58 protein-coding genes and 2 pseudogenes (1 of these 60 running past the window's edge) are annotated in these 57,671 nt (G+C 39.3%); 10 read left to right on the top strand and 50 right to left on the bottom strand.

The features are described 5' to 3' along the window. The 8 genes from EFD62_RS00295 to EFD62_RS00260 form a co-directional block, all read right to left on the bottom strand. A protein-coding gene (locus tag EFD62_RS00295; protein WP_128705525.1) for a terminase large subunit crosses the window boundary here: on the bottom strand, positions 1-464 show its 5' portion. 1,141 nt of this gene lie to the left of the window's left edge; only the first 464 of its 1,605 coding nucleotides appear in the window; the start codon lies at positions 462-464; its stop codon lies off the left edge, out of view. Positions 465-542: 78 nt separating this feature from the next. After that, complete coding sequence (locus EFD62_RS00290; protein WP_128705524.1) at positions 543-731, bottom strand: DUF5049 domain-containing protein; 189 nt, start codon at positions 729-731, stop codon at positions 543-545. Further along, entirely contained in the window at positions 724-1,182 is a 459-nt protein-coding gene (locus tag EFD62_RS00285; protein ID WP_128705674.1) for a gamma-glutamylcyclotransferase family protein, read from the bottom strand. Before EFD62_RS00285 ends, EFD62_RS00290 begins: the two co-directional genes overlap by 8 nt. A gap of 44 nt (positions 1,183-1,226) precedes the next feature. Continuing rightward, a complete protein-coding gene (locus EFD62_RS00280; RefSeq protein ID WP_128705673.1) occupies positions 1,227-2,126 on the bottom strand; it encodes an amidoligase family protein in 900 nt (299 codons plus the stop codon). Positions 2,127-2,267: 141 nt separating this feature from the next. Then, positions 2,268-2,492, bottom strand: a complete 225-nt coding sequence (locus EFD62_RS00275; RefSeq protein WP_058258341.1) for a DUF4314 domain-containing protein — start codon at positions 2,490-2,492, stop codon at positions 2,268-2,270. Then, positions 2,485-3,174 (bottom strand): virulence protein, encoded by a 690-nt coding sequence (locus EFD62_RS00270; RefSeq protein ID WP_128705523.1) that lies wholly within the window; start codon positions 3,172-3,174, stop codon positions 2,485-2,487. The genes EFD62_RS00275 and EFD62_RS00270 overlap by 8 nt, the downstream gene beginning before the upstream one ends. 90 nt (positions 3,175-3,264) lie before the next feature. After that, a complete protein-coding gene (locus tag EFD62_RS00265) occupies positions 3,265-4,497 on the bottom strand; it encodes a site-specific DNA-methyltransferase (protein WP_128705522.1) in 1,233 nt (410 codons plus the stop codon). A gap of 6 nt (positions 4,498-4,503) precedes the next feature. Beyond that, on the bottom strand, positions 4,504-5,082 hold the full coding sequence (locus EFD62_RS00260; protein WP_128705521.1) for a P27 family phage terminase small subunit: 579 nt from the start codon (positions 5,080-5,082) through the stop codon (positions 4,504-4,506). 145 nt (positions 5,083-5,227) lie between these two features. On the opposite strand from EFD62_RS00260, the gene EFD62_RS00255 reads away from it, so the two are divergent. The 3 genes and pseudogenes from EFD62_RS00255 (at position 5,228) to EFD62_RS17925 (ending at position 7,135) form a co-directional block, all read left to right on the top strand. After that, entirely contained in the window at positions 5,228-5,389 is a 162-nt protein-coding gene (locus EFD62_RS00255; protein ID WP_128705520.1) for a transposon-encoded TnpW family protein, read from the top strand. Positions 5,390-5,464: 75 nt separating this feature from the next. Further along, positions 5,465-5,902, top strand: a pseudogene (locus EFD62_RS17930) (recombinase family protein); the annotation flags it as partial. Positions 5,903-6,073: 171 nt separating this feature from the next. Next, the gene (locus EFD62_RS17925; protein ID WP_235832531.1) at positions 6,074-7,135 is read left to right on the top strand and encodes a DUF4368 domain-containing protein; all 1,062 of its coding nucleotides are present in this window, start codon (positions 6,074-6,076) and stop codon (positions 7,133-7,135) included. 110 nt (positions 7,136-7,245) lie between these two features. Here the strand turns inward: EFD62_RS17925 and EFD62_RS00245 are convergent, their stop codons facing one another. The 8 genes from EFD62_RS00245 to EFD62_RS00210 all read right to left on the bottom strand — a co-directional run bounded on the left by EFD62_RS00245 (position 7,246) and on the right by EFD62_RS00210 (position 13,701). Continuing rightward, positions 7,246-7,602, bottom strand: coding sequence for a branched-chain amino acid transport system II carrier protein (locus EFD62_RS00245; protein WP_128705518.1), 357 nt, complete (start codon positions 7,600-7,602; stop codon positions 7,246-7,248). A 146-nt stretch (positions 7,603-7,748) separates the two neighbouring features. Continuing rightward, positions 7,749-8,522 carry an energy-coupling factor ABC transporter ATP-binding protein gene (locus tag EFD62_RS00240; protein ID WP_128705517.1) on the bottom strand — a complete coding sequence of 258 codons (774 nt, stop codon included), beginning with the start codon at positions 8,520-8,522 and terminating at the stop codon, positions 7,749-7,751. Then, entirely contained in the window at positions 8,519-9,298 is a 780-nt protein-coding gene (gene cbiQ / locus EFD62_RS00235) for a cobalt ECF transporter T component CbiQ (RefSeq protein WP_128705516.1), read from the bottom strand. The genes EFD62_RS00240 and cbiQ overlap by 4 nt, the downstream gene beginning before the upstream one ends. A gap of 11 nt (positions 9,299-9,309) precedes the next feature. Then, positions 9,310-10,317 carry an energy-coupling factor ABC transporter permease gene (locus EFD62_RS00230; protein ID WP_128705515.1) on the bottom strand — a complete coding sequence of 336 codons (1,008 nt, stop codon included), beginning with the start codon at positions 10,315-10,317 and terminating at the stop codon, positions 9,310-9,312. A gap of 210 nt (positions 10,318-10,527) precedes the next feature. Continuing rightward, positions 10,528-10,878: a metal-sensing transcriptional repressor gene (locus tag EFD62_RS00225; protein ID WP_128705514.1), complete on the bottom strand. Its 351-nt coding sequence runs from the start codon at positions 10,876-10,878 to the stop codon at positions 10,528-10,530. 156 nt (positions 10,879-11,034) lie between these two features. Next, a complete protein-coding gene (locus EFD62_RS00220; RefSeq protein WP_128705513.1) occupies positions 11,035-11,757 on the bottom strand; it encodes a tRNA 2-thiocytidine biosynthesis TtcA family protein in 723 nt (240 codons plus the stop codon). Between the two features lie 70 nt (positions 11,758-11,827). Further along, the gene (locus tag EFD62_RS00215) at positions 11,828-12,877 is read right to left on the bottom strand and encodes an SGNH/GDSL hydrolase family protein (RefSeq protein WP_128705512.1); all 1,050 of its coding nucleotides are present in this window, start codon (positions 12,875-12,877) and stop codon (positions 11,828-11,830) included. Between the two features lie 113 nt (positions 12,878-12,990). After that, positions 12,991-13,701 (bottom strand): phosphotransferase, encoded by a 711-nt coding sequence (locus EFD62_RS00210; protein ID WP_128705511.1) that lies wholly within the window; start codon positions 13,699-13,701, stop codon positions 12,991-12,993. Positions 13,702-13,877: 176 nt separating this feature from the next. Here EFD62_RS00210 and EFD62_RS00205 point away from each other — a divergent pair, with 176 nt between their 5' ends. Both EFD62_RS00205 and EFD62_RS00200 read left to right on the top strand, forming a co-directional pair. Beyond that, positions 13,878-14,249 (top strand): DUF4183 domain-containing protein, encoded by a 372-nt coding sequence (locus tag EFD62_RS00205; RefSeq protein ID WP_128705510.1) that lies wholly within the window; start codon positions 13,878-13,880, stop codon positions 14,247-14,249. A gap of 74 nt (positions 14,250-14,323) precedes the next feature. After that, positions 14,324-15,649: a DUF4183 domain-containing protein gene (locus EFD62_RS00200; RefSeq protein WP_128705509.1), complete on the top strand. Its 1,326-nt coding sequence runs from the start codon at positions 14,324-14,326 to the stop codon at positions 15,647-15,649. Between the two features lie 62 nt (positions 15,650-15,711). Here EFD62_RS00200 and EFD62_RS00195 read toward each other — a convergent pair whose 3' ends face one another. The 31 genes from EFD62_RS00195 to EFD62_RS00050 all read right to left on the bottom strand — a co-directional run bounded on the left by EFD62_RS00195 (position 15,712) and on the right by EFD62_RS00050 (position 47,085). Next, positions 15,712-16,359 carry a CatA-like O-acetyltransferase gene (locus tag EFD62_RS00195; RefSeq protein ID WP_128705508.1) on the bottom strand — a complete coding sequence of 216 codons (648 nt, stop codon included), beginning with the start codon at positions 16,357-16,359 and terminating at the stop codon, positions 15,712-15,714. 453 nt (positions 16,360-16,812) lie between these two features. Beyond that, positions 16,813-17,556: an HAD family hydrolase gene (locus tag EFD62_RS00190; protein WP_128705507.1), complete on the bottom strand. Its 744-nt coding sequence runs from the start codon at positions 17,554-17,556 to the stop codon at positions 16,813-16,815. Positions 17,557-17,618: 62 nt separating this feature from the next. Continuing rightward, positions 17,619-18,374, bottom strand: a complete 756-nt coding sequence (locus EFD62_RS00185; protein ID WP_128705506.1) for an alpha/beta hydrolase — start codon at positions 18,372-18,374, stop codon at positions 17,619-17,621. Between the two features lie 355 nt (positions 18,375-18,729). Further along, entirely contained in the window at positions 18,730-19,089 is a 360-nt protein-coding gene (locus tag EFD62_RS17830; protein WP_194087080.1) for a GNAT family N-acetyltransferase, read from the bottom strand. 29 nt (positions 19,090-19,118) lie between these two features. After that, on the bottom strand, positions 19,119-19,835 hold the full coding sequence (locus tag EFD62_RS00175; RefSeq protein WP_128705505.1) for a CTP synthase C-terminal region-related (seleno)protein: 717 nt from the start codon (positions 19,833-19,835) through the stop codon (positions 19,119-19,121). A 246-nt stretch (positions 19,836-20,081) separates the two neighbouring features. Beyond that, a complete protein-coding gene (locus EFD62_RS00170) occupies positions 20,082-20,978 on the bottom strand; it encodes a hypothetical protein (RefSeq protein ID WP_128705504.1) in 897 nt (298 codons plus the stop codon). Between the two features lie 84 nt (positions 20,979-21,062). Further along, positions 21,063-22,460 carry a sensor histidine kinase gene (locus EFD62_RS00165; RefSeq protein ID WP_128705503.1) on the bottom strand — a complete coding sequence of 466 codons (1,398 nt, stop codon included), beginning with the start codon at positions 22,458-22,460 and terminating at the stop codon, positions 21,063-21,065. Continuing rightward, the gene (locus tag EFD62_RS00160) at positions 22,457-23,110 is read right to left on the bottom strand and encodes a response regulator transcription factor (RefSeq protein ID WP_128705502.1); all 654 of its coding nucleotides are present in this window, start codon (positions 23,108-23,110) and stop codon (positions 22,457-22,459) included. Before EFD62_RS00160 ends, EFD62_RS00165 begins: the two co-directional genes overlap by 4 nt. Positions 23,111-23,333: 223 nt before the next feature. Next, positions 23,334-26,198 carry an excinuclease ABC subunit UvrA gene (gene uvrA, locus EFD62_RS00155; RefSeq protein WP_128705501.1) on the bottom strand — a complete coding sequence of 955 codons (2,865 nt, stop codon included), beginning with the start codon at positions 26,196-26,198 and terminating at the stop codon, positions 23,334-23,336. A 191-nt stretch (positions 26,199-26,389) separates the two neighbouring features. Continuing rightward, on the bottom strand, positions 26,390-27,145 hold the full coding sequence (locus tag EFD62_RS00150; protein ID WP_128705500.1) for a hypothetical protein: 756 nt from the start codon (positions 27,143-27,145) through the stop codon (positions 26,390-26,392). A 72-nt stretch (positions 27,146-27,217) separates the two neighbouring features. Beyond that, a complete protein-coding gene (locus tag EFD62_RS00145) occupies positions 27,218-28,195 on the bottom strand; it encodes a MerR family transcriptional regulator (protein ID WP_128705672.1) in 978 nt (325 codons plus the stop codon). 381 nt (positions 28,196-28,576) lie between these two features. Continuing rightward, positions 28,577-29,875 carry a group II intron reverse transcriptase/maturase gene (gene ltrA, locus EFD62_RS00140; protein WP_128705499.1) on the bottom strand — a complete coding sequence of 433 codons (1,299 nt, stop codon included), beginning with the start codon at positions 29,873-29,875 and terminating at the stop codon, positions 28,577-28,579. An 82-nt stretch (positions 29,876-29,957) separates the two neighbouring features. Continuing rightward, positions 29,958-30,119, bottom strand: a complete 162-nt coding sequence (locus tag EFD62_RS17410; protein WP_155522873.1) for a hypothetical protein — start codon at positions 30,117-30,119, stop codon at positions 29,958-29,960. A gap of 463 nt (positions 30,120-30,582) precedes the next feature. Next, positions 30,583-31,014, bottom strand: coding sequence for a RidA family protein (locus tag EFD62_RS00135; RefSeq protein WP_038291434.1), 432 nt, complete (start codon positions 31,012-31,014; stop codon positions 30,583-30,585). A gap of 30 nt (positions 31,015-31,044) precedes the next feature. Continuing rightward, entirely contained in the window at positions 31,045-31,257 is a 213-nt protein-coding gene (locus EFD62_RS00130) for a hypothetical protein (protein ID WP_144445263.1), read from the bottom strand. A gap of 195 nt (positions 31,258-31,452) precedes the next feature. Then, entirely contained in the window at positions 31,453-32,034 is a 582-nt protein-coding gene (locus EFD62_RS00125) for a flavin reductase family protein (RefSeq protein WP_038291431.1), read from the bottom strand. A 5-nt stretch (positions 32,035-32,039) separates the two neighbouring features. Next, a complete protein-coding gene (locus tag EFD62_RS00120) occupies positions 32,040-32,450 on the bottom strand; it encodes a MarR family transcriptional regulator (RefSeq protein ID WP_054847167.1) in 411 nt (136 codons plus the stop codon). Positions 32,451-32,559: 109 nt separating this feature from the next. After that, positions 32,560-32,757: a hypothetical protein gene (locus EFD62_RS00115; RefSeq protein WP_054847166.1), complete on the bottom strand. Its 198-nt coding sequence runs from the start codon at positions 32,755-32,757 to the stop codon at positions 32,560-32,562. 555 nt (positions 32,758-33,312) lie between these two features. Continuing rightward, positions 33,313-33,555: a transposase family protein gene (locus EFD62_RS18280; RefSeq protein WP_083225171.1), complete on the bottom strand. Its 243-nt coding sequence runs from the start codon at positions 33,553-33,555 to the stop codon at positions 33,313-33,315. Positions 33,556-33,727: 172 nt separating this feature from the next. After that, on the bottom strand, positions 33,728-33,952 hold the full coding sequence (locus EFD62_RS00100; protein ID WP_043581905.1) for a hypothetical protein: 225 nt from the start codon (positions 33,950-33,952) through the stop codon (positions 33,728-33,730). Positions 33,953-33,954: 2 nt separating this feature from the next. After that, a complete protein-coding gene (locus tag EFD62_RS00095; protein ID WP_157834834.1) occupies positions 33,955-35,184 on the bottom strand; it encodes a DegT/DnrJ/EryC1/StrS family aminotransferase in 1,230 nt (409 codons plus the stop codon). 71 nt (positions 35,185-35,255) lie between these two features. Beyond that, the gene (locus EFD62_RS00090; RefSeq protein ID WP_128705498.1) at positions 35,256-36,248 is read right to left on the bottom strand and encodes an electron transfer flavoprotein subunit alpha/FixB family protein; all 993 of its coding nucleotides are present in this window, start codon (positions 36,246-36,248) and stop codon (positions 35,256-35,258) included. A 42-nt stretch (positions 36,249-36,290) separates the two neighbouring features. Beyond that, the gene (locus EFD62_RS00085) at positions 36,291-37,079 is read right to left on the bottom strand and encodes an electron transfer flavoprotein subunit beta/FixA family protein (protein WP_027621457.1); all 789 of its coding nucleotides are present in this window, start codon (positions 37,077-37,079) and stop codon (positions 36,291-36,293) included. A 12-nt stretch (positions 37,080-37,091) separates the two neighbouring features. Then, positions 37,092-38,363, bottom strand: coding sequence for an MFS transporter (locus EFD62_RS00080; RefSeq protein WP_027621456.1), 1,272 nt, complete (start codon positions 38,361-38,363; stop codon positions 37,092-37,094). 15 nt (positions 38,364-38,378) lie between these two features. Then, positions 38,379-39,455: a hypothetical protein gene (locus tag EFD62_RS00075; protein ID WP_027621455.1), complete on the bottom strand. Its 1,077-nt coding sequence runs from the start codon at positions 39,453-39,455 to the stop codon at positions 38,379-38,381. Positions 39,456-39,462: 7 nt separating this feature from the next. Continuing rightward, positions 39,463-41,829: a glycosyltransferase gene (locus EFD62_RS00070; RefSeq protein ID WP_128705497.1), complete on the bottom strand. Its 2,367-nt coding sequence runs from the start codon at positions 41,827-41,829 to the stop codon at positions 39,463-39,465. A 46-nt stretch (positions 41,830-41,875) separates the two neighbouring features. Then, positions 41,876-44,017, bottom strand: a complete 2,142-nt coding sequence (locus EFD62_RS00065) for a glycoside hydrolase family 3 protein (protein WP_027621452.1) — start codon at positions 44,015-44,017, stop codon at positions 41,876-41,878. A gap of 18 nt (positions 44,018-44,035) precedes the next feature. After that, positions 44,036-44,770 carry a radical SAM/SPASM domain-containing protein gene (locus EFD62_RS00060; RefSeq protein ID WP_162149306.1) on the bottom strand — a complete coding sequence of 245 codons (735 nt, stop codon included), beginning with the start codon at positions 44,768-44,770 and terminating at the stop codon, positions 44,036-44,038. 50 nt (positions 44,771-44,820) lie between these two features. After that, the gene (locus EFD62_RS00055) at positions 44,821-46,089 is read right to left on the bottom strand and encodes an inositol-3-phosphate synthase (protein ID WP_128705496.1); all 1,269 of its coding nucleotides are present in this window, start codon (positions 46,087-46,089) and stop codon (positions 44,821-44,823) included. Next, positions 46,086-46,229 carry a hypothetical protein gene (locus EFD62_RS17405; protein ID WP_155522872.1) on the bottom strand — a complete coding sequence of 48 codons (144 nt, stop codon included), beginning with the start codon at positions 46,227-46,229 and terminating at the stop codon, positions 46,086-46,088. The genes EFD62_RS00055 and EFD62_RS17405 overlap by 4 nt, the downstream gene beginning before the upstream one ends. A gap of 61 nt (positions 46,230-46,290) precedes the next feature. Continuing rightward, a complete protein-coding gene (locus EFD62_RS00050; protein WP_162302492.1) occupies positions 46,291-47,085 on the bottom strand; it encodes an aminoacyl--tRNA ligase-related protein in 795 nt (264 codons plus the stop codon). 166 nt (positions 47,086-47,251) lie between these two features. Here EFD62_RS00050 and EFD62_RS00045 point away from each other — a divergent pair, with 166 nt between their 5' ends. The 4 genes from EFD62_RS00045 (at position 47,252) to istB (ending at position 51,388) form a co-directional block, all read left to right on the top strand. After that, entirely contained in the window at positions 47,252-47,707 is a 456-nt protein-coding gene (locus EFD62_RS00045) for an ISL3 family transposase (RefSeq protein WP_069193157.1), read from the top strand. Continuing rightward, positions 47,656-49,032, top strand: a complete 1,377-nt coding sequence (locus EFD62_RS00040; protein ID WP_128705494.1) for an ISL3 family transposase — start codon at positions 47,656-47,658, stop codon at positions 49,030-49,032. The genes EFD62_RS00045 and EFD62_RS00040 overlap by 52 nt, the downstream gene beginning before the upstream one ends. A 113-nt stretch (positions 49,033-49,145) precedes the next feature. Then, complete coding sequence (gene istA, locus EFD62_RS00035) at positions 49,146-50,630, top strand: IS21 family transposase (protein ID WP_069194788.1); 1,485 nt, start codon at positions 49,146-49,148, stop codon at positions 50,628-50,630. Continuing rightward, positions 50,630-51,388, top strand: a complete 759-nt coding sequence (gene istB / locus EFD62_RS00030; protein WP_069194787.1) for an IS21-like element ISCth9 family helper ATPase IstB — start codon at positions 50,630-50,632, stop codon at positions 51,386-51,388. Before istA ends, istB begins: the two co-directional genes overlap by 1 nt. Before the next feature lie 637 nt (positions 51,389-52,025). On the opposite strand, the pseudogene EFD62_RS00020 reads toward istB, so the two are convergent. The 3 genes and pseudogenes from EFD62_RS00020 to EFD62_RS00010 form a co-directional block, all read right to left on the bottom strand. Beyond that, positions 52,026-52,846 (bottom strand): annotated as a pseudogene (locus EFD62_RS00020) (transposase). A gap of 223 nt (positions 52,847-53,069) precedes the next feature. Further along, positions 53,070-53,708, bottom strand: a complete 639-nt coding sequence (locus EFD62_RS00015; protein ID WP_235832512.1) for a hypothetical protein — start codon at positions 53,706-53,708, stop codon at positions 53,070-53,072. Between the two features lie 191 nt (positions 53,709-53,899). After that, the gene (locus tag EFD62_RS00010) at positions 53,900-55,321 is read right to left on the bottom strand and encodes a hypothetical protein (RefSeq protein ID WP_069194790.1); all 1,422 of its coding nucleotides are present in this window, start codon (positions 55,319-55,321) and stop codon (positions 53,900-53,902) included. A 416-nt stretch (positions 55,322-55,737) separates the two neighbouring features. Between EFD62_RS00010 and EFD62_RS00005 the strand changes: the two genes are divergently transcribed. Further along, positions 55,738-57,027, top strand: coding sequence for an IS110 family RNA-guided transposase (locus EFD62_RS00005; RefSeq protein WP_069194791.1), 1,290 nt, complete (start codon positions 55,738-55,740; stop codon positions 57,025-57,027). Positions 57,028-57,671: the final 644 nt, after the last annotated feature.

The following is a 57,671-nucleotide window of genomic DNA, read 5'->3' as shown; positions in this document are numbered from 1 at the left end:
TAGAAGCTGTTGGTTGGAAGATATATTAGTCGCTTTGTTGAAGCCAGTATCTTTACACGCCGGGACAGTGCCGGGCACATCCGTACCATGTCAGCTGCTACCTCAAAAACAATCGATGCTTGCTGGCGATCAGCCGCACAGCCATACACTTCGGCACGTTCTTCACCGTCACCGCAGGTCAATAAAAGAGCAACAGCTGCAGCAAGTTCTGATTTGCCCTGCTTCTTTGGGATCTCCACATACGCCGTATTAAACTGACGGTAACCATTAGGCTTAAGAATGCCGAATATGTCACGGACAATCTGCTCTTGCCAGTCAATTAGCTCAAAAGGTTTACCTGCCCAGGAGCCTTTCGTATGGGAAAGAGCTTGTATAAAAGAAACCGCATAATCTGCGGCATCTTTATCATAATAAGAGCCTTCGGCCATGAAGGCGGTTGGCTTGTATTTCTTTAATTTACGCATATGCGCCGCCTCCTTTATAAAAATAGGCAAAAGAAAAGAGCCTCCGTAGAAGCCCTTTGCTTTTACCTATTTATTCTTTTAGTCTGCTTCTTGCGTTTCACCGGTTAAAATGAAACGACAGTATTCAGCTTTATGGTCAATAAGGTAAGCTACCAGTTCGTAGTAGCCGCGCTCGTTTGCTTCATATTGCACACGATTCACATCAAACATATTTGTGACACCACTATCTCGTATAGCGAGGATTTGCTCCTTAATTTTTTCAGTCATCAGTGGGTACCTCTTTCTCCACAGAGTCAATGGTGGCCTGGCGCAGGATATCCAAGTCAAAGCCCGCGTCCTTATAGCCTTCCAAAATAGTGGTATAGTAATAGCAACTTGGCTGGCCAAGCAGTCTACCCTCGTTCATTACATACATCATAGCTTTGACATTCTTGCCTCCCAGTTTTACCTTTACCGTTTCCTTTCGATAAAGAAAGGGCCAGCCTTCATAACGGTCGAGCGCAGCCTCGTCTGAAGAAGTCAATTCCCAAACCAATACAGGGACGTTGCCGCCCTTAAAGGGTTCTACTGTTGCCACCGCACCCGCATGTGCGCCCCGGAACAGGAGCCGCCAATCTTTCAGCATGCTGGCACCCACTACCTTTGCTGTGGGGCACCGGTTCGCCATTTGCTTTATGTTAAGGTTTGAGCCGTAGGCAATGTACAGTTTTTTATCCATTATTCTTTGTATCCTCCTTCTTAAGCTTAGGTTTCTCGGACGGTTCAGGCCGCCCGAAATCGCCATGCCGCCGACCCGTTCAAGTGTGCTGTCAGGTGTTCGCGGCAGTTTGCAAACTCCTCACCTATAAAGCCAATGCGGTTCAAGTACGTCCGCATTGCGAACTTTTCGTTCTCTGTCTGCGGCTTCTTTGCTGAAGCACATTTTTGTGTTAGCGCCTGATGGTTAAGGGCTAAGGCTAAAACCACATAGCTTCTTATCTTGCCAGCATGTAGCTCACTGTTAAACCCCCTAAGCTCTACTGTGTGATTACCGGTGAAAAAGCTGTGTAAGTTCAGGAAGTGGTAGCGGCTGTTGTGATAATGCCTGTCGCGGCTTTCATTGTAGCCTTCATACCAAATTTCCTCAATCGCTCGCATGGTTTTAGGCTTGCGACGGTTCATTTTGTCGACCAGTATACTGTCCATCTTCTTGCAATAATTCATCCTCTCTGGCGCTATTTGAAGTGCCTTATAAAAGAGGTCATTCTTGCTGGCGATGATGTTAATAAAGTTTCGGATGCTCCTTGGTGTGTGGTTGGAACCGTCGAGGTGAATGTGTATACCGCAGGAAGCATTTGCAAAGGCCCCAGCTTTTCTCAACCGTCTGACTAATTCCTGCAGGCATTCTATGTCCTCCCGGTAGGTGAGGATGGGGCTTACCAGTTCCACACTGTATTCGCGAGTAGCAGCTACCTTTTGACGGCCGTTTCGCTTTTGGCATGAGATACTTCCATCACTCATTAGCTTCCAAACTCGTCCATCCGGCGCTATGACCTTCTTTGTGTCGTAATAATCGCCTACGCTGGTTATTGTCCCACCGAAGTATTCAGCAGTGACTCTTGCTGCTTCGCTTCTCGTAATACCTGTAAATTCAATTTCTATTCCAAATCTGCTTGTCAACACCTTGATTTTCCTCCTGTACTTGTATGCTTTGTGCCTTTCGGCATGTACATATATCACTCTAAAAGGCTTATATAGCAAGCAATATTCAGGAGAAAAAAACACAAATATATGGGTAGGGGAGCCCATACTTAGCCTAATCCTTTACAGCTTTTTCACTAAATCCTCACCATACACGACACCAAGGCTTGAACCTCTATCCCAAGTACAGAATATCGTACCCGTATCATCCACGAAGTCCACTGTACCTTTGTCTCCGGGTCTCAATTTGGAGTACTGGTCATTCATCCGTACCAATTCAACACGAGTTCCAGCCGGGTATTGCTTTCGTAGTCTCTCCACAGTCTCCTTTGAAGGGAACTTATTCATAATCTGATACCTCCGTCACTTTGGCTGGAGCACCATTCTTAAATGCGCTATTACCAGATAGGTTTCTGAGCAGGATTTTTCGCGCAGTTTTATACTCGTCGCCCACAAAGCCCAATCTTATCAGGAACACTCGAAAAGCGAACTTTTCATTCTCAACAGGTTTATCCTTAGCAGTCACGCGGTGCTGTTCCTTTGCAGCTGCACAAAGGGCACCAATGAAGCGAGAGTAAGCAGAAAGCTCCTCTGGCTCAATCCCGAAGCGGAACCATGGAAACCTAATTGTTGTTTCTGTCCGCTCGATAGGCAACTTATCTACTCCGATTGCCTTTTTAATGAGAGACTCTTTGCTTGCAATGAGCCGTTCCAGATTCTCCAGTGCTGAGTCGGTAAACCCATCAAGCGGCATTTCTATCGTAAGCGTGTCACACATTTCACCGGTGCCTGCTTCGTCAGTTTCGTAGGTAAAGCCGAGTTCCAGAAGTTTTTTCAGTAAGTTCTGGATGGTAATCTCGTCCGTGCGATCATCCCATGAAAGAGTCCCATCCTTGCTGATGTTGATATTGCCTACAACATAGGCAAAGCTCGGTGCACCTTTATAAACAGGTTCAAGGCCGAGGGCTTCTCCTATTGCCTTGGCGAGTGCTTTTCTTGCCTCGCCGGATACATTGAATCTTGCTTCCATTTTCGTTAGCCTCCTTAGCTTTTTGGTGATTACATATATCACTCTAAAGCTGTGGAATAGCAAGTAATATTGAGCAGGAATAAATGTGCATCAGGCTGATTCAACCTCGATGAAAGCCATCTTCATACCGTCCCGAATGAGAAACACATTATCCTTGCTGCCAACCTGCTGGATATATCGTTTTACGATTACATCACAGAACTTCTCATCCAATTCTACTGTATAGCAAATCCGCTTGGTCTGCTCGCAAGCGATAAGGGTACTTCCCGAACCACCAAATGGATCTAGTACAATACACCCTGTCATGCTGGAGTTTTGGATAGGGTAGGCCACCAGCGGAACCGGCTTCATCGTGGGATGGTCAGCATTCTTTTTGGGCTTGTCAAACTCCCAGATGGTTGACTGCTTGCGGTCGGAATACCAGGCATGCTTACCGTTTTTCTTCCAGCCGAACAGGATTGGCTCATGCTGCCATTGATACGGTGATCGTCCAAGCACCAGCGATTGCTTCTTCCAGATACATGTGCCGGAAAGGTAAAATCCGGCGGCATCAAAAGCACGACGGAAATTAAGCCCTTCGGTGTCAGCATGGAATACATAAATAGACGCGTCCTTCGCCATCGCTTTTTCAGTGAGGGTGAACGCGTCTAGAAGAAACTGATAAAACTTTTCATCCGCCATATTATCGTTCTTAATCTTTCCGGCTGTGCCTTCGTAGTTAACATTGTACGGAGGATCAGTAACCGTAAGGTTTGCCAGCTTTCCGTCCATAAGCAGATTGAAAGTCTCAGCCTTCGTGCTATCACCACACACCAGACGGTGCTGTCCAAGTAGCCACAAATCACCCAGCTTCGTAATAGCAGGTTTTGAAAGTTCTTCGTCCACATCAAAGTCATCGTCTTTGATATCCTCAATACCGCCTAACAGCTTATTTAACTCTGCATCGTCAAAGCCCAGAAGCGACAAATCAAAATCTACACCTTGTAATTCAGAAAGTTCTACCGATAACATTTCAGTATCCCAGCCTGCGTTCAAGGCAAGGCGGTTGTCAGCGATTATGTATGCTCGCTTCTGTGCTTCGGTCAAATGCTCAGCGAATACACAGGGGACCTCAGTGATACCTTCCTCTTTGGCTGCAAGGACTCTGCCATGCCCTGCGATTATATTTAAGTCTTTATCCACTATGACTGGATTGACGAAACCAAATTCCCGTAGGCTCGCACGAAGCTGGAGAATCTGTTCCTTGCTATGTGTACGAGCATTCCTTGCATATGGCACCAGCTTATCAATATTTACTTTTTCTAATCGTTCAGTTGTATTCACAATCTTCTACCGTCCTCTCCTACCTGAAAGCAGAGCTTCCATAATATCGTCCTGCGGATTACCAATGAAAGCCGTGGTACAGTTTTGCTTGACTATGTCAAAGATCTCATACCAGAGCAGGTTAGCCTGTTTTTGAAATGACTGGCTCATTTGCACGAACGGACTGGCAATCGCACCTCCTGTTGTTGGGTGCTTGCCTAAAAGACCGTAAGTGCTTATTGCTTCTTCACACTGGATGTATCGTGTAAACGACTGTGCATAGGCTTCGACGAGTCTGGGATTTACGAATTTATCACAACCACGTTCCTTGAGCCATTTCCATGTTTCAATAAATAGGGTATCAGCACCCAGCGGTTTACCATCTTTTTGCCGTGCGCTGAGGTATTCACTCGGCGTCGGCATATCTTCACCATTCAAGTCTGCTGTATCGTCCAGTTCGCTTGCTTTGAGCATGGACTCTGGCTTAAACTCTGGCGCCTCCAAAATCCGTGCGGCTTTACCTGCTGCGATCTTTTCCGCAAGAGGTTGTGGTTTGTCCCCGGCACGCACGCGGCGCCCACCTCTATTTGTACCGTCTTTTGCCACGTACCTTCACCTCCTTGCTGTGGCAGGGTTTAATACCCCGTTTGAACCTGAATTTTTTCGCGCGTGACCCCACGCCCGTTGCACGATCGAAAGGGTGTAAGGATTTGTTACCCCCTACCCCAATGTCAGAAAGGAGGAGTGCCTTATGGCTGAGAAGACCATCTGCGTTACCGAAAAGGTAATCGGTGATACTCTCTACATTATAGAATCAGCAGTCAGCAGCACTGCCAAAGAAACCGCCTATGACAAGCTGAAACGAATGATACTTAACGGCACAGCAAAGCTTGAATTAAATAAGGCTTCTTAAACAAATAACTTGACTTCTTCGCGGCAGTACGGGAACATAGAGTACCGCTTGAAGACTGTCGGAAAGGAGGTAAACATGAATAGAAGGCAGTCTTATACTGCTGTGAAGAATAACGATAAAATAACCGCTCTGTATTGCCGTCTTTCACGAGATGACGAGCTGCAGGGTGATTCTAACAGCATTAAAAATCAGAAGACCATTTTACAGAAGTACGCTGATGACAACGGTTTTACAAACACTGAGTTCTTTGTGGATGATGGCTATAGCGGTACGAACTTCGACCGCCCGGATTGGCAGCGCCTTATCTCCCTAGTGGAAGAAGGCAGGATTGGCACCATCATTGTCAAGGACATGAGCCGTCTCGGAAGAGATTATCTAAAGGTCGGCTATTATACCGAAGTGCTCTTTCCCGGCTCCGACATTCGCTTTATAGCCATTAACAACGGTGTAGACAGCGCTAATCAGCAGGACAGCGATTTCACGCCATTCCTCAACATTATCAACGAATGGTACGCCAAAGACACCAGCAAGAAAATACGCGCTGTTTTCAAGTCGAAAGGGGAGTCCGGCAAACCGCTCTGCACCAATCCGCCTTACGGCTATATCAAAGACCCGGAAGACAAGACACGCTGGATAGTCGATGAAGAAGCCGCCGAAGTGGTACGCGAGGCGTTCCGCTTGTGTATGCAAGGGTATGGCCCTTCGCAGATAGCCAAGGAATTTACAAGGCGCAGAATTATGAATCCAACGGCTCACGCCAAGAAAAACGGAATCAATATTCCGGACAACAGAGGCCATGACGATGATTATGTCTGGCGAGGCAGCACAATAGTTCATATGCTTTCAAGGCAGGAGTATTTGGGACATACGGTTAATTTCAAAACTTACCGCAAGTCCTATAAGCAGAAAAAGCAGATGAAGAATGACCCGTCAGAGTGGATGATTTTCGAGAATACTCACGAAGCAATTATCGAAGAGCCTGTGTTCGAGGTAGTGCAGAAAATACGAGATGGAAGACGCAGGCTAACGCCGATGGGCGAAATGCCAATCCTCTCTGGTATGCTCTTCTGTGCTGATTGCGGTAATAAGCTATACCAAGTACGCCACAGAGGTTGGGAACATGACAAAGAGCATTTTGTGTGTGCTACCTACCGTAAAATAAAAGGCGGCTGCAGTTCTCATCAAATAAGAAATGTTGTAGTTGAGGAATTGCTCCTTGACGGCATACGCCGGGTAACCGCTTTTGCCAGAGACCATGAGAATGAATTTGTGGAGATGGTCACAAAGAAAACAAGGATAGAACTTGACAAGAGTATGCGTGACGGAAAACGAGAATTAGAGCAATCACAGGCCCGTATCAATAAGCTGGATGAGATTATCCAGAGGCTTTATGAGGACAATATTGAGGGTAAGATTTCAGATGAGCGATTTACCAAGATGACTGCCAATTACGAAGCTGAGCAGCATACCCTTGAAAACCGAGTAGCAGAACTGAAATCTACTATGACATCAGAAAAGGAAAGCTCACTGGGAGTAGACCACTTCCTCGCCTTGGTAAGAAAGTACACAGACATAAAGGAACTCACAGCGGAAATTATCCGGGAGTTCGTTGAAAAAATCTATGTTTACAAGGCAGAGCGCACTGATGGCAGACGAGTACAGCGTATCAAAATTGTTTATAACTGTATTGGCGAATTTGACCCCCCCGGTTTTACATCCACCACAAAGCAAGAAAAATCGGCATAGCCGTAACACTACCAAACTATGCCGATATTTTTCCGGGATTAAAAATCCCTAAGAAGTACCCTCTAATGACAGCGGTTTCTTTCAAATTTGCCGGTAATGCATTGCAAAAATCAAAAGACGCTGCAATCATTCAAGCTTACTTCAAATGCGACGGTAGCAGTACGCGGAATTGCAAATAAAGACCCAATTGTCAAATAAAGCAGACATGTAAAGAAAATGGAGTAGTTCCGGCCAACAGGCTGGGCCAAATCATACAGGCTATCACTTTGGGCAAGGGCTGCTGAAATCACTCCTAATAATGGAAGCCCTACTCCGGTAATTAAGAATCCAATTGTAGAAGGTAATGTATTGCTGCCCGACAGTTGTCCCATTTGAACCGGAAATATCAAGTTGCCGGCATCGAAAAACAATCCGAATAATAATGAGCCTACTAATACATATGATTTAAAACTAAGCTTTTCTTTCATGATTTTCTCCTTCAGGTGCCTCTCATATAAGCCTTATATTCCTTGTATCCCACAATAACGTCCCAAGCATATGTCATCTATTATAGATCATTGTTAACAAATATGAAATAAGCATTCTATAATTTGCTGATCAATGTCGGGAAATCTCAATTTGTGAATGGCCGCCATTTAATCATTCCGCACACCGGGCATTTCTGCAAGGAAAGCGGGACCTCCAGGCCGCATTTCTCCAGTAACTCTTGGTTTGTTAAAATCTCTTGCGTTGTCCCGTTTGCAGCAACTTCTCCGTCTTTTATGACTATAACACGGTCACATGTTTCCAAAACCATATCCAAATCATGGCTTGTTATGATTTTCGTATGACTGAAGCCTTTTAAGGTGTTGATCAATCTGCGTCTTGATTTCGGATCCAGCCCTGAAGTAGGTTCATCCATGATCAACATATCCGGTTTCATGGACAGGACGCCCGCAATTGCAGCAGCCCGCTTCTCGCCGCCCGAAAGCTTAAATGGTGCTCTATCTTTTAAATGAGGGATTCCAACCATATCCAATGCTTCGTCGACTCTGGCCTTTACTTCCTTTTCGTCCAGATTATAATTACGCGGTCCGAACGCTACATCATCAAATACGGTAGTCATAAACAGCTGATCATCGGAATCCTGGAACACCATTCCAAGTCTCTGTCTGATCATCGCCAATGATTTTTTTGTTACAGAAACATCTCCAACTATCACTTCCCCTTTGTCAGGGAAAAGAACGCCCGTAATTAATAGCAAAAGAGTCGATTTGCCCGACCCGTTTTCACCTATGATACCAACCGATTCACCAGGATATATTGTAAAAGAAATATCTTTTATAGCTTCATGCCCATCCGGATACGAAAAATGGAGGTTTCTTACCTTTAGTTTATAATGACTCATGTATTGCTCATCCCCTCAAACAACAAGCCTAAAAATGCAGGTATATCATATATCCTTGCAATAATGAAAAACAAACTCCATGCCATTAAATAGATAATATCCTTCCCGGTTACATTTGATTTTCCGTAGGAATGGTAATCTCCGCTAAAACCTCTTAACTTCATGGAATCATACACCCGTTGCGCTCTGTCAAAGGTGCGAAGGAGCAGCTGTCCGGCAAAAGATCCGCAATCTTTCAGCCGCACTCCTTTCTGCTGCGGTGCCCGCAGGGCATATGCCCTCACCATTCTTGCGAGTTCCTCAATCAGTACAGAAATGTAGCGAAAGGTCAAAAGCAGCTGCAGCACAAATATACCCGGTACTTTCAATGTTCTTAAGGCTTGCGCAATTTTATCCAGGCCTGTTGTTGAAACCAAAATAAGGCAGGCGGTTACAGTCAATCCGCATTTCATCATGATCGATGCAAAAGTAATCCATCCCTTTGGATCAAATACCGGATTTAATATTCCGATTCCGATAATTATCGGCTCAACCATGAGCAGTCTTTTTAGGATCGGCATTACAGGTAATTCTGCCAAAAGAATAAGAACCATCGGATAAATAACAAACGGTAAAAGCCCGCTTATTTCGTATCTATTAAACGATACGACTACAATCAAATAAACGATTGTAGTCAGAAGCTTTGGAACCGGATGTATTCTGTGTATGGCAGTGTCCTTCCGTGCCAAGTCATCTAGCAGTCTGATATTATACATTGAATCCACAATTTTTGACATGACATCTATCCTTATTTTTTCTTTTTAAACACACTTATAACTAAACCAATTAATCCCGCCAGGCCAAGAGTCAAAGCTCCCCCCACAATTCCGGAGATACTGGTCCCTGCGTAGCTGTCAGTTTTGTTCCCGGTTGCCGTTTTAAAGCCATAATCCGGTAAAAATGCCGTTTTGCTTTGTATATTTGCCAGCATATTATGTACTGTGCTCTCTGATGCTTTTAATTCAGTAGTTCCGGCAGTCCGCTCCATCGACCATTCAAGTCCGTCAGGGTCTGATGATGCAAACCATGATACGAATCCGCCAATAGCGATTGCCGCAACTAAAATCCCGGTAAGCACTTTTTTTATCGGAATCCTGCCGAATGTTGTGCCGGCTGCAGTGTGTTCCAGTATTTCCGGCCTTGCTTTCCAAATAAAGTTTACTACCGCGGCTGTCACAAGTCCCTCAACAATACCGATTCCCAAATGAATTGGCTGCATCAGCAGTGCAAAAGTATTGAAGGGTAATTCTGTCTTCCCGGAGAACAAGGTTTCCAGCACAACACTGAAGGCACCCATTTGCAAACCAAGGATGGACGAGACCATCGAGGCCCCGAATATCCTGCCGGAAGTAAGTCCTTTTCTTGTTATCCGTTTGTAAATGAAGGGATATGCAATAAAGCATGTATAGAATCCAAGATTAAATACATTGCATCCATATGCAAGCAGTCCCCCGTCTCCGAAGAACAGTGCCTGAATAAGAAGAATGGAAGCCATCGTTAAAAATCCTGCATATGGCCCAAGCAAAATTGCGAGCAGCATCCCACCGCCAAGATGACCGCTTGACCCTGTTGCGGGTATCGAAAAATTAATCATCTGGGATGCAAAAACAAAGGCACCCATGACCCCCATCAAGGGAACCTTCTTGTCATCCAAATCGTTTTGCACTTTTTTTATGGAGTAAGCAGCCACACAAGCGGTAGCAGCCATCATCGTTCCACCAACCACCGGTGAAATCAGGGCATCTGCCATGTGCACAATAATTCCCCATTTCTCAATAATAATCAAGTAAAGGTTATATCATACTTTTTATTGGCACAAGCCCATACGGGGGATAAAAATATATACCTTCTCTTCTTTAATAAGATCCCCTTTTTTCACGTTGGAGAAATGATGTATTGTATTTTATTTCAGGAACATATCCCCTGGATAGGGATATATAATTCATTTGGTTACTGTCATCGTTGTCTATTTCATAAAACTGTCAATAGCTTTTGTCAGGTCTTCAATTGCAGCTTTGTCTCCCGATTCAACTGCATCCACAATACAATGTTCCATATGATCCTTTAATATAACCTTTCCGGTATTATTCAGTGCAGAGATAACTGCGGATAATTGGATTAATACCTCGCTGCAATCCCTTCCGTCTTCTACCATTCTCTTTACCGATTCTAAGTGGCCAATTGCACGGGATAACCTGTTCAAAACCGTTTTTGTATTCTGATGGCTGTGTTTATGTGTATTTTCATGGCTATGTAAATACTCCGTACCATCCGGTGATTTATGTGCATGTACTTGTTCCTTTATAGTGCCTTTCATAACAGACTCCCCCCTGATTTATAACTTTGACAATCGCCAAGAATACCAGCATGGCACCGCCCTTTCAGCATGATGATTTTACACAGAGAAATACATCGTGATGTTTTTCAACTTAAATTATCATGTCATAACGTTTCATGTATAACCTTTCCTTTCTCAATCCGGCTTTTTCCAACCATCTGTATTGCTTGCCTGAATAGCGTGGAAAAGGCGTTCCTTAAGCCCGGGAGTTTCAGATTGCAGTTTTTTTATTAATTCCTTTATATATTGGCGCTTGGTATAACCATCAACCGGACACAGATTTTTAACGACCGGCAGGCCATATGCATTTCGGAAACCCTTGATGTCTGCCTCTCGTACATAAATGAGCGGCCTGATTAGAGTTATACCTGATTTGTCAAGATAGGTGACAGGAGAGAAGCAGTGGAATCTTCCTTCATAAATCAATGACATCATCATGGTTTCAACTGCATCATCGTAGTGATGGGCATATGCCTCTTTGTTGCAGCCGAGCTCCTTTGCTTTGATATTAAATGCACCTTTGCGCATCCTGGCACAGAGAGAACAGGGGTTTGTCTCATTTCGGCGTGAAAAGAGGATGCCGGCTATTTCTGTTTCAACTATTGTATAATTGACACCAAGCTCTCTGCAAAGCTGCCTGACCGGTGAAAAATTCATACCTTTATAACCCATGCGGACAGTGATTGCTTCAATATCATACTTTTTTGGATAGAAACGCCGTAAATGAGATAAAGCATACAGCAGTGTCAAACTGTCCTTGCCGCCGGATATACCGATAGCAATCTTGTCCCCATCGTCAATCATATTATAATCATCCAGTGCTTTACGTGTATAACCAAGCAGCTTTTGCAGCTTCATAAAATCATGCCTTTCTCATATGCTAAACCGAAATGCCGGATATCCGGCTTATTTGATTTTTACGGCTTTCTCACCATATGCAGTTTGATGACTTACACTCTGCGGTTCGAATTTCATTCAGCAAATTCAGACTGTAGTGCATGAAGCCTAAATCATTGGGGTGAATGCCATCCACAAAATAATCCGGCCTATTGGGCACCATCTTCAAGCCGCCGATAACATGAACGGATTCAAATTTGCAAGCTATTTGCCCAATCTCTTTTCTTATTTCGCAAAGATATCCCATAGCCTTGGGTTCATTTTCGCTGCTGCACCATATGGGAGTCACTGCAAAGATTTTTGCGCCGGGGAAAATTGCTGTTAATTTGCTAAAGTAGTTGTAGCACCTTTCTCTGAAATAATCAATGGAATTATACCTGGACCAGTCGTTTATGCCATATGCGACTGTTATGAGATCAGGATTTATGTCCATTTCTTCATCAAGCGATTCTTCATTGAAAACATAACCGCCTATTCCGTGGTTAATCATTTTCATTCCCAGAATTCTTGCCAATTGTACCGGGTAGGCTGATGAAGGATTTTTGGCAGTCATACCTTGCGTGATTGAATCTCCGAGGCACAGCAAAGTTTTCATATGCTTCGTTTCATTGCAGCAATCCTCTGCAACACTTCCATCTTCAAGCTCTATTGCCTTTATGCGGACATCCGCAAGGTGGGGCAGGTAGATCGTTATTTTTTGCTTTCTCTTATCGCCCTTAACCTTTCTGTTGAGGTACATGCGGCATAACTCAAAGGTTATTGTACCCGGCAAGCTACTCTCAGGTTCCGCACCAATGGTTTCTACGAAAACATCATCTATGTACAAGTCAAAATAGGCAAAATTACGGGCAAAATCCAATGTTTTTATATATAAACACAAAAAAGAAGAATCCGTAACCAGTTCAATACACACCCCGGAAGGACAGAAACTCCGGATTCTTCGTGCTTCATCCTGACTGTATACGGAAAACAGCTTATCGGTAAATCTGACAGGCCACAGGCTTCCGTCATCGCATATTTTTACATCATACGCATTTTTGAAATACCTTTTTATGTTTTTGCTTTTAGAATCTAATATCATTTCTATTGCCTCACTTATAGGGTAGAAGTTTTTCGCTTTATCTGACCCATAATTCCCGCCTCATTAAGTCCGCCGACCGATCGAGGCAGGATTTGCTTCCGTCCATTGCTTTCTTACCCATGAATGAATAACGTATTGCACCAACGCTCCATTGCCTCGGAAAACCATTTTTCTGAAACGTATCTTCCATGTTGTGAGCAAATGAACAAAAGGACGCTCATGGAAATGAATACCTCCGCGTCTTTTTCATCAATATTCTCACCGCTTTCCCGCAAACCTTGAAGCACAAGATATTGACTTTCTTCATCCTGATAGTTTGACTGGAGCATACCCGCTTCCTGGGCATGGCATCCATAGCCGGACAAAGAAAAATCTATCGGGATCAGTTCATTATCCGAAACAAGAACATTGCCAAAGCCAAGATCTGAATGTATTATTCCGTAATGCTCCGCGTCATCTTTGAGCCGACAGACGGCAGTGCGAATTACTTTCAGTTCTTTCATGCAGATGTCTCCGGCCTTCGGGGTGATATGTCCGCAATGAACAGCAGAATGTATCTCTTCCATGAGTCTGTCTACCAGCAATTCATCATATGCACAGCGTCTCCCGGAAAATCCTTTGGATGACAGGTGGATCTTTGCTGCAAGCTTTCCCAATTTTTCAGCATACTGTTTTCCTTCTGATTCTTCAATCGGTCTTCCGGGAATCCAACTCAGCAGCATTGCAGGTGACCCATCAGATAGCCTGTAAATCCGTTTTCCGTCCGGTCCTGCAATAGGTTCCTGCAGTTCAGCTGACTTTAGTATCCCAAATGTTATTGCCACCGTACAAGATCTTGTTTACATTATACTACATACTACTTTGTACATAAACAGGACATGCTCCCCATCACAAAAACCGCTTTTCCATAAATCGGATTATTGTATTTCTCTCACATGAGTCACATTATATATCACAAAACATACTATATACTATAAGATAATATAAAGGAGGTAGTAGCATGGCCGCTACACTATTTAAGCTTGTTATTAGTGCACAAACGACAACAACAGTTCTGACCAAGCCGGATGTTCAAAGGCTCTTCTATAATTTTGACCCAGAGGATGTGGACGAAGGGGTTCTGACAATCGCACCAGGTTCCTTTGTAGATGATACGGGATCTACTGTTTCAACTATGCCCCTGATCACGACGGATAACGGCTATTATATGCTTTTTATCAATGGTGTTTTACAGCAGGAAACCTTATACACGGTTTCAGAAACTGGCGTGGAAATTTCGGACATTGGTGATGTTCTGGAGGGTGCGCCGATTATACTGGTAGTGACAAACTTCACGCCGACTGCCGACTCACAGACAACATTCTTAACATGACAGGAATAAAAGGGTGGGTGCAGAGCCCGCCCTTTATTTCGATACAGCAAAGAATAATATAGGGAGTGTGCGTAATGTACGATGTCAGGTTATCGAATATCGGCTGTTTCCTGACTGATAAAAACGGAAACATCCTGAATCCATATGAGCCGAATGCAATCACTTATACTCAGAAGCAGCTGCCTCCGGGGGAAAAAACACACGCATATAATAGCATAGTGGAAATAAAGGGCTATGTTTCGCTTTTTGCGGAGAATATCCGCATAACAGAACCGATAGCATTCAGGGTATATAAACGCTTTTACATATATGCACCGGACAAAACCCATATATCTTTCAGGGTATATGATTTTAACTGCGATATCAGTTCTTCTTGCACCGGAAATCATCCTCTTGCTGTAGAAGTAAAAGTCAGGCTTGTTACCGTCGCATATTCGTCAGCCAAGGTAGACTTGATCATTCCCGCTGCAGAAAGCTTCCCGGGGAAAAGAGATGGTTTAGAATTCAGGAATGTATGCATAAACGTTTCAAAATTATTCGACAAATGCCTGTTTACAAATGAAATCAGCATCGCATGCAAAGAAGAGATCTATAAAGCTGAAGTATATCAATACAATGCTTTATCCGACGGGATCAGAAATAAATATACCGACGATGACGAATTAACAGAATATGGAAGTATGGGCATACCGGACCCCAAAAGCGTTTCCTACTATGCCGTATACATTAATGGGCTCATACAGCCGGGCACAAACTATCATATCGAGAAGGGATCGCTTGCACTAAAAACAGAGGATGTGCCGATAAAAAATGCCCCGATAGCTATCAGCTTCGTTACTTTCAGAAATAAAGACGGTGTGGTTCTTCCTGCTGAAGTATGTTACTACAATGCGATATCGAATGGCATGAAGAGGGAGTATACTAACGATGATGAGCCGGAAGCATATCGAAGCAATGGCATTATCGATCCTGAACATGTATCCATAGTAAATCTGTATATCAATGGAGTGCTGCAGCCTGCAGTCAATTATACAGTGCAAAAGGGACTTCTGGTTTTACGGACCTCAGATATACCCCCCGAAGGAGTTTCGATAATTTTAGAATTCATAACCATAAAGGAGCCAAGCAACCGGATCCTCCTGGCAAGAACTTATACATATAATGCACTTGCCCATGAAAGAAATATTTATACAAACATGGACGAGCTGAAAATGTATGGCAGTGAAGGCATACCTGATCCGGAGACTGTTTCCTTCAGTAATCTTTTTATAAATGCCGTTATCCAACCGCCCGCCAATTATTCGGTACAAGAAGGGGTACTTGCTCTGAATACCAGCGACCTGCATTTGCGGAATTCGCCTGTTTCTCTTCAGTCCATCACCATTTCTTCCCTGTGCTGAAGCATATATTCCTTCAGCTAAGTGGAACGGCTATAAATGGCTTGAGTAGATGAAACGGATAGTTAAAAATCAGACTGTTCGATTATTTTATGAATCTCTGTGTCAAGATTGGTATAGAACCTTGAAAGGTGTATGCCGTCAACAAGCGCATGATGGCAAAGCACTGTAACCGGCAGCATGAGTCTCCCTGCATAATCCTTCTGATATTTTCCCCAGGTGATTCTGGGATTGGAATCCTCTCTGCCGGCTGTCGGCTGGATAATCGCGCTGTAGGGAATCCAGGGGAGTGTCGAAATGAAATAAAGACCCTCCACATTCTCGTCCTCTTCGATACTGTTCTTCTCACGACACTGCTGCCTTTCAGCTTCTGCATACCGAATATACTCCCTGAAGGGCATATGATGATAAAGTGTGCAGTAACAGTAGGTTCCGTCCCCGACACTTTCCGTATGGGATGTTCCACATTCGTCATATTCGACTATCCCGTCACCGCAGATTCTCTGCCTGAACTCCCCGATGCTGTCTGCTGCAAGCGCCGCCGCATGCATAAAGCTAAGGTAAAAAGAGTATCCCTTTTCCTTGCAGAAGGTTATAAGATTTGTCACATCCACATCTGCAGTTACCCCGACATGCGGATATGCCAATGTCCTGAAATAGTCAAAGTGTGCCTTTCTTTTGTATGTACTCATATCAACGGATCTTCGTTCCATAGTGTTCACCCCTTGTTAGTCCCTTTTGTTTACTGGCATATCGGGTAATTTACTCATAGTGCATAACCATCCCATTCGTTCATAACTTGCTATCCCCATCCGCATTAAACTGCACTTTTCTCATTTGAACTATTCCAATGACCAGAAACAAAACCGAAAGGCCATCGTAAAGTAAGAAAGAGGAAAGATTCATCGGTGCATCAGGTACCTGGAACAACCTGGGAATGAGTTCGGAGAAGCCGATCGTTTATGTATCTCTCTTCAACAAAATGAGAATATATTCCGGGACTGACGACCGCCGTAACGGCACAAACCCGAGAAAAAAAGCCTGTTAACAGCCATAGCAGCTTCACTGAAAAATTAATCCTTATCATAATGTACCTCCTGATATAATGAGGGAATTTCATAACTATACTGTTTGTGATGATACAATAGAGTATATCATTTTTGCGATCAACATTGCCATAGAAGCGATGCCAGGATCTGTTTCAGTTCATTTGTGTTCCGGATGAAATAGTCCGGTGCTGTTTTCCATGAAGAGTAAAATGCGCCATTCAGCCCCAGATAATCTGCTGTTATACAGATTACCCTATGCCCGGTTGCTGCTTCGCCATTTTTTCCAAATGTTACATCGTCACTGTGATCGCCTATATAGATGTAGGTACCGGCTTTGTTTTCCGGATTCAGCGCTTCAGCACACTTAATAAATCCATAGGGATGGGGTTTTTGCAGTTCGCCCGGTACATCCGCATATCCGATGATATGATGGAAGGAATCTGCTACGCCGTAATAAGACAAAGTATTCCAAATATTTTCCGAATCGTTTTGAGAACAAATGCCCATCGGGATTCCTTTCAGTGTAGCGAGTAAATCTGCAAGTCCCGGAAACATGTCCGGGATTGTTTTGTTCCTTTTTTGTTCAGGTGTCCAGAGCCGACCTGCCTCGTCCAGTTTATCAGATGGTATCCCATAGCAATTCGTGTAGAGTTCCCGCCAGTTGCGATAGCGGTGATTTGCCTTCTGATATGCATCGTAGCTTTGCAATGCCGGAGGGAGGTGAGCCTCAATATCCGGATCAAAATGCCGCAGTACTTCGATGGTCACATTCATATTTTTCCTGGCACTGTCTACAAGTGTACCGTCATAATCCCATAAAACAGCAATTATTCGGTTTTCTTCTGATGGCAGAATCCGCATTTATTCATCCGGCTCCTCAAGTTCATTTTAAGAATTGCTGAAAGCTGCCCGTCTGGTGAGTGCTACAGTATTTTTTCCAGGTCATGGCCAATCCCCTCGAATTTCCTATACTCATGCGGGACATTCAACGAATCCAAATATAAATGTAAAATTTCATTATCACAAAATAATATATCAGCTGTGCCGATATGAATTTCAATTTTTAGTTTCCCTCGAATTTTCTCCGCATTTTGCCGTACCAGGCATAAAATATTGTTTTCTTCCAAATACCATTTTTCTCTCATCATATCTTCGTATAACTCGATGGCTTTTTCCGGTGCTACCCCTACAGTACGGTATTCTTTGTGGTAGAGATGGTGATAAGTGCCTGCGTAAGCGGTTACGGAACCAAACAGATCGGGGTGCTTAACTGCATAATAAAACGCCATGTTGCCGCCCATCGAAAACCCTGACAGCATTCTGTTCTCGCGGGTTGCGCCTGTTCTGTACTGTCCCTCGATATGGGGAATCAGTTCCGTAATAAGGATGGATTCAATTTGCAATAAAGCATCGAAATAATTGTCTTCCGACGAAATTGCGTTGACAAAAACAGTAATGGCCCGTCTGTTTTTATAGACCTTTTCCAGCGGCCATATTTCGGAGGATTCGTTGCCCGTCCATCCGTGAATGTGGTACACAACCGGATATTTTTCGCCGCAGTCTTTGTACCCGGGCGGAAGATAGATATTATAGCCTATTTCGTGATTTAATACTTTGCTGTAAAAAGTTTTATGAGTAACATATTGAGGTGATACTGCTGGTGGGTTTACAAAGTTCATTCAACACTCCTCCGATGCAGATTATTACAAATTGTATCATGGACCTTAGGAAACTTACCTATCGATTTTATTGAACGATTCTATAAATTCTATCTATTTTACAGAATATCAGCTATATGATACCATACAATCAAATATTAAAAAACAAAAACTTCGATCCAGATTGAAAGGAGATTAAGCATGAACGAATTTGCGGAAATTAACCAGGAACTGATTCAACTGATAGATGAATGGGAACCCATCTAGTCCAACCTTCCGGAGGATGTACTAACTGAAAAAAGAAACAGCCAAAACAGGACAATCAAGCAAATTTTAGGGCATATGATCGATTCTGCCTCCAATAATACACATAGAATCATCCATCTGCAATATCAACCCAGCCCTTTAATATTCCCCGATTACGCAAACCTTGGCAATAATGACAGGTGGATTGCACTTCAAAATTATCAGGACGAAAAATGGGATCATCCGATCCAGTTATGGAAATACTCCAATCTTCATATAGCAAAAAAGGCTCAATCTGCTTTATTAAGTATTTCGAAACGCCTTTTCCGGCACCCGATCGTTTTACGGCAAGCTTGTGTATAAAAAGGGATTCGCCTTTCATTATATCAGGCCAGATTACCGGATCGTAATCCACAAGAGCCATGCAGCCGACAGCTTCCCCGTCCAGATATGCTATATTAAAATTCTCTGCTGAATAATGTCGCGACAAACCAGTGGCATATGCTCGGCAAAATGAAATCACATATATCTTTGTCTAAATTCCTCCGCGCTTTTCAAAAAAGCAAGGATGAGCCTATGAGGTTTTTCTGGCGTTGAACTCAATTGTGGCTGAAAGAGTGTTGCGATGAAGAACTTGTTGTAAGGCAGTTCAAGTATCCTCGTATCACCTACTTCGTCAGTTCCTGCGACCACGAAGCCATGGGCCACCATTTGATTTTTGAATTGGTCGTTTACTCCAAAACTGCAATTGTACCGCTCTTCCGAATTATCCACACCATAGATTTGCGCAGCCTTTGTACCTTTTATCAGAAGAATGTTTCTCGTTTCTCCAATGAGCGAACAACTTAGAGCTGAGATAAACAGATTAGTCGTATAGGGATTAAAGTCAGTTTGTTTGACTTCCGGTAAACCAAGAACATCACGGGCAAACTCCAATACAACATGTTGAAAGCCTCCACAAGTTCCGATAAAGGGGTAGTCGTTTTCCCTTGCGAACTGTATAGCATTCATTGCTCCCTGTGCACTTTTATAAGGGCTACCCGGAGCGCACCAAAAAGCATCAAAGTTGTTTAAATTCTGCTCGTTGCCTGTTATTAAAGAATCGGTCGGAAGCCACTGAGTTTCCTGCTTCAGCCCCAAGTAAGAAGCACAATGACTTATCGCCTTATCGGTCGCTACATGCGATGGGCGACCATCATAGTCGCCAATTACGGCTATTCTGACCATTGAATTCATAAAATATACCCCTCTGATTAGTCCATTCTCTCAGACAAATTCCGGTTTGTATGAATACATTTAAAATTAATCCTTTTTTACCATTCTAATTGTCCATCTCTGAAAATTCAAGCCTGACCCTTTTCGTTTAAGGGGTCAGGCTTGAATTACTTTAAAAAAGAGAGCGTAGGGTGAGCTTTTATGCTGCAGTAAGCTCTTTTTTTATACAGGCTTCCGTGCTTAAATAATATTCAACTGTGGAATTTTTTAATTGCCTGACGTTATTGTAAGAAATGGAGCTTGGTTTCCACTGGCAGAGGGCACTGATTTCTGCATCTGTGAAGCATCCATATTCTTAACCTTCTGTTCAATTCTTTCGATGGTTTTCAACGTATACTGGTATCCTGCATTATAGCTGACTGCTAGTAAAGCCTTGTCGTATCTTGAGAAAGTCATCGAGGCAACCTCGCCGTTTTCACCCTTGATATTGAAAGTGATATCAGGGTCATTATTACGGTAACCCTGACAGTTGTATTCAACCGATGCTACGGCACCGTGAACGACATTAAGCTTCTCGGCAGTTTCCTTTGCCAGCGCTGCATATTCCTGCGGGTTCTTGGCAAGTTCTGCGTCATAAGCTACGGAAACATTTTTATCCAGTGTTCTGCTATAAGTCACAGCGAACAGATCGCCTGTTACAGAATCAACTTCAAAACTATAACTACGCTCACCGTCCACCAGAACATCGGCATACCATCTTGAACGAGGAATATCGTCGGTTGCCGGTTGATAACCCATTTCAACCACTTGCCCTTCCAGGCTCAGGCTATATACGCTCCATAAAGCCTGAGCTCCTATCTCGGCAGCATCTTTCTTTGCCATGTCCTTGCTTGTCGGTGTTTGATTGCGGTAATACTCAAGGTCAATGTTCCTTATTGTATAATTTGCTTCTTTGTAGCCTTCCGGCAGGCTGTTCTTCGCCGTACCGGATGACTGATCCATGTAGCTTACATAGCTTGTAGGGATCGTATTTGTCTTGTTAAATTCCGCTGATGCAGCTACCTGTGTAAATCCCTGAAACATCATTGTGCTGGCCCCAATAATCATTGCAGCTGCTAAAACTGGCTTTTTGACATGTTTACTTTCCGATCTGTTTGTTTTCATGTGAATCTCTCCTTTATTGTTTTATTATTTGTGATCACAGGAACTAGTATATGGGGCCTGAATTATAGAATTATGATCAAGATATTATGGAGTTGTAAAAGTTATTTTTGCCGTTGTTCCTTCGCCTGGACGGCTGCTAAAGCACAGTTCCGCATTATGGATCGAAGCTATTTGCTTGCAGAGAGCAAGTCCCAACCCCGCACCGCCGTCGCCATGGTTCCGCGATTTTTCTCCCCGGTAGAATGGTTCCGTGATCTGCGATAGGACTTCGGGAGTCATACCTTTTCCGTTGTCCTGAACACTGATCGTTTTCTTCCCAGCTTCCTTGGAAGCGCTTACAATAATATGTCCACCATCACCGCACGCTTTTATTGCGTTATCAATCAGATTGATCAGCATGCTTTCCATCAGGCAATAATCTCCACGGATTGTCTCTATTTCACTGCTGAATTCTATCTGAACATCTTTTCCGGCATGCTTGCCATACAGCGTTTGACGGACCGTCTCAAACAGGTTGGATACCTTCAGTTCTTCACAGGTAATCTGGTTGTTCTGCAGATTTGCCAGTTCCAGCAATTGAAACGCTACAGTCTGCAGACGGCGGCTTTCGGACATAATATAATTCAGTGCCGAAAGTTTGTCATCCTCAGACAAAACGGCCTTTTGCAAGTATTCAGCATATCCGTAAATCGCAGTTAACGGCGTGCGGAGTTCGTGAGCGAAATTATCGACAAACTGCTGCTTTTTATCAGCAGCATCCTTAAGTTCCGTCATCTGGCGCTGAATTTCCTCTGCCATGTGATTGAAGCTCTGCGACATTTCAGTAAGCTCATCATGCCCAGATACCGGAAGTCGGGTTCCATACGCACCGTTCGCAATATCCTTAGAAATCCGAGTAATTTGCTTAAGCGGCTTGAATATCCGGTTCAGCACAAGAAGAAGGCCGAAAGTGAGCACAACTGAGAGAACAAGTCCTGCGAAAAATAATATGTTTTTCAGGTGGCTCCATGAGTTTATGGCTTCCGTTATATCGTAAAGATAAACCAGTGTGTAGGAATCATATGGGGCGGGAAGTTTTCCTGAGACGATAGCATAAGTTCTATCGTCAACTTTCCGTATCGTTACCAAGCGGTTTCCGTTACCCGGCGGTTTTAGGGAATTGCTCTGCAGTACAGTCGCGTTTTTATTGGAATAGACAAGTTGATTGTTTTTATAAAATGCAAGTCCCGCCTTGTTATCTCTGGACAGATAGCTGTAAGGCTGAAGCAGAGAACTTAAAAAACCGTCTATGTCGGTACCACGGCTTTCCACGGCTTGGAAGTCCTTTATCAGGGCAGATGCTATAAAGTAATGCTCGCCCAAACTCCTATCCTCCGCGCGGTTCACCATATCCCTGAACATTACAACGGAGACAATGAAGATGCCAAGGTTAAAGAAGAAGAGAAAAAGAGCTAGGGTTGTTAAAAATGTCTTCTGCTTCATCGGTCTACCTCCAAACGGTAACCCAGCTTATATACGGTTTTTATCCTGTCTTCCCAACCCAGCTTTTTCCGCAACTTTTGTATATGTACGTCTACAGTCCGGGTGTCTCCCTCAAAATCGTAACCCCAAACCAACTCCAGTAGTCTTTCCCTGGAAAGAGCAATATTACGGTTGTTCACAAGGACCTCTAATAATTCATATTCCTTTGGTGTACATTCCACCAACTGTCCGTTATGAAATACCTGATGGTTACTAAAATCAATTTTTACGTTTCCTGCTTCAAAACAGCTTGCTGTTTTCTGCGTCCTCCGCAGGACCGCTTCCACGCGGGCCAACAATTCCAGCATCTCAAAAGGCTTTGTCAGATAATCGTCCGCTCCCATTGAAAAACCCTTGATGCGATCAGGCAGACTGTTTTTCGCCGTCAGAAAAATTGTGGGTGTTTTTTCTGATTGCTTTATCACTTCAAACCCGTCCAGCTCAGGTAACATAATATCCAAAATCATCAAATCGTAGGAGCGATGCTGCATTTCAGAAACAGCGGCTTTCCCATCAAAAACTGAAGTACATTGATGCCCCACGAGCTGCAGATTCCTTTTTACCAGCTCATTAATTGCTGCTTCGTCTTCAACGATTAAAATAGATGCCAAATTGATCCACCTCCTTATTTTAATAAGATTATCAACGTTTTGTTATAGAGTTGTAAAGTATACCGTTACACCAGAGGTTGAGTTAATTCAATCTCTAAGCTCAATAAAAATATCCAGAATAAGCAGGATAAAATATTCGTTCATGTTACACTCCTAAAACAGATATATTAGTATATCAAATTTTACTCTCAAACTTGAATTTAATAGGGAAATCACTCTGCATTTATTTAGCCATGTAAGATTTTAAATATTGGCCGGTCTTGGACTTTGCACATTCAATTATTTCCTGCAAGTTTCCTTCTGCAACAACTTCCCCTCCGTTTTTCCCGGCTCCCGGACCCATATCGATTATATAGTCTGCATTTATTACGATATCAGGATTATGTTCAATGATAATCATAGAATTACCTTTATCAATAATAGTCCGTATAGCTGCCAGAAGTTTGTTTATGTCCTGGGAATGAAGACCTGTCGCCGGCTCATCCATGATATAGAGCATATTCTTTTTCCCCCGCATTTTGCTTATTTCTTTTGCAAGTCGTAGCCGCTGCGCCTCTCCTCCAGATACCGTACTGATCTGCTGCCCTAGTGTCAAATAGCCTAAGCCAAGGTCATACATGTACTTTAACTTATTGTAAATATATGTATTGTCTTCAAAGAAGGAAAGTGCCGTTTCAATAGTAAGCCCCAATACTTGCGCAATATTTCTGCCGTTGTACATAACCTCCAACACTTCTTTCGTATACCGTTCTCCGTTGCAAACAGGACATATGGTTTGTAAATCGCCCAAATAATGGATATGTGTATCTATATATCCTATGCCTTTGCAGGATGGACAAGCCCCTTTGGAATTGAAGGAAAAATATGACACATCATTCAACCCATGTCTTTTTGCACTTTCACATTCACTAAAAATCTTCCTTATAGCATCGAAAACGCCAACATATGTGGTTGGTATCGATGTCTTGGATTTACCGATCGGTGACTTGTCAATACAGTACACATCCTTTATTTTTTCCATTCCTTCTATCCTAAGATGTTTGCCGGGAATAACCCGGGGATCATGCAACCGGGATATAAAGGCCTTATATAATATTTCTATTATCAATGAACTTTTTCCCGAACCTGAAACACCTGTAAAGCAAACCAATCTGCCCAGCGGTATGGCCACATCTATATTTTTCAGATTATTTGCCTGTGCCCCGATAATCTTTATATAATCCGGTTTGTCCGCAGATATCTTCGGATGCAGGTTTTTACCCTTGGCCCTTAAGTAAGGAGCAATCACTGATTTATCATTTTCCCTGATTTCATCAACTGTTCCGCAGGCTATTATTTCCCCGCCGTTATTTCCTGCTCCGGGTCCCATTTCAATTATATAATCAGCCTTTTCAATAATATCCAGATCATGTTCAATTGTAATGACTGTATTGCCTTGATCCCGTAATTGCTCAAGGAGGGCAATTATTTTTCCATTATCTGTCCCATGTAAACCAACGGAAGGCTCATCGATGATATAGGACATTCCCATTAGAGCCGAACCTATCTGTCCGGCCAGCCGGACCCGTTGATATTCGCCTCCCGAAAGAGAATCCGCTCTCCGGTTTAAGCAGAGATAACCCAGACCGATCTTTATCAATGAATTAAGCCTTGCTTTTATTTCGTATATGACAGGCAGCAGAGCATCTGCCTTATCCTGGGGTATTTTTATCTCTTCAATAAATGTTCTCAAATCATTTAGTTCCATGTTCCCCAGGCTGTAATAATCATAATTCTTAATGGTTATATATTTTCTTTGCGGTTTTAATCGTGTTCCCTGGCACGACGGACAAATTTCATCTACCATAAACTTATCGAAAAAGGCTTCTTCCGATTCAGAAAGCTCGATTCTTTCTCTGTTCAGATAATACCTGTTTATCCATGTAACCAGACCTTCAAACTCTACATATTCTCCAACCCTTGGAGTATAACCCGGCATTTCCTTGTCGTATCCCTCCGGCCTTAACAAGGGAAAGGTTTCCCCTTTTGTACCATAGAATATGATATCTTTCGCATAGTCCGGTAAGTCCTCAAAAGGCACTTCAAATGAAAAACCATAGTGCCTGGCAAGGCTGTACATACGCATATAGTGAAAAGGCTGTTTGATATCCATGACCTGGGAATAGAAAGGACCTTGTTTGAGTGACTTTCTTTTATTCTGTACCAGAGTCGACGAATGGGCAACTTTCCTTATTCCTGTCCCACAGCACTCTTCACAACAACTGTTCAGATCGTTGAAAGAGAAAAATGATGGCATAATATCTGCTGTAAGCATTCCGTGTTTCCTACACCCGTGTTTTTTGAAAAACCATTCACAGTTTTTTCTCTCATTCATATCCGGAATCACAATACGTATAAATCCATCTCCCTGGCGAAGAGCATTCTGTAAAATATGAATATCACTTCTGGATAATTCTTTCTGTATTTGAATTTTATCTGCAACAACCATTATGGAAGCCGGATCTTTTTCTATTGAAATCCAATCGCGCAAATCCTTTCGTTTTCCATCTATCTCAACTTTCTTATAGCCTTTTTTCCGAAGGTCATAAAAAAAATCATCATATTTTATACGCGTATTTTTATATACCGGAAATTGCACCTCAATTGTTGTTGACTCAGGCAGCTTTTCCAGTTCCCTGACCAGGTAATGAAAGGGTCTGACCGGATAATTTTTGTAGCAGAAAGGACAATTGGCTTCGCCTATAATCGTGTATAAATAGCGCAGGTATGTGCTTATCTCAGAATGAGTGCCTATAGTAGCTCTGGGGTTAATTCTTGGCGTATACTGTTTTATACTGACTACAGGGGTAAGACCTTCAATATAATCCACATCAGGTTGTTTGAGCTGACTTGTAAATCTCCTTGTCTGCTCAGAAAGGCAATCAAGCAATCTCTTATGTCCGGCCGCATAAACAACATTATAAGCTAACGTGGATTTACCTGAGCCACTTACTCCGACTATGACAGTATGCTTGCCATGAGGTATCTCTACTGTAATATTCTTCAAGTTGTGCTCCCTTGCCCCGTTTATCCTAATACAGTCTTTCATATGAAACCCCCTTCCTTACCTTGTTTTTTAAAACAACTTGCTATAAATCAGCGATATTCCTCTTTTAACCTATACTCAATCCGAAAAAACTCCTCGGTATGATTGTTTATCTTAATAGGCTCGACAGCAATATCGATAATTCCCATACGGTATAGCCACTCGTAGTTTATTCCAAATCCGTGGCTTCTTGTTTACAGGGAAAACCCTTTCAAGGTTCCATGTTCTTTCAGGCAGGAAATAATTGGATGATATACTTCCTCTGTGTTGTCCCTCAGGTATTCATGGCAAAATTGAATGATTTCTTCTATCATTTGATCTGTTACCACATCATAAAACAAAGGGTCGTATATTGTTTTAAACAATTCCGGCTTTAAACCTGAGGCCTGAGCAATGATTTCCCTTTCCGGAAACAGGCGTTTCCTTGCGACTTCCAGCCATGCAATCGCCTGGGCTATATGAAAAATGAAGTAAACAGCATTGGCGCTGTTTCTTTTAATATAGTAATTTTTTTCTGCCTTGTTCAAATAATAAATCGCCTCTGAAAAACCAAGCAGCATTTCAATTTCCCTGTCGCGGTCTCCAATATAGAATATGTCTTCGAAGTATTCCTGCAAAGTTTTATCTTTAGTGAAAAGCAGGGTGCTCTTTGATAGAGCACAGAAATAATAGTCAGAAACATTGGCGCTTTCTAAGTATTCTTTGAAGCTGTTTCTTTTTCTAATATTCACAACTACCGGTACGTCCTGTTCAAGAAGATAATAGTCTGACGACCCTTGGTAACTGTCATCATAGATTAAAAGAATCTGTAAATCGGACCATTCCCAGATCAGGTCATGGCTCAAACTGCCTATTAGAAAAGCAGCCAGGCACTTGGGGTCGCTTTTAAATTTCAAAACCACGCTATCCAAAGCTTTATTGTATCGCTCGCGTATTTCCGGTTTCTCCATAAGGGATAACCTCCTTACAGGAATACATTGATAGTTCACATTTTAAAGCATGGTTAGACCAAAACATGCATCTTATTTCATCTTAATCGGTAATAGCAAATCTATGTTACCATCAATTCCATTTTCAGGCCAATGCATATGGGAGGAATATACCCAATTCAAGTGTTCCTCAAGACATCCCCCCATAATATCATCCTCTTGTTCGATATAATCTGCTGTATACTTATCACTTTCTTCCACCCATTTTTTCAAATACTCCCACTCGTGAAAATTGGGGAATACAATGGTATGTGCAGCATACAATCCACCTTTGAAGCTCTTTTTTACAAGAGGTTCCGGAACCTCCATATCATCCGGAATAGTCACCCATACCTCATACCCATGATATTGCCGTTCCGGAGAAGGACTGGGGTGATCAAATCCAAACATTCGGGAGTCTGCTTTTAATTGATACAGCCTGCTTTCGCGAACAAACTTGTCTACTGCATCTCCGACTGTTTCCTCCGGGTTTTCTCCGACAAAATGATATGCCGCGACTGTACATGGCGGCAGCAAAACTATTCGAACATTCTTTAACTTGTCTAATACCTCATTTGCCTTATTCAGATTCTCTATCGAACATTCCTCCTTAAATGGAATCCTTGATGGGGAAAGAGGTTCTATGAGATTCAGAATATCAGCTTCAGAGAGCAAATCCAGCTTAAGTTTAGCTTCTTTACCAATACTTAATCGTGACAGGATTATCTTCAACACATCACGAATCGTATTAAGTGCAGTAATCTCTATGTTTAGCTCATTGATATTTTCCTGAATAATTTCTATTAATCGTACCTGTTCTGGGTCATTCAGAATAGCCGATATTTCTTTCAGCGGAATACGCAGCTTCCGCAATACAATGATATACTGCAGTCGTCTTATTGCATCTTCATCATAAACACGATATGCATAATCATCAATCCGCTTACCGGGTAAAAGCCCGATTTTCTCATAGTGTCTTAGCATTCTTGGTGTCACATTAAAAGCTCTGGATACTTGGCTGATAGTCAACATTCCCGATTGCTCATCTCCCTTCATGAACATAATAACAGTTGACACGATGTCAAAGTCAAGTGGTTTATTCCATCTATCATGTCAACTCAATCTTATGAGAAAGCCCGTTATCTGATTTGTCAGCTCAATCCTATCGCTTTTAGGGCAGTTGATATGTTCCCGCAATCAATGAAAATAAGGGTTTCATGACATTATCATCTCAGGCAGATCAGCCCAAAAAATGAATCAATGTCTGGAAACCCTTGACTCATAAGTATTTTAAGTCCTACTATTTTTCAACCCCTGATAGAGTAGAGCAGTGGGGTTGCCACCGCCCCCTCATCAAACCGTACGTGCGGTTTTCCCGCATACGGCTTTCCGATATTCTTCTTCCTTCAGCATTCAGCCACAAATACTTGCCAGTCCAGCCTGCAAGGTCAATTCTCTGACCTTTGCCGGATTTCCAAGCCTGTAGTTGCGTTGTTTCTTCCGATTGTACCACCGAGTAAATTTAGCGTTGATGTACTTTTCTATCTTCCATAACCATGGTCTTGTAAACCGCCTAGCATAATAATTTCTCATACCAATGATTTTAGGATTGAGCAGTTTTACCATTTCTTTCATGCTCCACAGTAGTTTGCTTGGACTGGAAAACACCTCTTTGATGTTGGCTCTCATTTTCTTCATAGCCCCTTTGGACGGAACTTGCTGTAATGTCCAATACCACTTCCAGCTTTTGTTTCTGAACCGCTGAAACCTATTATTGAAGCCAAGAAAATCAAAGCTGTCTTTTCCGAAATACATATCAACAAGTCTTGTTTTCTCGCTGTGCAATGTCAGTTCCAGCTTATCCATAATCCATTTCACGGCTTTCAAAGCTTCTACTGCCTGTGCTTTCCGCTTGCACAATATCACAAAATCATCTGCGTATCGTACCAACTCGCCCAGGTGTCCAAATCTCTTATTCCAATATACATCAAAATAATTCAGATATATGTTGGATAAAAGCGGTGATATAACTCCACCCTGCGGTGCTCCAAGTTTACTTTCACTGTATTGTCCGGCTTCAAGCACTCCTGCTTTCAGCCAGCCTTTTATAAGCTTCAGCACCTTGCGGTCAGTTATCCTCTGCTCTACCAGTAAAAGCAGTTTATCATGGCTTATACTGCCGAAATAATCTTTAATGTCGGCATCAATTACCCACAAAGCACCGCCTTTATCAGCTGCTTCGAATATCCTGTCCATTGCCTGTAGTGCACTTCGTTTTGGTCGGAATCCATACGAACAAGGCTGAAAATCAGCTTCAAATACCGGCTCGATTACTATCTTTGCAGCCATTTGTACTATTCTGTCCTTAATCGTAGGTATTCCCAATGCTCTTTTCCTTCCATCTGGTTTTGGAATATAGGTCCGTCTGACAGGCTTGCACCGATATTTATCTGTCCTTAATTCTTCCGCTATTTCGTCCAACAGTTTTTCTTCGCCGTACGCTTTCACGTCATCAATACTGACTTTATCGACACCGCCTGCCCCACCGTTCCGTTTTACCCGTTTCCACGCTTCCTCTAAAATATCCTTGCGGTATATTTTGTCATACATCGCATAGAACTTTCTCTTTCGGTCAGCTTTGGCTGTAAGGTATAGTCTGTTCTGGACGTTTCGTACTTTTTCATGGGTGTTAATAGCTTTATCGGCAATCACCAGCACCTACCTCCTCTACAGACTTGAATAAAGTTGTGCCCCTTTCCTATGTACAGTTTTGTTGTCTGCACAATCTTCGGTACTATGGGCACTTCTGACTGCCTCTTTGCAGGACTGCAATTTCGCTTTCGCTTATATGCGTCCTCTTTACAGTTACCTGTGCAAAGTAGGCTCTCTCCAGTTCCGACAAATACTTTCCTAACGTGTCGCTACCTCTACACCGCAGGGTTCTTAGGTATTGCATTTAGGGTTCTTCATACCGTCTGCTGCCTTCGCCGTTGATGTCTCGGCTCGGCTCCCTGTTGTTCCCTTTCGGGAATGTAAATAACGGTGCGGCAGTATTCACTTCATGTTACAACCCGTCAGTTTGTCTGCTCCCTGAGGAACATTCCGTAACGCTTCAACGCATGAATTACTCCATACGCTGGTTACTGACTAAGTGGCTGCCCTACCTTTACCACTACAGGACTTTCACCTGTTAGCATTTGCCAGCTTCGCTGGACGCACACATCAAAACTACGCACTCCACATGGCTCGAGTTGATAGAATTGATGTCTGCGAGCTATTTTTTATCGCATCTGTACGTGGGAACATGTCAATGGGTTTTTCGGTGATTTTTGAAAAATCGCCGTTCGCGGGAACATATCCACTATGTTGCTAGGCTTTAACCTCTGGGCATTGGATTTTTCGTTCCAATCTGGAAGAATTCACCATCCCAAGCAATCCCCTTTTTCTTCAACTACAGCAATCGCATCAATTTCAATCAAGCATAAAGGATTTGCAAGACCAGCGACTTTGAGAACTGTGATCAAAGGAGGCTTTTCCAGTTCGCCAATTGATTCCATAAATGCTTTTAATCCGACTGCCGGATCGCACCCATTAACCATGTAAATATTGAGCTTGATAACATCATTGAAAGTTGCATCTTCAGCGGCCAGAGCCGTCTGAATATTTTTTAGTACCTGCTTTGTTTGCAGTTCTAAGTTGTCCCGACCTATTAATTGTCCCTCAGAGTTAATAGCATTTTGTCCACCGATATATATTGTCTTTGCATTACCGCTAACTGTAACCACTTGACTAAAAACTCTTGAATCAAATAGCCCCTCCGGATTACTATGTTTCACCTTTAACCTACTCATCAGTACATTTACCTCCATTTATTCATTTTTTTAGTAATTCTTACATTGTTGATTCGAATTATATATTTTAATATCTAGATGGTTAGGCTCACGAAGCGAAGCCAAAAACCTTGTATCTTTCAATGTTTTTCTTATCCATGCTCTGACTCTATCCTGGTCTAAAGTCTGTTTTCTTATGCTACCAAAATCAGGTTTTTCGTGGGACAGAAGAACAACCGTCTCCAGATGTGTAGTCTGCTGCATAGGAACACGTTTTGTTACCACTTACCGGAGAGTATGGCGGGGGATTGTATCCCCCCTTATAAACGAAAATTACCTTACGTGGGTCAACTGTGCCGTCTTCGTGCCGCTCTCCGATACTCTCTTCAAAGACTCTCAATAGCTTTCTCCAAACCCCACCTTACATAGACTCATGCTTATCATACCTTAGGCTGTTTATTACCTTTTACTGAATAAGTCTTTCCAGTCGCCATTCGTTCCTAATGTTTTATAGTTCAGGGTATAATATAGTCCCTCTCCTATCCATGTTACAGGGGCAGCTAAACGTAACCGTTCATCTACACTTAAAGATGTATCTTTAAGTTCTTTGGCTATTATTGTGTTATGAATTTTACAGAGAAAGATCTCACTGCCATTTAATGGTATGGATTGCTGGACTTCCAGCTCAAAAACCCAGGGACTGTCTTTCAGTATCGGTACATTCAACACCTTACCTTGCTCAATTTCAACCGGAATATCCATCTTTCCGGACTTATATCCTTCCGTGTTTCCCAGATAGTCAGCAACTGGAAGCAAAGATTCGGTTACCATGTTTGCAGAAAATACTTTTCCTGCTTTGATACGGTCTTTTGTCAGTTTTTCTCCTCCGATACAACACATAACCCCTAACTGACCATCATGAAAGTAGCTGAACCAGCAGAACAAACCAAAGTTCGGTGTTCCATCCTCTTTATAAGTACCATACAAATACAATGTCTGCGGACAAAATTTATTCTCGGGACCGTTGGATATTCTTTCCATTATACTTATACTCCTTCCTTCTCAAGATTTTTAATGATTCGTCTGAGTTGGTTCTCAAAACCGATGATTTCATCATCCGTGAAACCATCATAGAATATTTCGCTCATTTTATCCGATATCAAGTCATATTTTTCACGGTAACCTTTTGCTTTTTCCGTCACCGATATAAATACCTGCCTGCGGTTTCTTTTGTCGGGTATTCTTTCTATCAATCCCCCCGCTTCCATTCGGTCGAGCATACTGGTAAGTGTCGTTTTAGCCAATGAAGTCAACCGACCAATCTCCGTGATTGTTAACTGTCCATGCTCCCACAGCACATAAAGTATGCGGCCCTGCGCACCATTAAAAACGTCGACGCCGCTTTCTTTTAACAGTTTTTCAAACACTCGTCCGCTAAGATGCCGAATACGGGACAAAAGGAAACCTCCATATGTCTTCGTTATAATTACCTCCTTTATTGTATAGTTCTATATAGTACAATACTATATAGAATATTATTTGTCAATATCATAACAAACTTTATTATCATTCTAGTAGTAGTGCATAAAGAAATGAGACAAGTGTTCCGAATTTACGGTTGTTCGTAATTTCCGGTATGCTTAGATTTTTTACTTTCTCTATCCATTTTTCAAAGGCTCCAACATTTTTATTAATTAGAATCCTCTTAAATTCCCTTCCATCAGGAGTCATTGCCATTAGCTTGTCATAAGCTCGTACATCCATATTTAAGCTTCGGCAAATCTCTGTTTTGCGTTTTCCTTCTAATAGGAGTTAGTTTATCTTTTCATATTTTTCTTTCAATGTAAGTTTTCTATTTTCATCCACCTGTTTAATTGCTTCCATCTTTTTAGTTTCCCCGCTTACAGCTTGTATTAGAACTTGTGGCTTCAATCTCTTTTTTAGATATTCTGTTACATATAAGGTTAGATTCTTCAGTAAGTGAAAACGATCACATATTTGTAAAGCTTCCGGGTGTGCATCTGTGATTGCATTACCATAGGTAATAGACCCATTTCTAGATATCACAAGAAAATTTGGATATGTTCTTAACCACTTGCAAACAGCTGTTATAGTCTTTTTGTCAACAACAGGTGTTTGTTTTTTTAAGAGATTGCAAACTGTACTTTTACCGATATCTACAACATTTTCCTTTAGATCTTTAGATGCTGCAACGGAATTACAATTTATTGATAGTCGTACAATCTCATCCTCAAGGCGACGGGTTTTCTTCGCTTTATAGGAGATAAAATCAAACCTTTCTGCAAAAGTAGTATGATTTCAATCAGAATTATCACAAAACATCTTTCTGTTACGTATAATAATAAATACCTTATTACCTTGTATTGGGAGGTCCTGAAATGTTCTGTTATATGTGGAATGTATTCTGGATGATGGCCGGCCGCAAAATGGACATGTTACTTCTTTGTGGTTAGAAGCTACTGTTATATAGCATTTGCCATCCTTTATTTCATAATTAATATAGTCTAAGTTTGGATCTAATTGTTTGATAAACTTATCCATGGTATAATCTCTTTTCTTTTGTTTGATTTTTATTTATTTTATCATGTTTTTTTCGTTTATTCAACTAACTTTGGAAAGAACCAATTATACTCCGGCGGTGACACGTACGGTGGTGTGGGGGGACGGCTAATCAAATAATGATTAGCCTCCTACCCGATTTTTTGACCATCTTCTAAAAAGCATGCCAAGACTTTCGCCAAAAATCTATTCTGTTCATTAATCCATAGGCTGTGAGCAGAATGTTCAAACTACACAATCTGCTTATTGGTTCATCCAGTATCCACTCGTATTCCTCAGCCAGTACGGTGGGAGCGTTGACATCATGCCGTCCCAGGAAGAAGTAGACAGGTACATCCAGCTTGAAATAATCCTTTCTCAAGTCGATATCATAAAACATCTCTATCCTTGAATTTTAATCAATTCTTCTATCAGTTCATCAATAAAAGCTGTTCCACTTAACAATAGTGAATGAAGTAAAAATATTACATTTTCATTAGCAGATTCTGCGACTGGATGACTCTGGTTTCTCCAAAATTCTTCTGTCTTTGCAACATCTTTTAGATATCTCTTATTTGTCCAAGGGCAGAATAACGGACTCTTATGTATTGCCGGATATAATGGATGTATATAGAATGAACCGATATTTAGCTTTCTACTTAACCTTTCGATAACTTCTTTAGCATTCATATTGTTAAATTTAGATTTGTCAAATGGAATGATATAGCCATAATATGTCCTATATGAATTATTTTCATATGGTTTAACTATTTTAATACCATCTATTTCACTTAATTTTTCAACCAAATATTCTACATTTTTCTGACGTAACTCATTTTGTTCATCAATCTTTTCCATATTGTGAAGAAGAATAGCTGCCTGAAATTCACTCAAATTATAATTCGTTCCGTGAATTTCTCCTAGTGCCTCAATTTCCATAAAACCATATTTTTTTGCTGTTTCTTCTACATAAGCTCTCCCATCACATCTTAGCTGCTGGATTTTCTTATACAATTCATAATCATCGGTAACAACAGCTCCTCCTTCACCACAAGTAAGAATTTTACCCTGCTGAAAACTAAATGTTCCAATATCTGCAATCGTCCCCGCATACTTATCTTTCCACATAGAAAAATGTGTCTGTGCATTATCTTCAATTACTTTTAAGTTGTACTTATTCGCAATCTCCATAATACGATCCATCTGTGCCATAGCACCACACAAATGAACCGCTATAATTGCTTTCGTTCTATCTGTTATAGCAGACTCAATTTTTTCTGGATCTATGCAGTAGTTCTGCTCACAAACATCTACAAGAACGGGTTCTGCATTTACTTGTAATACTGCAGTTGCAGTAGCTACCCAACTTAATGCCGGTACAATAACCTGGTCTCCTTCACCAATTCCGAGTGCCTCCAAAGCACAAATTAAGGCAGTAGAACCACTTGAAACAGTTACACAGTAGGATACCTTATTCTTTTTTGCAAATTCCTTTTCAAATTTTGCATTGTAGCTATCCTGTCCTGTCCAATAACCGGATAATGACCATCTGTTATTATCAATTACCCCTTTTAATGCTGATATTAATCCTTCGTCAGCAATTGGCCATTCTATACTTTTTTTTCTTTGCATAATCATTCCCCTTCCTTTTTATATATAAATTAAATGTAACTCCATGCTGACCTGACTTATAGTTTATAAACTCATTCCTTCATTTTATTTAATAATAACGGTAAAAATACATTAATATCTGCAACACATCCTAACGTAGCTTTTTTAAAAATTTGTGCATTTTCATCATTATTAACTGCCCAGATTTCATTACATAACACTCCCGACATATGTTGTATACAACCAGATATTCCAAAAGCAATGTATAACTTTGGCTTCACAGTCACCCCTGTCTGTCCAATTTGATATTTTCTATCAATCATTCCCATATCAACTAATGCTCTTGTAGCACCTACCTGAGCACCATAAAGTACTGCGAGTTCAAAAACCATATCTAAATTTTTCTTGCTTTTTATTCCTCTCCCGACAGCAAAAATAATTTGTGCCTTTTCTAATGACTGACTATTTTCCAGAACTTTGATACGATCCAACAGTGTTAAGAAGTCGGTTTTGAAATTCGTTACATCATATCTGACCAATTTACACGTACCGTCATTATCTCTACATTCCGCTAGCGGAAAAACATGTGGTCTCACTGTAGCCATCTGTGGTTTTCTTCTTGGACATATAATCTCTGCTTCTATATTATCTCCAAAAGCGGGACGTACCTGAATTAATGTACCCTCATTCATGTCTAACCAAATGCAATCTGCTGTCAATCCAGTTTTCAGTGCTGACGCAATCCATGGGGCAATTGTTCTTCCATATAGCGTACTACCTAAAAGCACCACACCTGGCTTATACTTTCTAATCATCTCCACTAACGTGTTCGCATAGTTTTCCAAATCATAGTATTCAAACATTTTATTTTCTGCATAAAGGATGTAGTCATAGGAAAACCTTTTTATTTCTTCAATTTTCTCCTGTAACGCATATCCTATTAGTACTAATGTTAGCGTGTTATTATTCCTATCTGCAAGTTTTCTTCCAATGCTGTTCAATTCATATATAACATCAAACTTATCAGAATCAGAAGGTTCTGAAATGACCCATACTCCGCCTTCTTCAATCGTACTTTCACCCAATATAAAGTCCTCCCCTCATCCGTAAAATTTTGATGATATAAATTACATCCCTTTCCATTTTTTTAGATAACTAATAAATTGTTCTACTTTCTCCTCCTGATCTCCGTCAATCATAACTCCAGTCTGTATTCCAACTTTCACATGCATACTTTTCACTTGAGTTGCTGAACCTGATAATCCGCATTGTGCACAGTCTGCATGAATATCCTGTGCATTCCATACACTAACATCTTTATTTTGTGCTTCAAGAATAAATTTAATTTTCTTAGTTCGTATTTTAAGTTCAGAACTTACAGCTGTTATTACTACTGGCAATGACGCTTCTACTATTTTTATACCTTGATAATCAATCTGCTGAACTTGTATTTTTTTCTCATCAACGTATTGTATTGATAACACATTTGCTAATAACTTCATTCCAAGTCTTTGTGCAAGATTTGGTCCTACCTGTGCTGTACATCCATCACTACTCTCACAGCCACACAAAATAATCTTACACTCTCCTATTTTCCTAATCCCGCAAGAAAGAACATAAGAAGTTGCAAGTGTGTCTGAACCTTGAAAGGCTTTATCACTCAGCAAAACTGCATCATCCACACCATATCCATACAAACTTCTAATCAGGTTAATGCAATTGTGATTTGCCATACTTAATACTAGGACATTGAAATCCTTTTGCATATCTTTGCATCTCAATCCAAGTTCTAAAGCGTAATAATCAAGCTCATTAATTACCATATCGGCTCCATTTCTGACTAGAACCCCTTTTTCTTTATCCACATACATTTTTTCCCTATCCGGAACTGGTTTCACACACACTACAATATTCATGGCAAATATCCTCTATCTACTTGTTATTTCAAATTTATTTCTAGGTTCTTTAAAAAAGATACTGTTTAAAATAAATGATGCTATCAGACATATAATAGAGATTACCAACACATTATGTATACTCACAACACCTATATCAACAAGTCTTCCAAACAATAATGAAATTAGAAGTGATGGTGCCGTTACTGTATTGGCAATTCCTATATACTGAGATTTATTGATATTCCTTGTAGAATCAATAGGAATATTAATTACCGCAACTTCCTTCATGGCAAGTCCTAAAACAATACACCCATAGATTATGAATACTAGAAGTTTATTCTTGTTAAGCAAAAGAATGGACGTAAAAACAATCTGTATCGATAGTGCTGCCAGCATGATGTAGCGGAAACCTTTTTTATCTCCTATTCTACCACCTATGTAATTTCCAATCCCAAAGATAATACAATAAATAATCGTAAATTTTATTGTATCTTCATTCGGAATATCAAAAAGGTTTATGATATATAATAAAGTAAATGTAGTAATACATATGCTGAAGTTTGCAAGATACTGCAATAAGAGATAAATTCTAAAATTCTTATCCTTTGCCAGAATGTCTTTACAAGAGCAAAAATACTCATACCAATTAATCTTTTGAGCAACATTGTGAAATTCCTCTTTTGGTTCCTTTACAAGTAAAAAGAATTGTGTGGCTATTAGTGCAAAAATGAAAAAAATCAGAAATCCGGCACGATAGTATTGAAATGTATCTAATCGCTCATTCAAAGCATTCATTAGAGGATAAGCTAATAAACTTATGATGTATCCAAAGGAAAATACAATTCCCCAAAGAGTTCCCCTCTTTTCTTCAGGAACAACATAAGAAACATAATTCTGATAGGCTACACACTCCAATGATAATCCTAAATTACTGCAAATCAGCAATAGAAACAAACAAGGTACAAAGTAAAAACCAATTCCCTTCATATTGCCCAAAACTAAGTAAATAGCCAGATATGGAACTATAATCCATATACAAGATAAATAAAGAACCTTTCTCATATTCTTGTTAATATGTATAACTGCCCCCCATAAAATACATGGTACAGAATTAAAGAACATAAAAACAGGAACAACTGCACTTACTGCTAGATTACTTGCATTTACTTGCTTTAAAAAATAAATCAGAGAAGTTTCCGGATGAACCAGAGTTGAACCAATCTGCCATAAAATGTTCACCATAGTAAAGCTTATTAAATTTCTTACATAGTAATCATATCTGCTTTTTGAACTCTCTTTCATGATTTAACCTCCACTTTAAATAGATGCAAAACATTTATATATATTGCAGAGAATCTGGTACTCCTTATCTGAATTAAAATTGACAATGTCATAAACTTTCTGAATAGCTTCTTTATTTTTCAACTGACCAATTATTGTCTCATAATTATTGTCAACCAATTCAGCCCTCAGATAAATTAAACGAGCGTTTTCAAAACCCTTTACTATATTCTGATACTCTTTCAGATATATGCCTATATTTTGTTCTAATCCGTTTTTTGACATAAAGTACTCTATTTTTTTTAACATTCCTCTTTTGTGCTCCGCTAGCAAATGAAATGTACGGTAATCATGTTTAAATTCACCTTTTAATAATTTCTTCAAATTATCAAGAATACTTTCATATACTTGCATTCCGTATTTTGCATTCTTCCCCATTTCAATCACTACATCTTTTCTTAATAAGGATTCATCTGGAATTGCATAAATATATTCATTTAATTTTTTGAGAAAAATCTCTATTCTGGCTTGATAAGGTTCCTTTAAATCAAACACCCTGTTCAAGTATGCAGTATGCATTTTTACCCAACAGAAGTCATTATCATATTCTGCCTTTCCTTTTTCATAAGCTTCTCTAAAGATTTCAAATGGATATTCTGCTTCAACAAATCGCTGTCTTCCATCATACCCAAGCCCAAAAAACACTTCTTTATCTAAATCATATCCATACAATAAAGTTTGGTGAATATGAGTATACTTATGGTATGCCGCACGTCCTGGCAAATAGTATTCGTTTGTGTAAATTGTGGAATAATAATTGTTATTAATATTGTCAATAACAAATTTAACAATATCAGATACATCCTTCATATGTTCTGAAGACATATCAATAATATCTGATACATCTTCATAAAAGTAGTCCTTCTCAAGCATGTCAACCCAACATACACCTGTATTATGCATCATGGTATACAATTGGATAAAATGTTCATTCATCCATGGATAAATATTTTTATTCCATAAAAGTGTACACAATGGAAAATTAAAATGAAGAAATGTAGTTACATCAGACTGAATTTCTATCGGCAATTTTTTTCTTCTTGTACTCTTCATAGTATCGTTATACCCTCTTCCCTTTTTCTTTATTGTTTATGATTGTCTCGAAACGAGAAACAATGCTCTTCCAATCAAATTCTGCACAAAATTTCTTCCTAAAATCTTCACCAATCTCTATAGCTGACCTATGAGACAGTAATGTTCTAAGAGTGTCACTTAGTTTAATTATATCCGGCTTCGCCAGTTCGAGCCTAAGCGGCTTTTGCTCGTGTTCTGGCGATTCTAAAAATATATCATCCAACACTTCTATTTTCTTTACCATATCAATGCTTATCATCTCATTAGCCGAAAAATAATCGATATACGTATCACGGTTCCAAATAATCGGTTTCTTACCTAGTGCCACTGAATAAAGTACAAGTGGATTAATTTCTTCAAGAGAATTTAAGTTAATGTATGCATCACATTCTGAAATTTGGCGGATATAATCACTTTCCTTATATACTCCCTCAATCAAGGTTATGTTATCAGTTTCCGCCATAATTCCCCTTAATTTTTCCATATAGCCCCTTTTTTTTGTCACTACGTTATATATATTAGAATTAATCCACTGATTAAATGAATCATTATAGATAAAGTTATCTTTAGCATACTCTTCTATATTATATGTTACAATTTTAAGATGTATATTTTTTATGTTTTTTACAATTTCAGCTATTTCTATTAAGTTTGTATTCTTATTAATTGTTTGATCCGCCCACAACAATATGAATACTTTATTACTGTCCCTGTTTTTACATTGATACTGATATAACTGTTCTGTATCAATCCCTACAGGTAAAAATTCCTTTTTTACATTCCATGAAGCAAAATCTTCTTTTCTTTTCTGAAAAACGGTTGGATAGCTACTCCTTATTTCATCGTGTTCTTTCTGACTGATTAACGATTGTTCCTGCCATAATATTCGGCTTGATAATGAACGCTCAGAACAAGCATTTATCGAATCCATAAAACATGGTATCTTATTTCCAGCAAAGTTTAATGTATGATTTCTCGCTTCGCTCAGCCATTGTTTGTTCTCATCTTCATTAAGCAGAAACACATTATCAAATTCAATTTCCTGAAACAAATCAATATCAACATTTATTCCTACAAGATATCCCATCTTTTTCGCTGCTATTGCAAAATGCAGCAAACAATATTGTGTCTTAAACATATGATAATATGGTGAAAGGTTTATAAGTACTGCCCTATTGAATCTGACATATCTCTGCAATTCGCCCTCTTCATCCATAATCCAAACACTTCTGCATATTCTAGATGCTTCTTCACATAAGACCATAAAAAGTCCTTCATTGATATTTTTATATTTCTGAGATACAATACCGCAAGAAAATACATGGTCTTGAAAGTCGGTTCGAAATCCAATCATATTTACTACTTTATTATCCATGAGTCTGGTTTCTGGTACATATGCGAAAGAAACCTGTTCACACTTAATCAACTCTATATTTTCAATTCCAAATAGAATGGTATTTGCTGAAATTTTTTTCTTTACTTCTTCAATATTTTTTATCTCATTTATTATTGCTTCCTTGCTTATAATGCGTTCTTGTATTCTGATATATTCGTTTGACCATATTTCTGCTTCCTTTGTAAATAGTTCGACCATCCAGTTCCGATGTTTTTCTACCAGAAATTTAGAGTTTTTCTGAAAATCTTCCTCTCTTTTTGCCAATTCAACATGATGGTATAAATGATAAACGCATATATCCTCTATCATCTTTATATCAGCACCGTTTTTCCATAAGCGGTATCCCAACTCAATATCTTCATTTCCCCAATTTTCTCCAAATTGCTCATCAAATCCATTAACTTGATCAAACTGCCACTTTGCTATACTAAAGCAAGCGGAATACAAAATCTGCCACCCCCCCCTGTAATACTGGTTCGTTTCTCGGAAATAACGCATTGGAGTTTTTCTCCCATCCAGTGTACCTGGCAAATTCTCGATTATTTCAAAATGGTTCTGCACAATATATTCACTTATCTGATTTGGCTCATATTTATTCAGATATACACGATATCCAACTGATACCTGTCCATCCTTTCTGTGCTTCTCAAAATTGGAAATAAGGTCTTTCCCTGGGAGAATATCACCGTCCAAGAATATCAAATTCTTTCCTTTTGCATGTTTTGCACCGTAGTTACGGTTATTACTCCTATTGCCGCAGTGTGGTCTTCTTAGATATTGAATATTCATCTGCTTACTGTATCTGCTCACCAAATCATTGAGCTTTACAGCAGAACCATCATCAACAATAATTACTTCATAGTCTATTTTAGGATAATTCTGTACAGCTAATGCTGACAAAATTAGTTTTATTTCATCATACTTATTCCAATATAATACAATAACTGAATACTCCATCGCTCTTCACCCAACTCTCCCATCAGTTTGACTGGTAGTTAAACTTTTATTTATGTAATCTTATATCAAATTGTTTTCCGCCAACTAGAACCTGCAATAAATGCTCCTCAAAAACATACTTATTTTCCTCATTTAAGACTTTTAATCTGTCTTTTTCTATCACTATTGTAACATTTTCTACCTGTCCCTTCCTTACAAGGAGTTTTTTGTATCCAAGCAATTCTAAGCGAAGACCAACACATGAAAAGTATAGATGCCTCCCCCAGACCTGCACAACTTCTTTTCCATCAAGATCACCATTATTTCTAATATCCAAGGTAATAATCAGATCCTGATTAGCTTCCAATTCTTCTGGTACATAAATATTCTCATAAGTAAAGCTGGTATAACTAAGACCATAGCCAAAAGGAAATAATGGATTGTAGGTCGTCATGTTTCTTGAATTATATAAGACTGGTAAATCACTAGATGATCTAGGAAATGATATTGGAAGCTTTCCTGATGGGTTGACCTTGCCTAAAAGAATATCTGCTATTCCAGTCCCTCCTTGTGTTCCTGGAAGGCAACACCATACTATGGCATCTGCTAGTTCCAGTATGTTTGCAATAACCAGTGGACGTCCTGATATCAAAACACATACAACTTTCTCCTGATTTTTCCTAAGTTTCTTTAAGAGATCCAACTGCTCCTGTGGTACACATAGCTCTGGTAAATCGCAACCTTCTTCTGCATAAGGTTCTTCAGCAATTACCATAATTGCCATATCAGCAGTTTCTTTGTATTTAGAAAGCTCTATTTCATCTTTTGCATAATCGATCTTGGAAAACTCTTTTGAATTCTTTCTAAGTGCTGTCAGCAAGGTATCTCCTGACTGAATGTCCTCTTCATTGATAATATTCCATCCCATAGTCCATCCGCCACATAAATGTCTTCTTGTGTCCGCTGCCTCTCCTACAACAAGGATTCTTTTGTGATTATCACTTATTGGCAATACTTGATCATTTTTTAACAGAACTGCTGATTCACTCACAATATGATAAGCGGTTTCTACAGATTCCGGACTCCCTATTTCCACCACCTCTGATTCTTTTCTCCCATTGAATAGGTTGAACTCCGCCTTTAATCTCAGTACTCTTTCTACAGATTCATTAATTCTTTTCATTGGGATGAGACCATTCTCTACTGCATTTATAATAATATCAATGATATCCAAATTATCCGGCACCATGTTTAAATCAATTCCGGCATTAATTGCCGCAATAATCCCTGATTTCAAAGAGTCCATAGTCATATGCCTTGTATATATTTTTTGAAGATCGGCCCAGTCTGATACTATTAATCCCTGAAAACCCAATTCTTCACGCAATAATTTTTGCATAATCCATTTATTTTTATGAACAGGAATTCCATTAAGTGAACTGCTGTTGAGCATAATCATCTTGACTCCTGCCTGTACGGCAGCTCGGAAAGATGGAAGATGAATTTCCCTTATTGTCCTTTCCGAAATATCAATTGGTTCCCTGTCACGTCCAGTGCTCGATTCTCCGTAAGCTAAGAAGTGTTTGGCACACGCCCCAAATAATTTACTTTCCTGATATCCTTTTACATACTGTTCTGTCATTTTTGCTGCGAGATATGGATCTTCACCACAACTCTCATACACGCGAGACCATCTTGGATCTCTCGCAATATCCCCATTTGGTGCAAATACAAAATTCATACCCGCATATCTAAGTTCCTTTTCAACATTTTTCGCTAACCGGTAAGCAAGGGAGTCATCCCATGTTGATACTACACCTAGATTATGTGGATATATGGTAGCATTGGATAAATAATTAAAACCATGTATTGCGTCTAGTCCTTGCAATACAGGAATCTTAAGACGGGTTTTATCCGTATATTTTTTTAGTTCATCACATACATTACGCCATCCCTCAATGGTATTATCTTTTAATATACCTGTTCCACCATAAAAAATAAAACCAACACCATATTCAATCAATACTCGTTCTAAAGCTTTCGGATTTAAGTCCTTTTTTATATAATTCCAATCTTCTTCTGCCATGTTTTCATCCCATGGCTCTTCCATCAATCTATGAATCTCAATCATCTGGAGTTGTCCAATCTTTTCTCTTATCGTCATTGCATGAATCATTTCATATAAATCTTTTTCACTAATTTGACCCATATTCAAGTTCTCCATTATCTATAATTCAAAATCCAGTCCATCTTCTGTCAGTGCACTATAATGATTGCATACTTTACATACCTCGTAATTAGACCGCTTTCCTTCTGCCAGTTCTGTTCGTATACGCACATATACCTCATCGTTCCAAATATCTATTAAATCACGTTCCATGATATTTCCCATTGTATGTACCTGACAGTAATCATTAAAACAGTATACTACATTACCTTTACAAGTAATAACTAGTAAATTCTTTGGAACAATACATGGCCTTTCCGAAATAACATTTCCACCAACTCCTTCAAGTAATCCTCCCCTATTCACAAGATTCAATTCTTTACTTGTTAAATAAGTAACTTTCTCTTTAAGGTTATCACTTATATGGTCATAAACTTTTTGAAATCTATGACCATTACCTTGGTGATTAGTTATAATAAATTTATCAACACCATAGTCATTCAGTAAAACCAACTTTTCCCTATCCAAATAATCTCCATTGGAATATAGAAAAATTTTACTATCGGGTAATTGTATTTTTGTCTCTTTCACGTATGGAATTAAATTTTTACATAGCAAAGGCTCTCCAAAGAAATGATACGAAATTCTGCCATCAAATTTTATCTTTCTCAGGCTTTCTAGTAACTTATAAAATACTTTTGATTCCATTTCCCCTTGTTCTTTTCTTTTCATAAATGAATTTGGGCAGTAAGAGCATTTACGATTACATTGTGAATTAATCTCTATTTCAACCATTCGAAACATTTTCCCCAACCTCATTATCATTTAATATAATTGTGTCCCTATTATTTAGTCGACTCTAACCAATCCTTTAAAATTCTATATTGATCTGAAGTCATATTTACGTCAGTACCAAGAGGTGTTTTGAAAAATAGTGAAAATTGACTTTGCGTTCCATAACTCTCCTTCTTCCATGCATACTGTGTTAATCGAATTAAGTCGATAACCAGTGGTGCTGCAAGGAAGGAATCAATTCCCTGCCAAGTAAATGTCATATTCATCTTTGCTCCGCCAAATCCGCTGAACAGAATATAATCCCAGGCAACTTTATTATCTCCCATCGGTTTCATATAGTCGATTCTAACTTTACAGTCCGGAGAGTAACCAAGGCATTTCTGCAATACCTGCTTTTTAGAAGCAATCTTAGTCTCTTTATTATCACCATAATCTAAAACTTTACCATCTAAGTTTCCTAAAATATTAGTTCCATACCACATTTCAACATTTAGATTACGAACTCTAAATAATTCTGATAATACAGTCTTTAATAATGTTTCTCCGGTTTTTCCATCTTTACCCGCGATAGGTACTTTCCTTTCAAGAGCAAGTTCCTCTAATGCTGGAAAATCTGCACAAATTGATGGTGTAAAATTGATATAAGGAATTCCTTCATCGATTGCACAATATGCATAAAGCTGACCTGGTGTAATATTGCATTCATTTAACTCAATGGCTCTTCTAAAATTATCAATAGATGAATGATTTTCATTCATTCGAATAGTTGCTTCTGTAGAAGCAAGGTTAACCATAATGCAGTCATCGTTTCCCTTAAATGCTAACAATTCTTTTTTAATATGATCTACTGCTTCCGCAAGGTTGTTGCAATTTTTTCTCGATTCACTTGTACCAATATCCTCTATAGCAGTTCCACCATTAATACATACACCCTTAAATACCTGAACTTCACTTAAACACTTCTGTACTTCTTTATCATACTGAATGTGAAAAATGTCATTTTGGTCTCCAATAATTGCAGATTCAACCATCCCCTCTGCTCTAACATCAAATCCACCAAATTCAAAACTGTTGGTATCTATTAAAGGAATATCTTTAAATAACTCTGTATTGGTAAGTAGTGCGTCAACCTGAGTTCCATTAATTTTACTTTTAAAAATTCCTGTCATAGTTACTGTTGAAATTCCGCCTTTAACACCAATAATACAAATTTTCATTTTATTTACCATTCCTTTCGCTTCGCTCAAGGCACAAAACGTAATAAAAAAGCTACTTGCCAGGAGCTGATTATAGTTAAGCAATAACTCCAGTTCTGTCATACCTGACTTTTATTTGTAATCTTCCCTTCGGATTTTAGGCACATTTCCAGTTGATTCCTCCCTTTTTTTCCTCTTCTCACCCCCCTATGCCCAACTGCATTATCTGCCAATGGATATCTATCAACAGTTCTAACCATCATATTCGTTCCTTTTGTCCAGGAATTGTGTGAAATGTCCGAATCAGCTTGCTACTAACTGTTGCTATGGATTTGCATTTTCACGTACAATTTGGGGCCAGAGTTTTTTATCTAGTCCATATTGATTCAGAAAAGCATAAACACATCTCTCCAAACCAAATGCTGCACAACTTGAATTAATCACTTTTCCATTGTTTGTAATATGAAATGATCTGCCAAGGAAATCTTTGTGATTGTTGATCGATCCTATTGCAACCTTGGAAGAATTCCCGTTTAATCTTGCATTTACTTCAGTTTTTAATCCGAAAGTTCTTTGAAATGTGCTTTGAATTGAGAATTCCTCCACAAAAAACGGGTCGTTTGCGGATGCTAAGTAATAGTTCATTCCTATCTCTTCAAACAAAAGTTTTATCTTCTCGGTTACATTCTTTATGTATTCACTTATCATTTCCTCTGTACCTAAGCAAATGATTTCCCTCATTGTAAAATCTCTGAGTCTCTCAAGCGTTCTCATACTTTTGGATTCATATCTGAAACATTTTCCTTCAGCCCCTATAATAAGCGGTTTATCCGTAAGATTTAAATCCCTATTTTTATACTGGGCATAGGTATGAAAACACACCGCAGAAGAATTAATCATATCTGTTTGAAAATGACTTCCTAATCTACTCATGTCAACATCTGACTCTATTGTCTTTGCCTGCTCGGAAAAATCGTCAATCAAATTCATATCCTCATTAAGCCTAGAAACGAAATTAAGACTTTCTGGTCTTGAAGATAGATACATTATATTTTGCATGGTTTTAATAGGAATCAATGTCGGATATTTATACTCTACAGCACCAAGTTCTTCTCCCATCTTTTTAATCTGATCTGAAAAGTAGGATAGTAACTCCAGGCATACTCCTGAAATCCCCACAACTGTTAATGCTATTCTAAAATTGGTTCTTTCCAATGTTAGTTGAAATAAACGAAAAAACATGATAAAATAAATAAAAATCAAACAAAAGAAAAGAGATTATACCATGGATAAGTTTATTAAACAATTAGATCCAAACTTAGACTATATTAATCATGAAATAAATGATGGCAAATGCTATATAACGGTAGCTTCCAACCGCAAAGAAGTAACATGTCCATTTTGCGGCCGGCCATCATCCAGGATACATTCCACCTACAACAGAACTTTTCAGGACCTTCCAATACAAGGTAATAAGGTATTTATTATTATACGTAACAGAAAAATGTTTTGTGATAATCCTGATTGTAGTCATACTACTTTTGCAGAAAGATTTGATTTTATTTCCTATAAAGCGAAGAAAACCCGTCGTCTTGAGGATGAAATTGTACGACTGTCAATAAATTGCAGTTCCGTTGCAGCATCAAAAGCTCTAAAGGAAAATGTTGTGGATATCGGCAAAAGTACAGTTTGCAATCTCTTAAAAAAAAAGAAACACCGGTTGTTGACAAAAAGACAGTAACAGCTGTTTGCATTGATGATTTTGCTATTAAAAAGCGAAAAAGCTATGGGACAATTATGATAGATATTTTTACGCATCAAATACTTGATATGATTGACTCAAGGGATTATGAGACTGTTTGCGAGTGGTTAAAAACATATCCAAATCTTCGTGTGATATCAAGAGATGGATCTGTTATCTATAATAATGCAATTGCAAATGCACACCCGGAAGCTTTACAAATAAGTGACCGTTTTCATTTACTGAAGAATCTGACTTCCTATATAACAGAGTATCTAAAAAAGAGATTAAAGCCGCAAGTTTTAATACAAGCTGTCAGTCAGGAAACTAAAGAGATAAAAACAATAAGACAGGCAGATGAAAACAGAAAACTTACATTGAAAGAAAAATATGAAAAGATAAAACAACTCCTATTAGAAGGAAGATGTAAAACAGAAATTTGCCGAAGCTTAAATATGGATGTACGAGCTTACGATAAGCTAATGGCAATGACGGCTGAAAAAAGGGAAAAGTCATTCCAGACAAAAAAGATGATCATACATGAAGAAAGAGTAAAGCAAAAAATGGAACGTGTAAATGAGGTGCGGGAGTTAAAGAGAATAGGTTTGAGTAATAGAGAGATATCCAGGCGTACCGGGCTTAATAGAAAAACAGTTAGCAGATATCTTGATGAAAACTTTAATCCGGTCCATGCTGCCTATGGCAAAAAGAGAAATGGGAAGCTGACACCATATATAAAAGCGATTGACGAATACCTTGAGAAAGGGATTATGGGTTCATATATTGAGGAAAAGATACGCGAAATGGGATATGAGGGTTCATCATCAACTGTGCGGGATTATATAACAGACTGGAAGAAGCGGAGAAAAAAATATTACGATAAAAGTAGGGAAAATGGGACAAAAACAGAAACAATAAAAAGAGAAAATATATTAAAGCTATTGTACCAACCAATAGAAAAAGTAAAAATAATTAGTAAGAAACAATTTGAAATGATATGCAAAGAATATCCGTTTTTTAAAAAGATATACAAAATAACATGGGAATTTAAGAGTATGCTAACTGATAAAAATATTGATGTTTTGGATAAATGGATGGAGGGAGCCAAAAATCTAAACATACCGGAGATAAACAGTTTCATAAATGGGATTGAACGAGATATGGAGGCTGTAAGGAATGCGATAAAATATGAATATAGTAATGGGCTTGCAGAAGGGTGCATTAATAAACTGAAGGTAATAAAACGAATTATGTATGGCCGTTGTAGTTTTGAAACACTAAAAAACAAAATTCTCCGGCTCGAAAAAATGAGGTTATTCAACTAACATTGGAAAGAACCCTAAAATTGTACCACATACCGGTAAAAAAATAGGCCACCTTAATCAAATTTTCCTGTATGATTATGTTGACAAAGCATTATCGTACAGGAGGAAAGGATATGATTAAGATGGCACAGTTAGAGGATATCAGAAAAATGTACTTTATGGAAGACCTAAGTATAAGAGAAATAAGTCGAAGAACTGGAATACATAGAGATACAATCTCGAAATACGTTTCTATGGAAGAACCAAAACCACCAAAATATAAGTTAACTAAAGAACGTAAACATCCTGTATTAGGTCCATACATTCCTTTAATTAAACAGATAATAGAAGAGGATAAAACCAGACATCGCAAGCAACGTCACACAGGAACAAAAATATTTGAAATACTAAAATCAGAAGGCTTTACAGGTGGATATAATACTGTAATGGACTATCTTAGGAAGGAATATAGAAAACCAAAAGAGGCTTTTCTACCACTGGAATTCGAATTAGGAACTTATGCAGAAGTAGATTGGACAGAAGCATATTTTTATCTTAAAGGCAAGGAGACTAAGGCACATATTTTTGTAATGAAGCTTAGAGGTTCGGGCGGTTTTTATGTAAGGGCATATCCTTTTGAAAAACAAGAAGCTTTCTTTGATGGGCACATCAAATGTTTTGAGTTTATGAACGGTGTACCATACAAAATAGCATATGATAATTTGAAGACAGCAGTAAAGAAAATACTTAAAGGCAGTAAAAGAGAAGAGCAGGAGCAGTTCATCTCCTTACGTACCCATTACCTATATGAATCCACTTTTTGCCGACCAGCAAAAGGGAGTGATAAAGGTGGCGTAGAAAATGCAGGTAGAGAGGCTGTCCGAAGGTTTTTCGTTCCCTACCCTGAGGTTGATTCCTTTGAGGAATTGAACGAATATCTGCATAAAGAATGTGTTAAACTTTTGGAAAAGAATCCAAAATGGGAAGCTGAACGGGCTGCATTGAGGCCATTGCCATCGGTAAGGTTTGATGGTGCAAGGTATAAAGAGGCAAAGGTAAATCGCTATTCTATGGTGCAGTTTGAAACAAACCGATACTCTGTTCCCACGATATATGTGGGAGAGAAAGTTACTGTTAGAGCAACAGCAAATGAAGTAAAAATACTATACAAAGGAGCAATAATTGCGAGCCATCCCAGGATATATGGCCGGAATCAGGAGCATATAACACTGGATCACTATCTGGAACTACTACTGCAAAAATCCCGTGCATTAGGCAACACAAAAGTATACAAGCCCCAAACTATGGCACCTATTTATGAACAGTACCGCCGGAACTTAAATGCCAGAAGTCCAAAAGGTAACCGAGAATTTGTAAGAATACTTATGCTGCACAGGGATTATCCTCCTGCGTTAGTGACAGAAGCCGTTGAAACTGCTATGGCATACAATGTATATGGTTATGACGGTGTATTGAACATATTGGGGCAGCTAATGGTTTCAAATAGGCCTAAGATAAATCCTATCAGAAAAGACAAGCTTCAGAATATCCCGGATGTAGTCGTAATACCCCCTGACCTTAGCAAATATAGAGTTCTCATGTCAGGAGGTGGACAATAATGCCGGTTAACAAAATGCTAATCGAAGCTTATTTGAAAAAGCTGAAAATGCCTCAGGTTGCAAAAACTTATGAATCCTTAGCAAGAGAAGCAGCGGACAATAATCTGGATTATGAAGAATACCTGTTATGTGTACTAGAGCAGGAAGTACACCAACGGGAAAACAATCGGATCCAGAGAGGAATACGACAAGCGAGCTTTCCGGTAATCAAAACCCTTGAGAGCTTTGACTTTCTTGCTATACCATCCCTTAATAAACCAAAGGTACTTAAACTTATGCAGGGAGAATATATCCGAAAAAAAGAAAATGTCCTGTTGATAGGCAACTCTGGAGTTGGTAAAACCCATATTGCAATTGCTCTTGGTTATGAGGCATGCCGACAGGGCATGAAGGTAAAGTTCTACACTGCAGCCGGTTTAATTAATGAACTGCTTGCAGCTCAGCAGGAATATCGTCTCAATAAACTTGAAAAACAATGGCTGGCACCGCATTTAGTGATTTTAGATGAATTAGGCTATGTACCTTTCAGTAAAGTCGGGGCAGAATTGCTCTTTCAGTTTTGTTCTTCCCGATATGAGAGAGGTAGCCTGATTATAACAACGAACTTAGAATTTCCAAAATGGACGGAGGTGTTAGGCGATGAACAAATGACAGCTGCCTTGCTTGACCGATTGACCCATAATGCACACATACTGAACATTAATGGGGAAAGCTACAGGTTTAAGCAGGCTCTTTCGAAACAGACAGATATTAGTTAATTTTTTATGAATTGGTGGCCTGATTTTACTCCGGTAACTGACCTAAATTTTTATTGACATTTACATTAAAGAATAAATTCTTATAACCTTAAGTTTGTAGTGCTATTTTTTGTTTTGTGCAGGAGGTTCAAGACTTAAAGATAATATTATTTTGGGATTATTATTTAAAAATGAAGCAAATGTATATTGTTTTGGATGATTTTTGATTTTAGTAGTGAAAAACAGAATTTAATATGATATTATGAAAAAAGCAAATACCTATCTATTGTAAGAAGCGAAATAATCTCTGGCGAAAAACTTTGTATAAGTTGATAAGCCAAATTATTAGAACCACCAATTTTAGTATAATTACCTTTTACTTCTCTTGCTAAAGCTGCAGTCATTTCAAATTCTATTGAAGCTGTAAAAGGGTCAACATTATACCCCGATATTAAAATCTGATTATCAGTTAATATAATCAAGTGCATTGCTAAGTGTTGTTTTAATTGGGAGTATAAATAATTCTGTGTATCGGATTTTATGCAATCCTTCTTAAGCAAGTAATTTCAAGGTTACAGAATATACCTCCGAATCACCTTTTCATTATATATTATTGCCGTTCTTGTTAAGTTTTGTGCATAAATTTGGCAATAATTGTTTAGAATGGTATATCCCAACCTTTTTCCACCACATTCATACAAGCCAAATACAACATCTTTTTCAATGAGCTGTCAGTTGGAAACATTGTTTTTAGTTTTGTAACCTCACGAAACTGGCGATTCAGTCCTTCAATGGTGTTTGTAGCGCTATCACGATATCCGCATAATTATTTTTTCGGCATAAGTAGTGTAGATATTTTTCGTACTTCCTCTGGAAATTTGAAAAAGGGGCCTATAACATTCCAGTTGTTTTCCTAGCTGCGTATTGCAAGTGGGTATTCTTTCCCCCATTTATCTTTTATATAGCGAATTGCGTTCATAAAAACAAATGAGTGTACTGGTTCTAATGGTCTTTATTGCGACTCTTTGATTTCCGGAGCAATTCTATCAGTAATCCTACTGACCATCTCATCTGAAATACTGAACCCATAAAGTTCTTCAATTTGTTCACTTGTATCTCTTGTAGACATCCCCCTAGCCTATAAAGCTATAACCTTTCTATAATACCAGCAACATTACGCTTGTATTTTGGAGCAATTTTAGGTCGAAATTCTCCTTTCCGATCTCTGGGCACTTGAATATCAACTTCCCCAAACTCGCTCTTTATTGTTTTTGGTGTATAACCATTCCGACTATTGTCCGTATTCTTGCCCTCGATATCATCTTTTGCATACCCCAATTTAGTTTCAAGTTCTGCTTCAAGCAGCTCCTGAATAATATCTTTAAAAATATCTTTCAGATACGAATTAATATCTTTCACACTCTGGAAATTATTCCCCTGGACTAATTGCTTTACCTGCTCTTTTGATAGCGTTGACATAAATATCTCCTCCTTGGCTTTTGTTATTTATAATTCTTGCCAAGAAGGAGACATTTAATCTTTCTATACATAGGATTTGTCATATCATCAAATACTTATCTAAATAGCAATGATACATCAGTCTTTATCTAATGGACTGAATTTTTAAATCACTCGCACCATTTATTCCGCTATACAAATAGAAGAATTTTTTTCTCTATTGATTTTCTATAGTCGACAGCAATTATTCATACAATTTATAAAGATTATTTTCACTTCCGCCAAAATACTCTCTTAATTCTTTAATATGATGAAAATGCGAATCTAATATATCTTCCAAAGGTTCTTCGAAAGACACGTAGTGTTTATCGTAAATTTCTATCAATTTATCTGTAGCATCAAGAATTATTTTTAATTTTTCTATTTGTTCAGCACTTAAGGATAGTTCTTCTTTTTCCCCCATCAGCGTTTTCACTTCGAGAAAAAAACCTGCTATAGGAAGCGTTCCTAGACTTAAATTCGACATCTGAAAATTTGGCTCTTTGTATATTTCTACAAATTCAAGACTTCCATACATCCATTCATAATCTGCACAATAATCCTCAAATGCCCCATTTAGATCATCAAATGTTATATAGAAATTATCAGCCTCCCTATAAGTAATTGATTTATTAATAATTATTTTTTCTAGGAGGTCTCTTGATATATACTTCAGTCCACCCATCGTACTTTTATAATCGCTCCCAATAAAATTATATGCATAACGTTTATGATTGGAGTAATTATATGAATACCTATACCACATAACGCAATTAAATACTACAGATACAAGCAAGCAAGCAATCACAATGATTCTGTATGTAAACAACACCTTGTTTTTCACATTACACCCCTTTCTACTACTACAGCCGTCAGTACATTCTCCAATTATTATTGAATACCATTTTGTTGTAATATTCTATCCGCCTTTAAATTCAACAGTTTTCTGATTCAAATATATATTATTTTTTAAGATTCCTCAAGGCTATTAACCTTTTTTTATGAATTAATCCCGAATCTTCATCTTTAGGTCAACTACCTGTTGGTATCATAAGGAACATATGCACATTGAACATTATACTCAGTCACAGTAGAAGAATTCCCGCTAAATTTCACAGCATATTTCCAATTAACTGCTGCTACCGTACTTTCGTTCCTTATTTGAGTATTATCTGCAGTAAGTACGGTAATGAACAACTCAAGTCTATTAGAACTACAGCATAAATAAGTGTTACTATTTGAAAGTTCATACCTCATCACCGCACAGTCTTGTCCAAGCGAACTATTTGCATCCTGCTGAATCAATTTTGCTTCTGGTTCTCCAAAAAGGCTGCTAGCAATGTTAAGAATTTGATAAGCATATCTGGTATAAGGATTACTTTCTGCTACCATACCTAAAACGCTCCAAACCGCACCTCCGTAATTTCGATTCGATCCTTGTAACAATTGATATCCAAGTCTTAAGGACTGCATTCTTGTATTGTCCCCAGCAGCAACTGTACACTGAATTCTTCCATTTGACTGACTACTACCTTGAAGTTTAAAAAAATGTGCATTGTGATCATTATTTATTACTCCATTCTCACGTGCACTTTGAACAATTCTTAAACTAGATGTCCATTCCGTGGTTCCCGTGTTTGGAACATCGTTGATATAGCCTTCAAAATATGTAAAAGCCATGAATTCGTAAGTTACATACCCATAATCATAACTATACCTTAAGACAGGTGTTGCCACATTATAATACCCATTACTTGATGATCTTAATGTATTAATCATCTTTGATTCAGATATAGTAGCTTGTTTTAACTTGTTTGCAGTATCTGAATCCAGTTCAGGAAACATACTAGGTTCAAAAGGGATTTCGCTCTTTTCAGGTTCTAAAGCTTTAACAAACCAGTATTTGTCATTTACACCTTCAGCCACTTCAGTACATTTCAAATCAGAAGCATTAATTCCAAGTTTGTTCAGTTTTTCTTGAAATGCAAATACATTACCTTCCTTGTCTCTTAAGTACAAAATAAAGCACTTTTTTGTTTTTAACTTTTCTGAAAACAATACATCATCTTCTTTTGTACTATTTTTAATTTCAAAATATAGTACCTCATATTTGCTATTATTCTCACTTAAAGCACCAACATAACTCTCAACTTTCTTTTTATTTTGTTTATATCCACTAATAAACATCTTCCCCTCAAAAAGAACAGTAGTTTTTTGATTTTGATCATTTACTGTTCCGGATATTACTATATTGTCTTCAGCAATATCGCAATCATCTATATCAAGTGAAACCGACTGAACGCTATCAGTTAGCTCCCAAGATGAAAATACTTCCTGTACATCAGCCGCGTTGATTTTGTACCCCTGAATTGATACATTGCTCTTTGCAGCACTAATAATGCCTGAAGAGCACATCAACATACAGAATATAAGCATAAGTGATACTATCTTTTTCATAAGTATATACCTCCTTGTACAATTAATATTGTATTAAATCAGTGACCGAAGCCACTGTTCGACCCATTAAAATTCATTGTTAACATAACACTTCAAACTTCATTCTTTTCTAAACATCAAGCACATCATCCGGCTTCACATCTTAGCCATTTTGCCAGCAACTGTTGGCCTGAACCTTGACAATCATGTATAATATCTTCCGGACTTGGAAGGTGAGTGTTTCACCTCCTGGGACGGACCTTAGCGGGCCGATTACCCGTAAGAAAGAGTATTTATCCATTCCGGTAAGTCTACATGATTTGGCTGGTTGAGGCCAGCTCTTTGGCTGGTTCCTCGTGTCACATGCAAGGTTGTTTGCTTACATGGGAAGGAATGGAGGCTTTTAAGTCCATTAATCTTAAAAAGGAGGCATTTTAATGAATTTCAGACCCATTGCAGGAATTGATGTGGGTAAGTTCTTCAGTGAAATGGCGATTCTTTCTCCTACCAATGAAGTGGTTGCCCGCATGAAGATTCACCATGATTCCAATACCGACGTTGAAAGAGCCGTTGAATTGCTTAATAAAACGGAAAAAGATTTTGCTTCAAGGCCTTTCATAGTCATGGAATCCACCGGGCACTATCACAAAATCCTTTTCCATTCACTTTGTAAAGCTGGATTTGAGGTTTCGGTAACAAACCCCATCCAAACTGATTCTATCAAAAATATTGGAATCAGAAAAGTGAAAAATGATAAAGTGGATGCCCGGAAAATTGCCCTACTCTATAGATTTCAGGAACTTAAGTCAACCAACATCCCCAATGAGGATATTGAGTGCCTAAGGAGCCTATGTCGCCAGTACTACAAACTGAGTGATGAGCTTACCGCCTACAAAAACAGGCTTACCGGTATTGTTGACCAACTCATGCTTAACTTCAAGGATGTCTTCTCCAATATATTTTCAAAGGCTGCTATGGCTGTCCTGGAGGAGTATCCTACTCCTGCCCATATTCTTAAGGCTGACAGGAACAAGCTGATTTCACTGATTCAGAAGAAATCCCGCAAAAGCCTCAAATGGTCAACTGCCAAGTATGAGCTTCTGGTCTCCAAGGCCAGAGATTTTGCACCTCTGAGCATTCATAATGCCTCAAATGTTATTATGCTGGGCGTATATATCTCCATGATCAAAACCTTGGAAGAAAGCCTGGAGAAAGTCCTTAAGTCCATTCGTCTACTGATTGCTGAAGATATGGCGAAGGATATGCCCATGCTGGCATTGACGCTTGAACTCTTGCAGAGCCTGCCAGGTATTGGCCTTCTTACTGCTGCCACCATTCTAGCAGAAATCGGCGATTTTTCCGCTTTCTCTAAGCCGGGAAAACTGGTTGCTTACTTTGGCATTGACCCCTCTGTGATGCAATCCGGAGAATTTACCGGCACACGGAATAAAATGTCCAAGAGAGGTTCCAGGCTACTTCGCAGGGTTCTTTTTACAACTGCTCTTGCCAATATCCGAACTAAGCGGAATAAAGAGGCTTGCAACCCTGTATTACTTGAATTCTACAAGCAAAAGTGCCAGAGCAAACCTAAGAAGGTAGCTTTGGGAGCAGTTATGCGTAAGATCATCATTTACATCTTTGCTGTTCTAAGGGACAGAAAACCGTACCAGTTACGCAGTCCTCAGGAACATGCTCAGATGTTAGCAGCAAAGCATATAGCAGCTTAGCAGTACTTGCACTTGATGTTTAGTTTCCAAGGATCAGTATTTCATTTTAGACCAGCTATTTTATGTCTACTTCGTAAAGGTGGTCTTGTTGTTATGCATTTTTTCTATGTCAGGAGTTTTCAAAAATTCATAAAGCTTTTTCTTAAAAACTCTTGACTTTAATTAGCTGGTCTTTCTATCAATATGTAAAAACCTTCCACTAATAGTAGTGTATCAATTAAATTTTAATATGTCAATACTAAAATTTAATATTGGTAATTTGAAGCTTTAAAAACATATAAAACATGCTAGACAAGAGAAAAAATATTTATATACTTTACATCCATCCTGTCTCCTCAACCCTATGAAAAATACTCGTTATCTATTCTGTCAACTCAACCCTATCTATTTTTGAGTTAAATTTCACTCAAAAAATACCCCCTCGATATGTTCCCATGTACGTATTTTGGACCTTTAGGTTGAGTAGACAACTTGGATGTACTTCCGGAAACCTAGTAAAATAAAGGCTTACAGCCGCGATAGAGTAGAGCAGTGGGATTGCCACCGCCCCCTCATCAAACCGTACGTGCGGTTTTCCCGCATACGGCTTTCCGATATTCTTCTTCCTTCAGCATTCAGCCGCAAATACTTGCTAGTCCTGCCTG

This window comes from Acetivibrio mesophilus (genome assembly GCF_004102745.1).
Taxonomy (GTDB): Bacteria; Bacillota; Clostridia; order Acetivibrionales; family Acetivibrionaceae; genus Hungateiclostridium; species Hungateiclostridium mesophilum.
Note: the sequence above shows the minus strand (reverse complement) of the source record. Positions and strands in the feature narration are given on the sequence as shown.

Coding starts and splice junctions, on each gene's coding strand:
- EFD62_RS00290 (WP_128705524.1), bottom strand. CDS start 731: ATGACTGAAAAAATTAAGGAGCAAATCCTCGCTATACGAGATAGTGGT.
- EFD62_RS00285 (WP_128705674.1), bottom strand. CDS start 1,182: ATGGATAAAAAACTGTACATTGCCTACGGCTCAAACCTTAACATAAAG.
- EFD62_RS00275 (WP_058258341.1), bottom strand. CDS start 2,492: ATGAATAAGTTCCCTTCAAAGGAGACTGTGGAGAGACTACGAAAGCAA.
- EFD62_RS00270 (WP_128705523.1), bottom strand. CDS start 3,174: ATGGAAGCAAGATTCAATGTATCCGGCGAGGCAAGAAAAGCACTCGCC.
- EFD62_RS00255 (WP_128705520.1), top strand. CDS start 5,228: ATGGCTGAGAAGACCATCTGCGTTACCGAAAAGGTAATCGGTGATACT.
- EFD62_RS17925 (WP_235832531.1), top strand. CDS start 6,074: ATGCAAGGGTATGGCCCTTCGCAGATAGCCAAGGAATTTACAAGGCGC.
- EFD62_RS00245 (WP_128705518.1), bottom strand. CDS start 7,602: ATGAAAGAAAAGCTTAGTTTTAAATCATATGTATTAGTAGGCTCATTA.
- EFD62_RS00240 (WP_128705517.1), bottom strand. CDS start 8,522: ATGAGTCATTATAAACTAAAGGTAAGAAACCTCCATTTTTCGTATCCG.
- cbiQ (WP_128705516.1), bottom strand. CDS start 9,298: ATGTCAAAAATTGTGGATTCAATGTATAATATCAGACTGCTAGATGAC.
- EFD62_RS00225 (WP_128705514.1), bottom strand. CDS start 10,878: ATGAAAGGCACTATAAAGGAACAAGTACATGCACATAAATCACCGGAT.
- EFD62_RS00220 (WP_128705513.1), bottom strand. CDS start 11,757: ATGAAGCTGCAAAAGCTGCTTGGTTATACACGTAAAGCACTGGATGAT.
- EFD62_RS00215 (WP_128705512.1), bottom strand. CDS start 12,877: ATGATATTAGATTCTAAAAGCAAAAACATAAAAAGGTATTTCAAAAAT.
- EFD62_RS00205 (WP_128705510.1), top strand. CDS start 13,878: ATGGCCGCTACACTATTTAAGCTTGTTATTAGTGCACAAACGACAACA.
- EFD62_RS00200 (WP_128705509.1), top strand. CDS start 14,324: ATGTACGATGTCAGGTTATCGAATATCGGCTGTTTCCTGACTGATAAA.
- EFD62_RS00195 (WP_128705508.1), bottom strand. CDS start 16,359: ATGGAACGAAGATCCGTTGATATGAGTACATACAAAAGAAAGGCACAC.
- EFD62_RS00190 (WP_128705507.1), bottom strand. CDS start 17,556: ATGCGGATTCTGCCATCAGAAGAAAACCGAATAATTGCTGTTTTATGG.
- EFD62_RS00185 (WP_128705506.1), bottom strand. CDS start 18,374: ATGAACTTTGTAAACCCACCAGCAGTATCACCTCAATATGTTACTCAT.
- EFD62_RS00175 (WP_128705505.1), bottom strand. CDS start 19,835: ATGAATTCAATGGTCAGAATAGCCGTAATTGGCGACTATGATGGTCGC.
- EFD62_RS00170 (WP_128705504.1), bottom strand. CDS start 20,978: ATGAAAACAAACAGATCGGAAAGTAAACATGTCAAAAAGCCAGTTTTA.
- EFD62_RS00165 (WP_128705503.1), bottom strand. CDS start 22,460: ATGAAGCAGAAGACATTTTTAACAACCCTAGCTCTTTTTCTCTTCTTC.
- uvrA (WP_128705501.1), bottom strand. CDS start 26,198: ATGAAAGACTGTATTAGGATAAACGGGGCAAGGGAGCACAACTTGAAG.
- EFD62_RS00150 (WP_128705500.1), bottom strand. CDS start 27,145: ATGGAGAAACCGGAAATACGCGAGCGATACAATAAAGCTTTGGATAGC.
- EFD62_RS00145 (WP_128705672.1), bottom strand. CDS start 28,195: ATGTTGACTATCAGCCAAGTATCCAGAGCTTTTAATGTGACACCAAGA.
- EFD62_RS17410 (WP_155522873.1), bottom strand. CDS start 30,119: ATGCAATACCTAAGAACCCTGCGGTGTAGAGGTAGCGACACGTTAGGA.
- EFD62_RS00135 (WP_038291434.1), bottom strand. CDS start 31,014: ATGAGTAGGTTAAAGGTGAAACATAGTAATCCGGAGGGGCTATTTGAT.
- EFD62_RS00130 (WP_144445263.1), bottom strand. CDS start 31,257: ATGCAGCAGACTACACATCTGGAGACGGTTGTTCTTCTGTCCCACGAA.
- EFD62_RS00125 (WP_038291431.1), bottom strand. CDS start 32,034: ATGGAAAGAATATCCAACGGTCCCGAGAATAAATTTTGTCCGCAGACA.
- EFD62_RS00115 (WP_054847166.1), bottom strand. CDS start 32,757: ATGGATGTACGAGCTTATGACAAGCTAATGGCAATGACTCCTGATGGA.
- EFD62_RS18280 (WP_083225171.1), bottom strand. CDS start 33,555: ATGGATAAGTTTATCAAACAATTAGATCCAAACTTAGACTATATTAAT.
- EFD62_RS00100 (WP_043581905.1), bottom strand. CDS start 33,952: ATGTTTTATGATATCGACTTGAGAAAGGATTATTTCAAGCTGGATGTA.
- EFD62_RS00095 (WP_157834834.1), bottom strand. CDS start 35,184: ATGCAAAGAAAAAAAAGTATAGAATGGCCAATTGCTGACGAAGGATTA.
- EFD62_RS00085 (WP_027621457.1), bottom strand. CDS start 37,079: ATGAATATTGTAGTGTGTGTGAAACCAGTTCCGGATAGGGAAAAAATG.
- EFD62_RS00080 (WP_027621456.1), bottom strand. CDS start 38,363: ATGAAAGAGAGTTCAAAAAGCAGATATGATTACTATGTAAGAAATTTA.
- EFD62_RS00075 (WP_027621455.1), bottom strand. CDS start 39,455: ATGAAGAGTACAAGAAGAAAAAAATTGCCGATAGAAATTCAGTCTGAT.
- EFD62_RS00070 (WP_128705497.1), bottom strand. CDS start 41,829: ATGGAGTATTCAGTTATTGTATTATATTGGAATAAGTATGATGAAATA.
- EFD62_RS00065 (WP_027621452.1), bottom strand. CDS start 44,017: ATGGGTCAAATTAGTGAAAAAGATTTATATGAAATGATTCATGCAATG.
- EFD62_RS00060 (WP_162149306.1), bottom strand. CDS start 44,770: ATGGTTGAAATAGAGATTAATTCACAATGTAATCGTAAATGCTCTTAC.
- EFD62_RS00055 (WP_128705496.1), bottom strand. CDS start 46,089: ATGACAGAACTGGAGTTATTGCTTAACTATAATCAGCTCCTGGCAAGT.
- EFD62_RS17405 (WP_155522872.1), bottom strand. CDS start 46,229: ATGATGGTTAGAACTGTTGATAGATATCCATTGGCAGATAATGCAGTT.
- EFD62_RS00050 (WP_162302492.1), bottom strand. CDS start 47,085: ATGGGAGAAGAACTTGGTGCTGTAGAGTATAAATATCCGACATTGATT.
- EFD62_RS00045 (WP_069193157.1), top strand. CDS start 47,252: ATGGATAAGTTTATTAAACAATTAGATCCAAACTTAGACTATATTAAT.
- istA (WP_069194788.1), top strand. CDS start 49,146: ATGATTAAGATGGCACAGTTAGAGGATATCAGAAAAATGTACTTTATG.
- istB (WP_069194787.1), top strand. CDS start 50,630: ATGCCGGTTAACAAAATGCTAATCGAAGCTTATTTGAAAAAGCTGAAA.
- EFD62_RS00010 (WP_069194790.1), bottom strand. CDS start 55,321: ATGAAAAAGATAGTATCACTTATGCTTATATTCTGTATGTTGATGTGC.
- EFD62_RS00005 (WP_069194791.1), top strand. CDS start 55,738: ATGAATTTCAGACCCATTGCAGGAATTGATGTGGGTAAGTTCTTCAGT.